This window comes from Candidatus Laterigemmans baculatus (assembly GCF_010367455.1).
Classification (GTDB): Bacteria; Planctomycetota; Planctomycetia; order Pirellulales; family Pirellulaceae; genus Laterigemmans; species Laterigemmans baculatus.
In genome coordinates, this window is record NZ_WRPR01000026.1 from 1 (window position 1) to 57,671 (window position 57,671).

Consider the following 57,671-nt stretch of genomic DNA (forward strand, 5'->3'; position numbering starts at 1 on the left):
CCCGCCCGCCCGCCTCTTCTCGTAAAATCCAACCGCATCAGCCGCCCCGAGCCTAAAATCCATCAGCGGATGAAATATCCGGGCTAGCCCCCGGTTCTCGAAAACGCCGCGAGAACCGGACGCTAGCGCGTTGCGGCTGATGCGGCGATGGCCTCAACCGGATATCGCTACTTTCGCGGAGCGAAAGGCGACTATGGGCTCCGCTACTTTCGCGGAGCGAAAGGCGACTCTGGCGGTCGATGAGGTTTGACCCGCGTCGTTGCCGCGCCAAGAATAAGGCTGTCATGACTCCTCTCCTCCACTACGCGACCGCCGGCATCATGCTGCTGCACGCCCTGCTCGGGTGCTGCTTGCATCACGAGCACTGCTGCGCGGCGGAGGGCCTTGAGCGGGGAGCGGTGCACGCGGAGCACCACTGCCACGGCGGCGGCTGCTCGGGACATGCGGGTCCCCTTGAGCATGCGGGTCCTCTTGAGCATGCGGGTCCTCTTGAGCATGCGGGCCCCCTTGAGCATGCGGGCCCCCTTGAGCATTCGGGTCCAGCCGAGCCGCATCCGTGTGAAAGCGGCGAGTGCGTGTTTGTCTTGAGCGCGGTTTCCGGCGTCGCTCTGGACCTCCAATGCCAGTGGCTCGACGCGGCGCTCTTGGCCGAGGCGGAGCAGGCTGCCGTCGCCCGCCCGCTCTCCAGCAACCCCCACGTGCATCACTGGCCACCGCTGGGCGTGCGGGTTCAGGCGGAATACTGCCTCTGGTTGATCTAGAAGTCCGTCGCTGTTCTGGGCGTCGTTTCTCGACTTCGATCACCCGCCGCGCTCCCGGCTACCGCTTGCGATCCCTTCTTGATGTGAGGCGATCGTTCGGCCGCGGGAAGCTCACGGCAGCTTCACTAGAGACGGATGATGCGTTTATTCCAATGGCTGCGCGGATCGAGCGGCTTCCGATCCGGGGGGCTTCGATCTTGGGGGCTCGAAATCCTGGGGTTCGGCCTGCTGCTTGCCTTTCTGATCCTGGCACTCTCGCTCGACTGGCACCACTCGCTCCCGGGCTTCGGCGGTGCCGCGGACGGTGTCGCGGGAAGCGGGGCCGCCCAGCAGGCTCACGCGGACCATGCGGGGCACGACCATTCGGATCACGACCATTCGGATCACGACCATGCGGGGCACGACCATGCGGGGCACGAGGAAGCGGATTCGATCGAGCTGAGCGATCAGGCTCGACGGAGTTTGCAGCTCGAGACGGCGGTGGCCCAGCTGGGGACATTCGTTCGGCGGCTCTCGGTTCCCGCGACGATCGTCGACTGGCCGGGCAGGACGCATGTCAACATTGCCGCCCCGTTGACCGGCACGGTGACTTCGCTGCATGTCAGCAGTGGTGAAACGATTGCTTCGGGAGCACCGCTCTACACGCTTCGGCTGACGCACCAGGACTTGGTCCAGACGCAGTCGAATTTTTTGCAGATGTTGGGGCGAGCGGATGTGGAACAGCGGGAGGTGGAGCGGCTGAGCGAGGTTGCCGAGTCGGGTGCGATCGCTCGCAAGTCGCTGCTTGAGCGCCAGTACGAGTTGGACAAACTCCAGGCCGGGCTGCGGGCGGAGCGCGAGTCGCTGATGCTGCACGGATTGTCCGAAGCCCAGGTCGATCAGATCGAGCGGACGCGGCGGCTGATTCGCGAAGTTACCGTCTACGCGCCGGTGCTGCATGACGACCGCTCGCTGCACGACGACGCGGTGAGTGGCCCGCTCTCCCCCTCGAGCCCGCTCTCCCCCTCGGGCCCGCTCGCCCCCTCGCGAGACGCCCTGCCGCGAGACGCCCCGCAGCCCGTTCAGCAGATTGACTTCACCGCACCCCCGGAGCTCGAGTCGCACGAGCATCGCGAGCACATCGAAGCTCAGTTCGTGGTGGCCGAGTTGGCGGCTCGGCGGGGGCAGTCGGTTTCGGCTGGCGAGACGCTGGTCGTCTTGGCGAACTACGAGACGCTGCTCGCCGAAGGGCTGGCGTTTCAGCAGGACGCCGAGACGCTGACCGCTGCCGCCCGCAACGATTGGCCGGTGCAAGCGGTGCTCGAAGGCGTCGACAAGCAGCCGGTGGTGCTGAATGATCTGGCCATCGCTTTCGTTGCGGGTGAGGTCCAGCAGAACTCTCGGGCCCTGCCCTTCTACGTCCCCTTGGAGAATGAGGTCGTCCAGCAGGAACAGCGGGGCGAAGAGCGATACGTGGTGTGGCGATTCAAGCCGGGGCAACGTTTGCGGCTGCGAGTCCCCATCGAGCAGACGTCGGACGTCTTTGTGCTGCCGGTTGACGCGATCGCCAGCGAGGGGCTCGAGCGGTACGTGTTCATCGAGAACGGCGACCACTTCGACCGCCGCCCGGTCCATATCGTGGCCCGAGACCAGCTGAGCGTGGCGGTGGCGAACGACGGTTCGCTGCTGCCGGGAGAGACGGTCGCCATCAGCGGCGCCCATCAGTTGCAGATGGCGCTCAAGAACAAAGCCGGTGGAGGCGTCGATCCCCACGCCGGCCACAACCACTGATCTGTCTCCAAGAAAGTTCTGGAATGCTCGACGGAATCATCAAGTTCTCGCTCCGCAACCGGTTGCTGGTGCTGGTCGTCTCGCTGCTGCTGGTCGGTGCGGGCGCGTGGCAATCGAGCCGCTTGGCGATCGATGTGTTTCCGGATCTCAATCGACCTCGGGTGACGGTGATCACCGAAGCCCCGGGGATGGCTCCGGAAGAAGTGGAATCGCTGATCACGTTTCCGCTGGAGACCGCGCTCAACGGGGCCAGCGGTGTGATGGCGGTCCGCAGTTCGTCGGCGGTCGGGATCTCCGTGATCTATGTGGAGTTCGATTGGGGAACGGATATCTACAACGATCGCCAAATCGTCAACGAGCGACTGCAATTGGTCGCCGATCAACTCCCGGAAGGAATCCGCCCGCAGCTGGCTCCGGTCTCGTCGATCATGGGGCAGATCCTGATGTATGGGATGTGGAGCGAAGGGGGCGAGACCGAGCCGATGGAGGTCCGAACGTTAGGTGACTGGGTCGTCCGCCAGCGGTTGATGACGGTCCCCGGAGTGTCGCAGGTCTTCACGATGGGAGGCGGCCGCAAGCAGTACCAAGTGCTGGTCGATCCCCACGCCCTGCGGACGTATGGGATTACGCTGGACGAGGTGAAGCAGGCGGTCGCCAGCAGCAACCTCAATGCGACCGGTGGGTATCTCGACCAGATGGGTCCGACCGAGTTGCTCGTCCGCGGGCTCGGCCGAGCGACCACGGTCGAGGATCTGCGGAGCGTGGTGATCGAGTCCCGCGATGGCCGCTCGATCACCCTGGAGCAGGTCTCACGGGTGATCGAGGCGGCGCAGGTCAAACGCGGGGACAGCAGCGCTTATGTAAAAACGGCTGAAGGTCAGATCGGCGGGGGACCGGCGGTCGTGTTGACCGTTACCAAGCAGCCGGGAGCGGATACGCGAGCCGTTTCCGATCGAGTCGCCGCGGCCCTCGAGGAACTGCAGGTCTCGCTGCCCGACGACATACGCATCGCCGAAGTTTACTCGCAGCGGTCATTCATCGACCGGGCGATCGACAACGTGGTCGAAGCGCTCGCCGATGGCGGCGTGCTCGTGATCGCGATTCTGTTTCTTTTTCTGCTGAACTTCCGCACGACCTTCATCACGCTCACCGCCATCCCGCTCTCGATCGTCGCTACGGCAGTCGTGTTCACCGCCTTCGGTCTTTCGATCAACACGATGACGCTGGGTGGTTTGGCGGTGGCGATCGGAGAGCTGGTCGATGACGCGATCGTCGATGTGGAGAACATCTTCCGTCGCTTGAAGGAGAATCGGCAGCGCGTCAATCCGCTCTCGCCCCTGCTGGTCGTCTTCCGGGCGAGCACCGAGATTCGCAGTTCGATCGTCTACGGAACGGCCGTCGTCGTCCTGGTCTTTACGCCTCTGTTTGCGCTCAGCGGAATGGAAGGCCGGTTGTTCGTACCGATGGGCGTCGCTTACATCGTCTCGCTGCTGGCTTCATTGGCGGTCTCACTGACCGTCACGCCGGTGCTTGCTTCGCTGTTGATGGTGGGCGATCGCAGCTGGCGAATGGCGGCGCCACTGTTGGCGGTGGGAGTTTCGGCGCTGGCCTTCTACTGGGGCGGACCCCGAGCGGCCGAGATCCTGGAGATCCCCGCGCTGCATGTCGAGGACCCGTGGTGGTGGACGATCGCCGCGACGCCACTGTTCTGGGTGATGATCCTCGGTTCGGAGCGGCTGCTCGGCGGCGAGTCGGCTGAAGAGGGGCGGTTGCTGAGCGGCTTGAAATGGATCGCCGGCGCATCGATCGCACTCAGTACGCGCCTGTCGTGGGCCGTGTTGGGAGCGACCGCCGTGCTGGTGGCGATTGCCGGAGTGGCGGTGAGCCGTTTGGATCGGGACTTCTTGCCTCCCTTCAACGAGGGGGCTGTCCAGGTCAACGCCCTTCTGACGCCCGGAACCTCGCTCGAGAAGAGCAACGAAATCGGCGAGGCCGTGGCCGAGCGGTTGCTGCAAATCGAGAGCGTCGAATCCCTCGTTCGCAGGACCGGGCGCGCCGAATTGGATGAGCATGCGATGCCGGTCAACGTCAGCGAGATGGTGCTCGAGATCGCCCCGGGGGCGGATCGCGAAGCGACGCTCGACAAGATCCGCGACGCGCTGACGGAGGTTCCGGGCGTCGTGGGGAGCGTGGAACAGCCGCTCGCACACTTGATCTCCCACATGCTCTCAGGCGTGATGGCGCAGATCGGCGTCAAACTCTATGGCGACGATCTGGACGTGCTCCGCCAGAAAGCCGAGGAAATGAAAGCGCGAATTGCCGACATTCCGGGTCTGACCGACGTGTTGGTCGAGCAGCAGACTTCGATCCCTCAGCTCCGCATCGAGCTCGATCGGGAGCAGTTGAAACTCTATGGATTGCAGCCGGCTGAAGTGATGGAGCTGGTGCAGACCGCGATGCAAGGCGACACGGTCAGCCAGATGCTAATTGGCCAGCGGACCTTCGATCTGCTGGTCCGGCTCGACGAGTCCTACCGCGAAGACATCGGGCAACTCAAACGCTTGGCTGTCGCACTCCCGGAGGGAGGGACGGTGCCGTTGGCCTCGGTCGCCAAGGTGTATGAGTCGGGCGGCCCCAACACGATCAATCGCGAGAACGTTCGCCGCCGGATCGTGCTGCAAGCGAACGTTTCAGGCCGGGGCGTGGTGGACGTCGTCAGTGATATCCAAGAGCGGCTAGCGGAAGTCGATTTGCCGCCGGGATATTTCCTCGAATACGGCGGACAGTTCGAGAGCCAGAAGTCAGCTTCACAGCGGTTGGCCCTGCTTGCCAGCATCGCGTTGCTCGGCGTGTTTCTCATCCTCTACAGCCTGTTCGGCTCGGCCAATTTCGCGCTGCAGGTTCTGGTGGCTCTGCCGACCGCCTTTCTCGGTGCCGTCGCGGCGCTGGTGCTGACCGAGCAAACGTTGACCGTGGCGGCGATGGTCGGCTTCATCTCCTTGAGTGGGATTGCTAGCCGAAACGGCATCTTGCTGCTGAATCACTATCTGCATCTGCTCAAATACGAAGGAGAGTCTCTGAGCCGTGAGATGGTCGTGCGGGCGGGCCGCGAGCGGATGGCTCCGGTCCTGATGACGGCGCTGACGAGCGGGATTGGACTGTTGCCGCTAGCGCTCTCGGCTGGCGATCCGGGCAAGGAGATTCTCTATCCAGTGGCGACCGTCATCATCGGCGGTCTGATCACGAGCACGCTCGCCGAGTTCGTGGTGCGACCGGCCCTGTTCTGGGCCATCGGCCGAGGCGCCGCACAGTCCATTCTCAACCGCCGCGACGCCGATCCGCTGGCGTCCGATGCGTCCAATGCCGTGCTGCTGTCAGATTCAACAACGCACTAAGCTCCGCTGGATCAGCCTGAGCCGACGGCGCTAGCCGCGGGTTCTGCAGCGGAAGCCCAGGGGCTGCGAGGCCCGAGGCTAGCGCCTACGGCTCAAAAGACGGTAGGTGATTGATTTCTTGTGGTACTCAAAAGGAACTTCTGATGCGAATGGTTGACCTATCTTTGCGTTTGGCTTTGGTTGCGGTTCTCGGCGTCAGCGCCGTCGGCTGTGGTGCCGAAACCACTGAAGAAACACAGCCGATCGAAATCGAAGGCCCGCCGCCGGTGATCGATGACGCTCATGCTCATCACGACGAAGGCCCCCACGGCGGGCATCTGATCGAGTTGGGGCGGAGTCATGCATTTCATGCGGAGATCGTCGAGGGTGACGATGCTCGCCAGGTGACCGTGTATATCTTGGGATCCGAGTTGGAGTTGGTGCCGATCGAGCAACCGACCATTACGCTGAGCCTAGTGGTAGACGGCAAAGCTCAAGCGTTTGAGCTGCAAGCGAATGATCCGGTAGAGGGCAGATCCTCAAGCTTCGTCGCCAACGACGCGAACCTGTACGAGACCCTGCACGCGCCGGGGGTCACCGGAAAGCTGCTCGTCGCGATCGACGGCAAATCGTACTCCGGAGCCGTCGGAGCTCACGATCACGATCACTGAGCCCTGTTAGAAAACCCTGCTGCGTGGGCCTCCGCAACTTTCGCCGAGTGAAAGGCGATTATCTTTCATCGCAGAGGACGCAGTTCAGCCGCACTCCGAGACGGGAGTTGCGGCCCTCGGGGGTCAGCACCCAAGGTCGAGAAACGAGCGGCGGGTCGTGGCGAACATGTTGATTGTGTCCGCAGTCGAGTTCCGCCACCCAGTGGTTTTCTTCGTCCCGATGATAGCCAACGATTTCGCGTTCCATGGGATCTGAGATTTCCTGACTCTAGCGGAATCTACGTGGGCGAGCTTATGTTCACGAATTACCGAAAGACTGGGAAACCACGAAGGACACGAAGAGCACGAAGGAAAGGTGGAGAATTAAACCGCAGATAGCGCAGATAACACGGATAATTGGCTGTTGATCCCCCCTTCATCCGCGTACTCCGTGCTATCCGCGGTTCTTTCCTTTTCCGTGCGTTTCCGTGTCCTTCCGTGGCCACCATTGGTTGGATTCGTGCTCGTCGTGATTACCCCATCCGCCTCCCCCGGGCTTGTAAATGCACCTTGAAAGCCGGATGCTACCGCGTGGTGTTAACCATCTTCAGATACGCCTCGGCATAGCGGCGGCCTAGTTCTTTGGCCGACGCGGCGTCGAAGTGCACTTGGTCTCCCTTGTGCGTCAGGCCTTCGGCGCTGACGAAGGCGGTGTTGGGAAGCTTGTGGGGCAACTCGCGGTGGACTTGATCGACTCGTTTCTTCGCCTCATTCCAAGGGCGTTCGGGGAACTGGCCGAGTTGCCCGGCAATGAATGGCACGTGGGGAGCATTGAACTCCTCACGCAGTCGTTTCACGAGCGCATGGAGCTTCTCTTCGTAGACAGCGCTCTTCTCGTCGCTTGCGTCCGATTCTCCCTGATGCCAGAGGATCCCTTTGAGCGTTCCGGCCTCGAGGGCCTTCTTGGCTCGCACCAGCATGTCGTCGTAGGGATGCGTTTTGGTGGGGGCGTCAAAACCTCCCGGCTCCCAGCCGGCGATGGCCGAGCCGCCGACGGCGCAGGGAATCAGGCCCACGGTGATGTTTGGCATGGCTTCGGCGACCTCGATCCCGAACGTGCGTCCTGGGCCCACTCCGACGATGGTCGGTTTGTCGAAGTGCAACGGATCGACCGCGGGAACCCACTGGCCGTCCTGGTTCAGCATCAGGACGCGCCGATGGGGTTGGCGATCTTGGTCGCTGACCTTTCCTCGGCCCGCCATGTTCGATTGACCGATCAGCAGAAAGAGATGGAGGTTCTCCTTGGCAGGCAGATCAACCCCGTTCGACTCTTGGGCCCGCGCGCCGGCGATGAGGACGAGAGCGAGCAGCAACGACAGTAGCAGGTGATAAGGTTTCATGAGGATAGGGTGCGTCTGGAGTTGGGAGAGAACAAAAGACACTGTGAGAAAAAGAGGCGAAGCGACCCTCTTGAGCCGTAGGCGCTAGCCTCGGGTGAGCCGTAGGCGCTAGCCTCGGGCCTCGCAGCCCCGGAATCTCCGCTGCAGCACCCGCGGCTAGCGCCGTCGGCTCAGGGTTTTCAGCCGTAGGCGCTAGCCTCGGGCCTCGCAGCCCCGGAATTTCCGCTGCAGCACCCGCGGCTAGCGCCGTCGGCTCAGGGTTTTCCAAGAGTCTAATCGATCAACTCATGCACGACGTGGACGTGGACTGGACGCTCGGCAGGATCCCAGCCGATCTCGTCGGTTTGCCCGATCGCGTATCTAAACGCAGCCCCAATTTCCGCGTTCCCGCATCCGGCCCATGACACATGAAGCAGTTCTGAGCCAGGACCGGGCGAACCTGGCGCATGAAGTCGACCGCCTCGGCAGACGCTTTCGCGGTAGCCAGCGAGAGGGCATGGTGAGGAGGATCGGGAGTCAGGCAAGCAGTCGGTGCATGCCGTCCATCCTAATGCAAATCGAACTCGCGCACGAAAGGAAACAAAAGGAGCGTGCAAGCGGTAGCAGGGTATGCCGTGCGGCCATAGTCGCCTTTCGCCCCGCGAAAGCTGCGGGGAGACGCCATAGTCGCCTTTCGCTCCGCGAAAGCTGCGGGGAGACGCCAATCGCTAGCCCTATTTATTCATCAGCCGCCGGGCGCTAGCCCCCGGTTTCTGAAAACGCCGTGAGAACCGGACGCTAGCGCGTGGCGGCTGATTTAACGCACTGTCTCGCGAGGGTCTGTCGCAACTTCAAACACCACATGAACTTGCGACACATTCAGCCAAACGCATGAATAATCCGGGCTAGCGTCCCGACGAGCTCAGCTCGAAGTTCGTGGCCTCGGCGTTTGGCGGCGGGACGGTGAGCGTGACGCCCGAGAACTCGACGCTGTTGTACTTTTCCGGCAGCACGTTGACCGCGCCGACGTCGGCAGCCATCGCGTCCGGCGGAATCGGCGATCCGTCGGGCATCGCCATTTTGCTGAACAGCACTCGGTAATTTCCGGGCGGCACGCCTTCGATCTCGGGGCCTGCTTGAAGCGTGTACTGACCGTTGCTGTCGGTGGTCCCGAAGCCGGCGGCTCGCATCCCGTTGGACTGGGGAAGCAGCGTGATTGAGACCCCTTCGACGGGCTTGCCATCGAGCTGAACCGTACCGGAGACGGGGACGACCTCCATCTCGGGTTCCGCGTTACAGCCGAGGGTCATTCCCCACCCGAGCAGGACCGCACCCATCAAGAATGTTTTTCTTAGCACATGAACCTCAGAGGATGAAAAAACAAGTGGAAGAGAAACGCAGCGGCGGCTGGTAGGCCAGCCGCCGCTGTGGATTCGTCGCAGCCGAAGAGCATGGCGCGATGTTATTGGAATTCACCCACCGGTTCGCCGTCAGCAATGTAAGCCAGACGCCGGAGGACCAGGATGTCGGTCGTTTCGGAGAGGAAGTGGACCGAAGCATCGGCGAAGGCGAACTGGGCGCCTCCGGGGTGCATGCTGCCAGCGGTCGACCAGTCGCCAAGCCGGCTGTTGAGGACCGGCGTACGTTGGAAGGGAGGCGAATCCCAGCCGCAGCAGTAGTGGAAGTTGATTCCCTGGGCGTAGGTTAAATCGACGCCGTGGCCGACCCACTTCGCATAACCCCAGGTCGGCGAGACGCCGTTCCAGGTCGAGCGGAGCGTTTCGCAGAGGGCGACGGTCGAGCTCGTCCCGTCGGTGAAGTCCCGCATCTTCGTGCCCACGTTGTGGCCAAAGGCGCGGCGGGTCGACATCGTTTCCTGATTCCACACGTTGTCGGTCGAGGAAGTGCGCTCAATGCTGAAGTCGTAGTTGGTGAACGCTCCCTGCAGCGTCGTCGTACCGGGCGAGATGGAGTAGTTCGCGCTGGTGGTCGTACTGTAATTCGAGGGATTGGGGTCGGAGGGGCAGAGGAACGTGTCCAGGGCGGTGCTCACGACGACGTCGTTGGCATTCCCAGCTTCGCCCGGTCGCGGACCTCCGTAACCCTTTCCACCCGGATCGTACGTCCCGGCAACGAGCCGAAAATCGAACTGATCGTGCAAGTTCTGTTGCTCGATGAAGGGCAACGCCATCAACCAACCGCGATGCCCGCGGACTTGGCCGGCCGCAGGGGCCGCCGTTCCCGATGTGATTGAGCCACTGTTGGCTACCGAGTAGGGCATCGTCTTGTGAACATCATGGTAGTTGTGCAGCGACAGGATCAGCTGCTTCATGTTGTTCGAGCACGACATGCGTCGGGCCGCCTCGCGCGCCGCTTGGACCGCGGGCAAAAGAAGACCCACTAAGACGCCGATGATCGCGATGACCACCAGCAATTCGACGAGCGTAAAGGCCGCTCGAGACCGGGATGAGGACATACAAAGACTCCCTCAGATGTCATCCGTTGCCATTGGCGGCGACCAATGACCCACGACTGCTATTAAAAATCCCACTTCGCCGATCGGGGTAAAAACGCACCTTCATCGAAGACTGAATCACCAGTCTGCACCTTGAATTCCAACGTGGAGTGGAAGCAATGGAGCGGTTGCAGTCAGTAACTATCAGCGATCCTCTCCGCACGGACTGCGGAGAAGGCGGTCGATGGCATATCGGAATCAGCGTCTGAGGGTCGCTGCGCGGTGCCTCGCTCCGCAGTTTCTGCAGGAGACAGGTTCTGCAGGGGGAGCAGGGGCACAGGCATTCTCAGCAGGAAAAGTATCTGGATGAGTCGTCTGGCTGTAGTGGTTGACAATTGTCCCCACATACGACGGGGTTGTCTAGGGAAATTTTAACGGTTTTCTCCCGCGGCTTCGCGCCACCGGTCTCGCGCCACCGGTCTCGCGCCACCGGTCTCGCGCCACCGGTCAGCCGGCTGCCAGCGGCGACTACAGCACTGGCCGCCGTTTCTCGAGCGCCCGGCGGCCCAGATTGCCGTAGCGATGGTAGTCGACCGAGAGGCTCTGTTCGGTGACGTACCACAGCGGTTCAATGCGGCCGGCGGCGATCGCGCGGGTCCGGATCGTAGGAATGAAGGCGTCGCGGCAGGCGTCGAGGATTTCATCGCTGGCGCGGCTGCCTCCGGGATATCGCACGCGGTCGACCCAGCCGCCGCGAATCTCCTCGGCCAGCTGCGCGTCGCTCTCTTCGACGAACTCGATACGGCCGGCCCAGTCGCTGGTGATCCGCTCGAGCAGCCCAGCCACCGCGGCGGCCTGTTCGTGGGCATGCGAGACGACCGGGCGGCAGCCCACGGCGACGGCGGCCAGGATCGCCACCAGGCAATCGTCCGCCCGGTCCCCATCGACGATCCGCAGCCGCAGGTGTTCGACCGGCCGATAGCGACGGACGTTATCTTGGCCGACCAGGCGAAGCGAATCGTGTTCGACGCAGAACTCGGTTTCCGCCGCTTCGGCGAACTGCTGAATCGCCTGCTGCAGCCGGCCGCGGACCGTCGCTGCCGATTTTCCGCTCAGCTCGGCGAGCTGTTCGACCCAGTTGTCCGAGTCGAGCTTGCGGTCGATCTTCGCCAGCGGCAGGGGAAGCGCTTCACGTTCGACGACGGGTCCAGTGGGCGGTTCGGGGATCTCGGATCGCTCCTCAAAGTGCATCAGCGGAATCACGTAATTCGGTCCGCCCGCTTTGATGCCCGAGCCCCAGGCGCTCTTGGCGACTCCGCCGAAGGGTTGGCGGAGGACGATCGCTCCGGTGGTGGGGCGATTGATGTAGAGGTTGCCGGCGCGGATTCGCTGTTGCCAGATTTCCTGCTCGCGATCGTCGAGGCTTTCCAGCCCGCTGGTCAGCCCATAGCCGGTGCGGTTGACCAGCTCGATCGCTTCCTCCAATCGCCGATAGGGCATCACGCCGAGCACGGGGCCGAAAAGCTCCGTCATGTGGGTGAAGCTATCGGGGGAGACATCCCATTTGACGCTCGGTCGATAAAGGCAGGGGTTGTCGTCGACCTGCTCGGACATCACCAGCCATTCTTCGCCGTGCTCGAGCTCCTTCAGCTCGCGGAGCAGCGGTCCCTCGGGCGGCCGGATCAAGGGACCGACGCGGTTGCTCAGGTCCCACGCCGATCCAACGCGGATGCTCTGGACGGCGTCGGCCAGCGATTCGCGGAACCGCGGATCGTTGTAGACTTCTTCTTCGAGCAGCAACAGCGACGTGGCGCTGCACTTCTGGCCGCCATGACTGAAAGCGCTGTGCAGCAGATGCTTGATCGCCAGCTCGCGGTCGGCCAACGCGGTCACGATCGTCGCATTCTTGCCACCGGTCTCGGCAACCAGCTCCATGTCGGGGCGGGCTTCGAGCATGCGGACGGCGGTCTCGGTGCCGCCGGTGAGGATCACGACGTCGACGTCCTCGTGGGACACCAACCGGCGACCGCCGGTCGAGCCTCGGCAGGGGAGCATCTGCAGCGCTTCGCGAGGAACGCCCGCGTCCCACAAGCACTCGCAGATCAGCTGGGCAGGCAGAACGGTATCGCTGGCTGGCTTGAGGATCGTGGTGTTGCCGGCGGCCAGCGCGGCGACGATCCCACCGCAGGGAATCGCGATCGGGAAATTCCAAGGGCTGACGACCGCAACGACACCCCTTCCCCGCGCGGAGAAGGTGGGGTTGTCGAGCATCTCGCCCGCCGCCAAGGCATAGAACTCGGTGAAGTCGATCGCTTCGCTGACTTCCGGATCGGCTTCGACGACCGTTTTGCCTCCATCGGCGATTCCGGCTCCGATCAGATCGCCTCGACGTTCCCGCATCTTTTGTGCGGCTGCTCGAAGGATCGCGTGCCGCTCGGCATGCGGGCGATTCCGCCAGCCGCTCGGGTCGGCTTTGGCACACGCGACCGCCCGCTCGACATCCTCCTCGCTCGCCTCGGCGTAGCGGCAGACGACGACTCCGGGACGAGAGGGGTCGAACGATTCATGGACCGTTCGGCCGCCGGTGAATTGCTCATCCTCGACCTGCTCGCCGGCAACCCAGAGCGGGACGCAAGTCGCTGCATCGCCCGAGCGATCGATCCAGCGAGCGATGATTCCTTCAGCCCACGCGGCGTTATGGGGCTGCGACCAATCGGTGTCGGGTTCGTTGACGTACTGCCGCAGGTCGGTGGCCACCGGAGGCATCTGCGGTGGTTCGCGGCGATCCTGCGTCCGCCGCGGAGTGGTCGAGACGCTGTCGACCAGGGCGGCCGATTGGCGAAAACCGTTGGCGAGCTTTTCGAACGCGGGGCTGTCCGGATCGAGCTGGAACGTATGCCGGAGGAAGTTGTCTTCGCCGGTGTTCTCGTCGAGCCGTCGGATCAGGTAGCCGATCGCGTAGATGAAATCTTCTTGGCGGCAGGCGGGGGCGTAGAGCAGCAGGTCGTTGGCGACTTCGAAGATCGCTCGCCGTTGGTGGTTGGCCATGCCCTCGAGCATTTCGAACTGGACTCGCCCCGCTTCGATCGCTCCGGCTCGGGCCGCCCAGAGCATCGCCAAGCCGACGTCGAACAGGTTGTGTGAAGCGACGCCGAGCTGGATCGCGTCGGCATTCTCGGGCTTGAGGATCTCGCGGATCATGCGTTTGAAGTTCGCATCGGTCTCGACTTTGGAGGTGTAGGGCGCTTGCGGCCAGCCGGCGACCGAGGCTTCGACCCGCTCCATCTCCATGTTGGCGCCTTTGACGACGCGAACCGTCAGCGGCTGGCACGGCAGGCCCCGCTCCCGCGCGGAGGCGACCCGCCGCCGCGACCACTCGGCCAACTCGCAGAGCACGCCAAACGAATCGGGAACGTAGGCCTGCAGGGCGATTCCCGCCCGGGCGTTCTCGAGTCCCGGGCGGTCGAGTGCGGCCATCAGCGTGTCCCGCGTCAAGTACATGTCGCGGTACTCTTCCATGTCGAGGTAGACGAATTTGCTCGTCTCCCGCCCGTCGGGCTGGACGTAGTACTCGCGAGCCGCGGCGCGGAACAGCAGCTCCATCCGATCGGCCAGCACGTGCAGTGTGTGGCGGCGGGCGATCGGCGTGATCTGCGAATAGATCGTCGAGATCTTGACCGAGATGCACTCAACGTCCGGCTGCTGCAAGGCGGCCAAGTAGGCTTTGAAGCGGCGTCGCGCTTCCCCCTCGCCGATCAGCGCCTCGCCGATCAAGTTGACGTTCATCCGCAGCCCCTGGGCCCGCCGCTCGCGCAGGTGTTCGCTGAGCGTTTCGCTCTCGGCCGGGAGGATCACGTTGGCCGTCTCCCGCCGCATCTTGTCCTTGACCAGCGGGACCGCGACGCCGGGAAGATAACCCCCAAAGCTTTGGAAGCCGCGGAGCATCGTGCGATCGAGCCCGCTGAAAAACCGCGGCACCCCCTGCACATCCAGAATGTGCGTCATCTGGTCGGCGACCCGCTCGGCGACGTTGGTGCGAAACGCCTGGTCGGTCATCTCGATCAGCGTCGCCTTGTCCTCGGGATGGCCGATCATGCGGTCCAGCTCGGCTTGCTGCCGCTGTTCCTGAGGCGTCTGCAACTGGCGAGCACGCTTCAGGAGCCGGCGAGCGATCAGGATCGCCGCTTCGACATCGTCCGAAGCAGAAGCCGCTTGCTGCAGCAGTGCGGCGCGTTCCAAAGCGTGAGACTGGCTGAGGGCGATCGACACGGCGATTTCCAGGTTCGAGCAAACAGAATCCAAAGCATTTTTCCGCACTTCCGTGCTCCGCAGGCCTCCCTCCATGGGGAGCTCCTGAACCCTAGCCCCGATTCGCCGGAAAACAATTCAGTCCGGAAAATCGCTGCGGGCTCCGGCGCCGCCAGGGGGAACGCCAAATGAAAGGCATCCGGGGAGGCAGCAATCGGCGTTCCGCGGGGCGAGCGGGGGGTGTCTTTTGGTCCGTCAGCGGTGAGTAATGCATTCGTTTAACGGCAAGCCGCAGGCGACTGCTTTTTAAAACACAGTCGCCTGCGGCTTGCCGTTAAACGACTTTTTCGCAAAAGCCTCGGTGCCCCGGTTCTCTTTGCCCTCTGGCCCCCCGATCGCGCATACTGGAGGCGTCGTCCCCGGACTCTGAACGCTGCGCCACTGGGTGAGAATGTTCGCGATAATCCCCTCCCAATTTCGTCCGCCCCGCTCGCTCGTGAGGACGCCGCTCGTGAGGAGGCCGCTCGTGAGGACGCCGCTCGCGGGGACGCTGCTCTGTGCGGCTCTTGGACTGGGGCTGGTCGGCTGGCCGCTGAGTCACGATACCGGCGGCGGGGGACGCGTCAGCTATGGCGGCGAAGTGCCTGAGTTACCGTCCGGTGGTGCCGCGGCGGAGCATTTGAAGCTGTTCACCGACGGGGTCCTGCCGATTTTCCGCGAGCACTGTTTCGATTGCCACGCGGGCGAGGATTTTAAAGGAGGGCTGGCTCTCGACACCCGCGCTGGACTGGTCACCGGCGGCGATTCCGGTTCGGCGATCGACGAGACCGATCCCGAGTACAGTTTGCTCCTCTCGGCGGTTCGCTATGAAGGGCTGGAGATGCCGCCGAGCGGTAAGCTGGACCAGGCGTCGATCGACACGATCGCCCGCTGGGTGGCGGCCGGAGCGCCCTACTTGCCCGAGATGCAGGGGGAACCGGGAGCCCAACGGGCCGAACCGCCGGGAGCTCGGATCAGCGAGTCGGACCGCCAGTTCTGGGCCTTTCAGCCCTTGGCGGATCCCGCCGTTCCCGAACTCTCGGTCGGTGCCGCCCAGGGAGATGCTGCCCAGGGGGATGCTGCCCAGTGGAATCCCGCCGAGTGGGCTGAGAACCCGATCGACGCCTTCATCGCCGCACGACTGCAGGCTGCGGGGCTGGAGCCGAATGGTCCGGCCGCCCCGGCCGATCTGATTCGCCGCCTGCACTACGATTTGACGGGGCTGCCTCCGTCGAGCGATTTGGTCGCCGCCTTTGTGGCCGATCCCTCGGAACGCCATTACCAGCGGATCGTCGACACGCTGCTGGCCAGCCCTGAATATGGCGAGCGGTGGGGGCGGCACTGGCTCGATCTCGTGCGGTACGCCGAAACGAACAGCTACGAACGGGATGCGGCAAAGCCCGAAGTCTGGCGTTACCGCGACTACGTGATCGATGCCTTCAACTCGGACAAGCCGTTTGACGCCTTCACCGTCGAGCAGCTGGCTGGCGACGAGCTGCCGTTTGCGGCCGAGCGGTTGATCGCCACCGGCTACCATCGCCTGGGCATCTGGGACGACGAGCCGGCCGATCCAGAATTGGCCCTGTACGACGACTTGGACGACCTGGTGATGACGACCGGGCAAGTTTTCCTCGGGCTGACGATCAACTGCGCTCGCTGCCATGACCATAAGATCGATCCGATCCGCCAGGCCGATTACTACCGCTTCCTGAGCTTCTTTTCCGGGCTGAACCGCTATGGGATTCGCGGGGCGGACACCGTCAAGCAGTTCTCATTGCGTCCGCTGGTGCCGCCGCGGGAAGCTGAAGAACATCGAGCCGCGGTCGAGGATTATCAGCAAGCCAAGAAGGATGCGGAGACGACCCTCGAGGCGATCCACGACAAAGTCAAAGGCGATTTCGCTCCGGTCGAGCACGAGGAGTTCCGCCACCCGATGAACCGCCTGACGCTGGTCGAGCAGCGGGTCGGGCGACAGATCACGGCCGAAGAGTTTGCCAGCTACCGCGAAACGACCGAGCGGCTGCGGGAGCTCGAGCGGGACAAACCGGCGTCGCTGGCCATGGCCCTCTGCGTCACCGAGATCGGTTCGGAGCCTCGCGAAACGTTCCTGCTGACCCGCGGCAATCCGCACGCCCCGGCCGCACCGGTCGAGCCAGGCATCCCCGAAGTCCTCAGCCCGCCGTCGGCCGCAGGGGGTTACAACCCGCCGATCCCGCCGAGCCCAAACCCGGGAACTTCGGGCCGCCGCAGCGTGCTGGCCCGCTGGATCGTCGACCCCGAACAGAATCCGCTCACGCCGCGGGTCACCGCCAATCGGCTGTGGCAGTACCACTTTGGCCGCGGGCTGGTCCGCACGCCGAACGATTTTGGTTTTCAGGGAACTCCGCCGACCCATCCCGCGTTGCTCGATTGGCTCTCCAGCCGCTTGGTCGAGGCCGAGTGGCACCTCAAACCGCTGCACCGCCTGCTGGTCAGCTCGCAGACGTACCGGATGAGCAGCCGAGCGAATTCCAAAGCGCTCGCAGCCGATCCGACGAATGATCACTACTGGCGGTTCGATCCGCGGCGGTTGAGCGCCGAGGAGATTCGCGATTCCATGCTGGCCGTCTCGGGACGTTTGAATCTGGCCAAAGGTGGCCCCAGCATGTATCCCACGATCGAGCCGGAGGTTCTGGCCGGGCAGTCGCGTCCGGGGGACGGGTGGCACGATTCGCCGCTGTCGGAGCGATCGCGGCGGGCCGTCTACATCCACATCAAGCGGTCGTTGGCCGTCCCGTTGCTGGCCAGCTTCGACATGGCCGACACCGACTTTACCTGTCCGGTTCGATTTGCGACGACGCAGCCGACGCAGGCCCTCGGGATGCTCAATAGCGACTTCACCAGTGAGCAGGCACGCGTGCTGGCCGCCGACGCGGTCCGGGCGGTCGGCGAGGCGCCAGAGGATTTCGCTGCGGAAGTGCTGCGTCGCGTGAGTCAGCGGGAGCCGTCGAGCGCGGAGCTCGCCGAGGCGGTCGGCTTGCTCGAGCGGCTGAGCACGACGCGGGGCGAAACCCCCGAGCGGGCTCGAGAGCTGCTGGCTCTGGTTGCGCTGAACCTGAACGAATTCGTCTATCTCGATTGAGCTGAGCGATAAACCGATGGGATCACAGTTTCGCGGACACACGCAGTTTTGCGGACGCACGCGGCGGCAAATGCTCTGGGAGCTCGGCTGCGGGTTTACCGGCGTCGGGCTGGCGAGCCTCTTGGCCGGCGACGGCTTTCTCCAGCAACAGAGCGTCGCTGCCGATGGCGTCACGCCCTACCGCAATCCGCTCGCTGCCAAAGAGCCGCCCCACCCGGCCAAAGCCAAGCGGGTGATCTTCCTGTACATGTACGGCGGCCCAAGCCACATCGATACGTTTGACTACAAACCGACGATGAACGGCATGGACGGCAAGACGATCGAAGTCAAAACCTTCGGCCGCGGCGGGCACCGCAACCAGGGCCGGATCGTCGAGCCGCGGTGGAAGTTCCAGCAGTACGGCCAGTGCGGAAAGTGGGTCAGCGACCTCTTTCCCCACCTCGCCCGGCACGTCGACGACATCGGATTTATCCACTCGATGACGGCCGACTCGCCGATCCACGGCTCGGCGATGCTGCAGATGAACAGCGGCCGGATCCTCAGCGGCAGCCCCTGCCTCGGCTCGTGGGTCAACTACGGGCTCGGCACGGTCAACCAGAATCTGCCCGGCTTCGTCGTCATGCTCGATCCCCGCGGAGGCCCGATCAGCGGTGCGAAGAACTGGAGCGCCGGATACATGCCGGCGCACTACCAAGCGACCGTGATGAAGAGCCAGGGAACGCCGATCCTGAACCTCGACCGGGCCGCCGACGTCTCGGATGCCGTGCAGCGCGATCTGCTCGATACGCTTCGCAGCCTTAACGAATCGCACGCCGAACCGCGGATCGCCAACAGCGACTTGGAGGCTCGGATCGCCAGCTACGAGCTGGCCTATCAGATGCAGGCGACCGCCCCCGAAGCGGTCGATTTGGCCCAGGAGGATGCGCGCACCAAAGCCATGTACGGGATGGACAACCCGACCAGCGCGACCTTTGGACGCCAGTGCCTGATGGCTCGCCGGTTGGTCGAACGGGGCGTCCGCTTCGTCCAGATCTATTCCGGTGGCGCTCACAACGATGACAACTGGGACGCCCACACCGACATCGAGAAAAACCACAACCTGCACGCCGCGGAAACCGACAAGCCGATCGCTGGATTGTTGGCCGACCTCAAGCAGCGGGGGATGCTGGAAGACACGCTGGTCATCTGGGGCGGTGAGTTCGGTCGCCAACCGACCGCCGAGTACGCCGAGGGAAGCGGCCGCGATCACAACGCCTACGGGTTCACGATGTGGATGGCCGGAGGCGGGGTCAAAGGGGGCGTCAGCATCGGCAGCACCGACGAACTCGGCAGCGCCGCGGTCGAAAACCGCTTCCACGTGCGACACCTGCACGCGACCATCCTGCAGCTGCTCGGTTTCTCCCCGGATCACCTCACCTATTTCTACGGCGGGCTCGACCAGCGGCTGGTCGGCGTCGAGGGAGCCGAACCGATCGAAGAGCTGATCGCCTGAGGGGGGAGAGGGTTAGGTTGGGCTGATGAAAATGCCCAGTTCTGGGCGAAGTGGAGAGTCTTCCCGTCCCGCAGGGGCCCAAACAATCCAGCCCAGGGCACAGCGCCGCGGCAACGCCGCAAAGCGACGCCCTGGGCTGTTCTGTGTGAGCCCTTCGGGCTGAGGGTGAAGTGCCGCGCAGGACCGGCTGGCCTCCGAAATCATTTTCATCAGCCCAGGGTTAGGGAGAGGGGGCAGAGAAAATCCACTTGCCAATCGGGGGGTGCGCGCTACAACGGTTCGGACCGGCGGCCGTTGGACAGCAGCCCCGAGGATGGCAGATGAGTGAGGTGAAGCCCGACCCCCGCGAGCGTTACCGACAGATGCTCGCCCCGATGCAGGCCCGCGAGGAATTCACGATCGCGGGGATCCAAGCGGTGTGCGAGGACGTTTCGCCGCGGGCGGTGACTTCGCTCGTCCGCCAACTGACGCTCGACGGCTGGCTCGTTCCAGTCCCCACGGCCGAACCGAAGTCACCCGCTCGAGTCGGTCACCGCTGGTCGCGGCGGGTCGAAGCCGGAGCACTCGACGGGTGGATCGAGCGGCAAGTCTGTGGCACGCAGCTCCGCCACACCCCGGCTGAGGAGCGACCGCGAGAGCGACTGCTGCGGCTGGGGGCGGCTCAGCTGCGGATGGCTGAGCTGCTGGCGATCCTGATTCGCACCGGCCGCAAAGGAGAATCGGCGCTGCAGGCGGGCGAGCGGATCGCCAATCGCTTTGCTCCCGCCCTCGACCGACTCACCTCCGCCGGGCCGGCGGAGATGAAGGAGGTCAGCCCCGCCGTTTCGGCTCCCGCCTATTGTCAGATCATGGCGGGAATCGAGCTGGGTCGCCGCGTGGCCCAAGCGATCGACCGGTCGCTGCAGCGGAACGTGCGGATCAGCGGAGCCGAAGATGCGATCAAGTACTGCCGCAGGCAGTTTGGCCGGATGGCGACCGATGCCCGTCAGGAGGAGTTTCACATCGTCACGCTCGACACCAAGCACCAGCCGATCGCGACGCACCAGATCACCGTCGGGACGCTCGACGCCAGCTTGGTCCATCCGCGAGAAGTGTTTCGGCCAGCGATTCGCGACGCCGCTTCGGCGATTCTACTGGTCCACAACCATCCCTCGGGCGACCCGACGCCGAGTCCCGAAGACCGGCAAGTCACGCGTCAGCTCGAGCGGGCTGCCGAAACGGTCGGGATCTCGGTGCTCGACCACATCATCGTCGCCGGCGACCGAGCCCTGAGCCTCAAACAATGGGACGCCGCTTGAGATTCCATGCGTCCTCCAGCCCGAGGGGCTGTAACAGTCCAGCCCAGGGCAGAGCAACGCGGCGAAGCCGCAACGCGTCGCCCTGGGTTTCAAGATCCATCCCCGCGCAGGAAGCCCTGTAAGGGCGCAACACGGTCTGCGGGGCCACGCAATTCGGTGACGCCCCGGTGGGGCTTCCGAGGGAATTCTTGGCATCCGCGACCCAGGGCGTCGCTCTGCGGCTTCGCCGCGTCGCTGTGCCCTGGGCTGTTCTGTCCAAGCCCCCTTCGGGGCGAAAGAGGCAAACCCTTCCAAGCCTTCCCCTCCCCAACCGTCACGCCGACTTGGGTTTTCGCTTGGTGGTCTGGCGGGGGGTGCTGCGGGTGGTGGTTTTGCGGGCGGTCGATTTTTGCGTCAGGAAGCGGCGGAGCTTGGGCTGCAGGGCTTCGTACGAACGGGCCATGTGCATCGCGTCGCGGAACCGCTTGCGGGGGTTGGGATCGATCGCTCGGCGAATCAAATCGACCAGCTCGGCCGGGACGCGGGTCCGCAGGCGTTGGCTCCCCGGCGGCGGCCAATCGAACGGCCATTCCGGAAGCTGGCCGCTGAACATCCGAAACAGCAGCAGCCCCATGCTGAACACGTCGCTGCGGAACGAAGGACGTCCCATCGCTTGCTCGGGTGCGATGTAGCCGACCGTTCCCGAGCCGCTGCCGCGAATCGTCCGCAAGGCGAGCCGGGCGATTCCGAAATCGGAGAGGACCAACTGGTTGTCGGGGAACAGCAGCAGATTTTCGGGCTTGATGTCGCAGTGAATCACCCGGGCCCGGTGGGCGCAGGCGACCGCCTGGAGCATTTGGGAGGCGTAGTCGATCGCCATCTTGGTCCCCAATCGCCGCTGCAAGCGATCGGCCAACGATTCGTCGGCCAGGGGGTAGGCGAGGACAAAGTGGTCGTCGATGAATTCCGCGTTTTTCAGCTGCAGGATGTGGGGATGCCGCAGCGTGGCCGCCAAGCGGACTTCCTTACGAAAGAAGTCCAGCACGTCGGAATTCAGCAGGTGGTTGTAGGGAATCTTGAGCGCGACGCGGATGCCTTCGATTTTGTCGTAGGCCTGATAGACAACCGCAAAGCCCCCCTCGGCGATCCGCCGCTCGATCCGGTACTTGCCGAAGGTCTGGCGGACTTTCGGCATCCGTTGGGGCATGGGCTGTTGTAGTAAGCGAGCATGGATCAGCACAATCGATGTCCACCGAGCCAAAGCGTGGGGTATCCCGATCCCGTCGGGCAACTCGCGAGCAACGCGAGCGGCGTCTCGGAGATCGGCGTCGTCGCCCTCTCGGGACCACTACTACAACTGCTCGAGCCCTTGCCGCAAACCCAGTTTCGCCTCGAACGCGGGAAAGTCGAGCGGCAGGCGAAAAATCCGCGCCGGATCTGGTTGAAAACCCTGAGCCGACGGCGCTAACCGCGGGTGCTGCAGCGGAAATCCCGGGGCTGCGAGGCCCGAGGCTAGCGCCTACGGCTCAAGAGAGTGAAAGCGCCGGGTTTTCTGACCGAGCCTAGGGATAATTGTACGCCGGGTTGTCGGGATCGAAGTCGGCGTCGGTCAGCCCCACGTTCAGCTGGACATCGTAGTAGACGTATTCCTCGAGCAGCGGTGGCTGCTCCCCTTCACCTTCCGGCGGCCCATAGGCGGCATACCGCAGCGGAACCCCCCGCTCGCGGTCGATCGCGATCTCGGCGAGCCAGAAATCGACGCCCGCTGGACCCGCAGCGCCGGCAGCACCCGCCTCGGTTGACCCCACGGCGGTCGCTCGGGGGCGGACCTGGATCAGTAGGCAGGGGCGTTCCCCGACTTCGTAATCCTCCACAAACGTCACCTCGGCTCCCCCCGTTTGCCGCACCAGTTCGCTCCGTTCGAGCAACTGGCGGACGAGGTTTTTGAAGCCGATTTCGGTCACCGGATGGAGGTTCCCCCGCATTGCGAGGAACCCGGCCGGATCGAGGCTGACGCGGAGCAGGTTGGCGAATCCTCCCTCGTGAGCGATCAAATTCCCTTCGTTTTTGTCCTCGACCCAGATCACTTCGCGACCGGCCGTCGAGCTGGGGCTGAGGAAATGGAGGTAGACGGCCATCGGCACCGGGGGCACTTCGGGCTGGCCGTTGGCGCCAGGGACCGCGGGGCGGCGGGTGCGGATTTTGAATTCCATTTCCACCACTTCGCCGAGCTCGCCATCGATTCGCTCCCGCTTGGTCATCCGGCCGACGTAATCGACCAGCTCGCGGTCCATCCGCTCGAGCCCTTCGCGGGCGATCTGCACGGCATCGTCGAGCGTGGCTCCGGCCGAGGAATCGTCCCCCTCTTCGACCGCCACCGGGACGCTTGAGGGGCTGCCCGAGGAGTTGGGGCGGGCGGTGAACCAGATCACTCCCGCGATAGCCACCACCAGGCAGCCCCACCACACGTAACGTCGCCGCCGTCCAACCGCGGCAAATGCTTCCTCGGAATCCAGCTGCCCGAGCGAATCGGGAGACGGATGGTGATTCAGCACGGGATCGACTTCGCGTGGGCTATCGCTGTTCATGACGCAGGGTTGCTTTCTCGGTCTTAAATACGTGTCAAATCAGCCGCCACGCGCTAGCGTCCGGTTCTTTCGGCGTTTGCGGGAACCGGGGGCTAGCGCCCGGCGGCTGATGAATGCTTCCGGTTCCCCTGGAGCGCCGAGCGGACCAGCATGTACTCGCCAATGTTCTCCAGCGTGAGCACGCCGGCAAATTGGCCGCCCGCGAAGACCGGGACCGTCGAGCAGCCCGCTTCCTGCATCTTGCGGATCACGTCGTCCAGCGAATCGCCGTAATTGGCGGAGGGACAGTCGCGGGAAACGCAGCCCGCGATGGCGTACTCGCGGCCGTGCGAATTGAGGTTTTCCAGCAGATTTTTGCGGACCAGCATGCCCACGTACTGGTCGTCCTCGAAGACCGGGAAATCTTGCTGTGAGCCGGCCAGCAATTCATTGACCGCCTTATCCAGGGTATCGCTGGTCGCGAGGGTCCGAAATCGAGAGAGCATCGCTTCTTCGACCGGGACATTTCCCAGCAAGCTGCGGATCTGCGCCTGCTGCGTCTCGGCGCTGGCCCCCAGGAATACGAACAAGGCGATGAAGATCAGGATCGGATTGCCGCTGAGGAGCCCGAACAGTCCAAACAGGATGGCCATGATCTGCCCGGCCCCGGCGGCAATCGCGGTGGCGGTGGTGTAGTCGAGCCACATCGCCAGCAGCGAGCGGAGCACTCGGCCGCCATCCATCGGGAACGCCGGCAGCAGGTTGAACAGGACCAAGATGAAGTTGACCCACATCAGGTTGGCCAGAAAATTTCCCCGCCCGACTTCGAGCAGACCTGTCGGAAACGCTTCGGAGAGTCCGCCGAGAGCCAGCAGCAGGACGGCGAGAAAAACCCCGATGGCCACGTTCACCAGCGGCCCGGCGATCGCCACGACCAGCTCTTGCTCGGGATGCTCGGGCATCCGCTGCATCCGCGCAACCCCGCCGATCGGCAGCAGCGTGATATCGCGGGTCGGGACGCCATAGCGGCGGGCGGCCAGGGCGTGTCCGAGCTCGTGCAGCACGACGCAGCCAAACACGGCCAGCACGAAGAGCACGCCGAGCGCCGCGGCCGCCCCGCTCGAACCCTGCGAGATGAACAGATACACGATGAACGCGATCAGCAGCATGAACGTCCAGTGGACGTAGACGTTGATCCCAGCGAGTCTGCCGATTTTCCACGACCAAGCCATGGTGCTGTTCCTCGAAGCTGGAGATCGCAGCGGGGTGAAGGGAACGCGTCGCCTCTCCCGTTCTCCCAACAGCCTCCTCGAGCGTCAAGCGCGGGGGACGCCGGGCTTCGTTGCTCAAATCGAGGGAGCACGGTAACTTTGCAGAAGATCCGGGGTTCTCTCTTTTTTCTCTGCTGCGTGACGATTCTGCATGGTCGACCTTTTGCCGGTGGTTCAAAAGCGGGCTGACGACGACGGTCGGCGGCACCTGCTCAATGTCGACTTTGCCGAGTTGCAGCAGTGGTTGGCCGAGATCGGCGAGCGGCCGTTTCGCGCCGGGCAGATCCGCCAGTGGATCTACCACCGCCGGGCCAGCGACTTTGCGGCGATGACCGATTTGCCAGCCAAGTTGCGGCAGCGGCTGAGCGAGTCGTTCGTCCTCTTTCGCTCGACGATCAGCAGCGAACAGCGGAGCAGCGACGGAACGGAGAAGCTGCTCGTGCGGCTCGCCGATGGGGGCGAGGTCGAGTGCGTGTTGCTGCGGGACGGCAACCGGCGAAGCATCTGCGTGAGCAGCCAAGTCGGCTGTGCGATGGGCTGTGTGTTTTGCGCCAGCGGCTTGGACGGCGTCGAGCGGAATCTGACCGGCGGCGAAATTCTCGAGCAAATGCTCTGGCTGCAGCAGCGGCTGGCCCCCGAGGAGCGGCTGAGCCACATCGTGATGATGGGGATGGGAGAGCCGCTGGCGAACTTGGACCAGGTCCTCCGGGCGCTCGAACTGGCCCGGACCAGCGAGGGGCTGGGAATCAGCCCGCGGCGGATCACGATCAGCACCGTGGGGCTGCCGCCAGCGATCGATCGCCTGGCGCGGTACGCTGTGCCGTACAATTTGGCCGTCTCGCTGCACGCTCCCAACGACGAGCTGCGGAACCGCCTGGTGCCGGTCAATCGGCGGATCGGGGTCGAAGCGGTGATGGACGCGGCCGACCGTTACTTTGCCGCTAGCGGTCGGCGGTTGACGTTCGAGTACGTGTTGCTCGGCGGGATCAACGACACGCCCGAGTGTGCTGCCGAGCTGGTCGATCTGCTCGGACGCCGCGGCTCGCTGCTGAACGTGATCCCTTACAATCCGGTCGCCGGGCTGCCCTACCGGACCCCCAGTGGAGCGGCGATCAGCCGGTTCCGCGAAGCGCTCGAGCGAGGCGGGGTGAACGTGCAATTCCGCCAGCGGAAAGGGAGCGAGATCGACGCTGCCTGCGGCCAGCTGCGGCGGAACCGGGCCGGAGCTGAATTCGGGTAGTGCAGGCGGTTTGGTGAAAACCGGAAATCAGCCGCCACGCGCTAGCGTCCGGTTTTCACGGCACCACGAGGAACCGGGGGCTAGCGCCCGGCGGCTGATCCAATATCCGGACGACGCGAGTGGGGTGGCTTCCCGGCGGCGATTGCAAACTCGGCGGAACCGGCAGCGACGGGCGGGGTTGTAACTGGGGCGGCTGATTAAGCTCGAACCGCCGACGAGAGCAGGGGTGAATCGTTTTGGCTGTCAGTCCCTCGACCGCAATCCATTATCAGCAATCGGATCCCGACGTGCGGTTGATGCTGCGCGTGCGGGACGACGATGCGGCTGCGTTCGAGGAGCTGGTGCGGCGGTACCAAGGGCGGCTGGTCCGGCTGATGGAGCATTTGGGGCCCCGGCGGGATCTGGCCGAGGACCTCGCTCAGGACACGTTCCTGCGAGTCTACCGGGCGCGCAAGCGGTATGAGCCGGGGGCCAAGTTCAGCACCTGGCTATTCACGATCGCCGGCAACGTCGCCCGCAATGCGGCCCGCGCCCAGGGGCGTCGCCGCGAATTGAGCGAAGTCGACAGCCCGTCGAGTCCCTCCGGGAGCCAACCGACGGCGCTCGAAGGGCTGGCGCTCGAGCAGAGCGGATTGATGCCGGCGCGGCAAATCGAAGGGGCCGAACGGGCGGAGATCGTTCGGCAGGCGATCCAGTTGCTGGGCGAGCGGCAGCGGATGGCGCTGGTCCTCTCGAAGTTCGAGGGGATGAGCTACATCGAGATCGCCGAGGCCATGGAGCTCTCGACCAAAGCGGTCAAATCGTTGCTGAGCCGCGCGCGGGTCAACCTGAAAGAGCTGTTGCAATCCTATATCGAGCCCGAACTCCCTGAGGGAGGGGCGACCGAGTCGGGGCGGTTCCCAAACGTGAACGCGAGCGATTGAGATGCTAGGCACGCACGATGACGACGCGCCGGTGGCGGAAATCGACGAGACGCTGGTCGCCTACCTCGACGGAGAGTTGAGCGAAAGCGAGCGGCAGAGACTCGAAGATCGACTGGTCCGCGAAGCCGATCTTCGCCGCCGGCTGACGGAGTTGCAGAGCGGCTGGGAGATGCTCGACCACCTCCCCCCGGCCCACGTGACCCACGATTTCGCCCGAACCACCTTGGAAATGGTCGCCGCCAGCACGTCGCAGGCGCTCGAAGTCCAGCGGCAGCAGCGACCGTGGCGGCTATTGAGCCGCGTGTTGCTGATCGCCCTGGCCACGCTGCTGATGGCCGCTGCCGGATTCGCCCTGGTCGAGTCCTTGGAGCGACTTCGCTACCACCGGCAACTCGCCGACTTGCCCTTGGCCGAACACCTCGACGCTTACCAGGCGGAGGTCGATCTCGAACTGATGCAGCAGTTGGCCGAGGATCCGCAGTGGAACGAGGCGATGCAGTTGGCCGCCGACGCCGGAGGGCTGGTCGTCCCGGTGTCGCTCGGGCTGGCTGAGATGGGACGCGAGGAGCGGGCCGCGGCGCTCCCCCGGCTCGATCCGGCCGACCGCCGCCGCTTGACCAGCCAGTGGGAGCGGCTGCAATTGCTGACCCCCGAGCAATTGACCAACGTCCGCCGCCGCGCCGCAGCGGTCCAAGAGCAGCCGCGACCCGACGTGGTGCTGCGGACGATGAAGGAGTACGCCAGTTGGTTCGCGTCGCTGCCCCCCGAGAAGCAAGAACGGATCGTCACCGCCGAGGATCCCCGCGGCGCGATCCTCGAAGAGGTCCAGCAGAGCGCCCTCGGCTGGGTCCAGAACTACGGGCTGGTGCTCGGCGAGAACGATCGCGAGCTGATCTATGAGGCGCTGAAAGTGATCGCCCGGGATCGCCTCGCCTGGGCCGACGAGCACGACGTCTGGTCCGACCGCCGGCTGGGCTTTCTCAAGGATCTGCGCGACCGCTACCGACGAGCTGGCAGTGAGGAGAGCTCCCTCACGCCCGAGGAGTTCCTGCTCGGAGCCATGGCGGCGCGGGTTTCGCTGCGGAGGGGGACACCCGGGGAGGGAGAGCGGCGAGCTCCGCCGGAAGCGGGGCCCGAAAAGGAGCCCGAAAAGCAGCCCGAGGAGAACTCCGAGGAGATTTCCGAGGACGGCTCTGGTCGTCGCCCCTGGACGGTTCTGTTCGGGCCTCCCACGGCCGAAGAGCTGGCGGCCATCGAAGGGGTGATCAGCAACAAGGCGCTGCTGATTCTGGATGCCGCTTCGGGGTCTGCGGAGGAGCGGCGCGAGGCGCTTTGGCGGTGGTGCGTGGTGATCATTCGCTCCAGATCGCCCGCCACCAACAGCCCCGAAGGAATGCTCAACCGCTACCTGGCGATGGAGCCCGACGAGCGGGAGCTGCTCGACCTGCAACCTCCCGGGGAGATCTTCGACGAGCTCGGCGATCGGCGGCGGAATCGGTTCGGCGGCGGCCGACCGTAGGGGTGCGACAGAATGGCGGGGGGCCTGCGACCGGAGGGGTGTGGTGCGGTATGATCTGGGTCGCACAAAACTGCTGTCGACACCAGGAACAGGGGAAGTGATCCATGAAAGCCGCATTCATCCGCGAGACCGGTCCCGCCGAAGCGATCGAAGTCGGGGAGCTGCCCTGCCCCGAGCCTGGTGAGGGACAGGTCCGGGTGCGGGTGCAAGCGGTTTCAGTCAACCCGATCGACACCTATGTCCGCAGCGGGAGCGTGCCGATGGAGCTGCCCAATCCGTTCATCATCGGCAGCGATCTGGCCGGCGTGGTCGATGCGATCGGTCCCGGCGTCACCGGGCTCCGCGAGGGGGACCGGGTGTGGTGCACCTGCCAAGGGTTGCTCGGTCGCCAGGGAACGTTTTCGGAGTTCGCCGTGATCGACGCCCAGTTCCTCTATCCCCTGCCCGACGGCGTCGAACCGGGAACAGCCGCCGCCTGTGCGCTGGTCGGGATCACCGCCCACCTGGGACTGTTCCGCGAAGCGCGGCTGCGGGTCGACGACACGATCCTGGTGATCGGCGGAACCGGGGGCGTTGGGTCGATGGTCGTGCAGATGGCCAAAGCGGCGGGGGCGACCGTGATCGCCACCTGCGGCTCGAGCGAAAAATGCGAGCTGGCCCGCAAGCTGGGGGCTGACTTTACGATCGACTACCACCGCGAATCGATCGCCGAGCGGACCAAAGAGCTGGCTCCGGAGGGGGTCAACGTGCTGTGGGAGACGCGGCAGGAGCCCGACTTTGATCTGGCGGTCGACCTGCTGGCCGAGCGGGGGCGGATGGTGCTGATGGCCGGCCGCGATGCCCGGCCCCCCTTTCCGGTCGGACCGTTCTACGTGAAAGGCTGCTCGGTCCACGGCTTTGTGATGTTCAAAGCCACGCCGGACGAGATGCGGCAAGCGGCCGACGACATCAATGAGTGGCTGGCCGAAGGACGCCTGCAGCCGCAGATCGGAAAACGCCTACCGCTCGAGCAGGCCGCCGAAGCCCACCGGCTCCAGGAAGCCGCCACGCTCCACGGCGAAGGGGCCCTGGCCGGAAAGATCGTGCTGGACGTGTGAGGTGAAATCGTACTCGTACTCAGCACGGCGGTACTCGTACACGTACTCGAACCGCGTACCCATAGATCGGACCCGGCGGAGGATCGAGTACCGCTGCGCTGAGTACTGAGTACTGGGTACTCGCCCGCCAGCGTCACCCCGAGCTCTCTCCGAGCAGCGCGTAGAACGTGATCCCCGCGGCGACGGCCACGTTCAGCGAATCGATGCCTTGCCGCATCGGGATCGTCAGCTGATCGGTGGCCGTGGCCAGGATCGCTGGCGGCAGCCCCTGGGCTTCGTCGCCGAGCAGGATTGCCAGCGGCCGCTGGTCGTGATGAAACTCCGCGAGTGGCTTGGCTCCAGGGGCGAGCGTGGTGGCGACCAGGCGGTAGCCTCGCTCGGCGGCCAAACGACGGAAGTCGGACTCGGGGGCGTCGGCGGTGTAGACCGTCATGCGGAGTGCAGCCGCCATGCTGACCCGCAGCACCCGCCGCGACAGCGGATCGGCCGCGTCAGGGGTGATCACCAGCGAATGGACGCCGAACGCGGCGGCCGAGCGGATCGTGCTCCCCAGATTCTCCGCGTCGGTCACCCCGCAGGCGACGACTAGCGGTCCGGCGTCGGCGGCGGGTGGCAGCTGGTCGATCGTCGGCATCGGCGGGCGGATGCCGCAGGCCAGCACCCCGCGGTGGAAGTCGAAGCCGGTCAGCTGCCGCAGGTCTGCAGAGCGGATCTCCAGCACCTCGAGCGACGGCTTGCGGGAGTTCTCGAGCGACTGCTCGAGCGACTCGACCCAGGCCTGGTGTCGTCCCTGCTCGACCAACACCGAAGCACACTCGTAGCGGCTCGCGAGCAGACGCTCGACGACCAGCCGTCCTTCGGCGATAAAGCGGCTGCCGCGGGCCGTCGAGCTGCGGTGGTTGAGAGCGCGGTAGGGCTGGAGTCTCGGATCCTCCAGCGAATCGATTACGATGCGTGCCACGATGGGTGCCCCGTCTCTACTGGCTGCGAGGAATGAACACGATGTGCGATGGGAGTGACACGCCGGCAATTGGAATCCTCACCTCCGGCGGCGATTGTCCCGGCTTGAACGCCGTGATTCGTGGAGTCGTAAAAACGTGCTTCCGACTCGGCTATCGGGTGATGGGGTTCGAAAAAGGCTTTGAGGGGCTGGTCGAGCCGATCCGCTGCCGCGAGCTGACCAGCCAAAACACGGCGGGAATTTTGATTCAAGGGGGAACCATCCTCGGTTCGACCAATCGCGGCCGGTTCGCCAGTCGAGTCGGCGTCGACGAACTCCGCCGGCTGCCAGCGAGCTTGGTCGACGAAGTGCGGCGGACATTCGACGCCTACAACTTGCAAGGCCTGATCTGTGTCGGAGGGGACGGCTCGCTGGCGACCGCGCAGCAGTTCCACGAAGCGGGGTTGCCGGTCGTCGGCGTCCCGAAGACGATCGACAACGATCTGGGCGCCACCGCCTACACGTTCGGTTTCGATAGCGCGGTCGCCTGTGCGGTCGACGCCCTCGATCGCTTGCACACGACCGCCGCCAGCCACGAACGGGTGATGGTCCTGGAAGTCATGGGACGGCACGCCGGCTGGATCGCGCTGCACGCCGGAATCGCTGGCGGAGCCGACGTGATCTTGGTCCCCGAGATCGATTGGCAGTACGAGCACATCGTGGCCAAAACCGAGGATCGACGGAGGCAGGGGAAGATGTTCACCCTGGTCGTCGTCGCCGAAGGGGCTCGCCTGCCCGAGGGAAAAATGGTGACCCTCGAAGCGGTGCAGGCCGATCGCCAGACGCGGCTCGGCGGGATCGGGATGGTGATCGCCAACGAACTGGAGCAGCGGACTGGCGAAGAGGTGCGGTGCGTCGTGCTCGGCCATCTGCAGCGGGGCGGCGCTCCGACGACCTTCGACCGCACGCTGGCGACGATGTACGGCACGCACGCGGTGCGGCTGATCGTCGAGAAAAAATTCGGCCAAATGGTCTGCAGCGTTCCGCCGGAGATTCGCTCGGTCCCGATCCACGAGGCGATCGGCGAATTGCGGTTGATTCGGCCTTCCGGCTCGGCAGTCCAATCGGCCCGCGCCATGGGGATCAGCTTTGGCGACTGCGGGGAATACGTGAATCCCTTCCACGGCATCGCCCCGATCGAGCAGGTGCATTAGGAAAAAGCGGTGGAAGGAACCGAAGGGTGGGGAAAAAAACGGCGGGGCGAGGCCCAGTGCCTCACCCCGCCGTACCGAGCTGCTTCATCCGCGAGGATCGCTGCGGCAGACAAACTTGAGTCCCCACACAGTTTTTCTGCCGCTTATCCCGGTGCCTGTGCCGGAGAGGTCACAGACCCCTCCTTCCGGCACCATGGAGATCGGTCGCGGAGTACCGATTAATCGACTTGAAACCGCAACTCCGTTGATGGCGAGCCGGTAAGGTGTTCCGGATGTAACGCTCGTGCCGGTCAAGCCACGCAGCAACGGAAATCCGCGAGTCGCGGTGGGCGACTTTGCGGGGGCCCTGGGCGCGTGAAGCCACACCCCGCCTCGACGGGAGTATCATCAGCCGCAACGCGCTAGCGTCCGGTTCCCACGGCATTTTCGAGAACCGGGGGCTAGCGCCCGGCGGCTGATGGCCCCGCAGATCCCTCCAGGCAGCAGAGGCGATTCCCCACGCGGAGCAGCAGACAACCTTCGGCGTAGGCCGGCGTGGCTTGCACCGGAGTACTGGAAGCGGGGCCGCCGAGTTCAAACTGGCCGAGCTCTTCGTACTCGTCGGCCGCCCGCAGCACGGTCGCTTCGCCATTGAGGCTGATGATCAGCAGCTTGTCGCCGAGCACCACGGGCGAAGCACCAAAATTGCCTCCGATTCTTTTGCTCCAGAGCACCTCTCCCGAATCGGCTTCGACACACGAAGCGATTCCCTTGTCGTCGATCAAAAACAGCCGATTGCCGACGACCGCCGGAGTCGGCACGTAGGGAGCCAGTCGCTGCATCCGGTAAACTTCCCCCACACCCTCTTCCCCACCCCCATTATCCTCAGCCTCCTGTCCTGCCGAACCGCTCGGCAGCCCGGCCGGGCGGATGGCGACCAAATGATTCCCCCCGCCCCCGCTGCCCGCCGTCCCCAGAACCAGGTCGCCGACCACGATCGGCGAGCTCACGCAACGCGCTTTGAAGACTTGGTGAGTCCAGCGAAGCTCGCCAGTTTCTAGATCCAACCCAAACAGCCCATCACCAGTGCTGGCACCGACGATCTGCCGCTCGCCGCTCGGTGTGACGTACAGCGCGGGAACGCCGTAGCAGACATTCGTGCTGGTCAGCTCGGTCGACCAGAGCGTTTTGCCCGTCGCCGGATCGAGGGCGACCATCCGGCTCACGCCCGGCTGCTCCCCTTCTTTCAGCTGTCGCGACTGCTGGGAGTTGAAGATGATCAGCCGGCCATCGATCACGACCGGCGAGGTGCCGAACCCGTGCTGGCTCTGCCAGCTTCCAAGATCCACCGCCCAAAGTTCTTCCCCGTCGTGGGAGAGGGCGGCGACGGTGACTCGCTCCGGATCGGCCCAGGCGACGTAGACCCGCGAGTCGTCGACATAGGGAGTGCTGCTGGCGAAGGTGTTGCGGGCGTGCAGGCGGTGCGGCCGGAGCGGGTAGGCCGCTTGCCACAACTTGCGACCGCTGCGGAGATCGATACCGAGCACCAGCCGCCGGTTCGCGTCCGGTTCAGCGGCGATCACGAAAGCCTTCCCCGCTTTGATGACCGGTGAACCGATCCCGTTGCCCGGCAGCTCGAGCTGCCAGCGATAATCCTCCGCCGTCCAGGAGTCGGGGATCGAGGCGTCCGGAGCGTAGCCGCGACCGTCGGGACCATGAAAGCGATTCCAGCCCCCGTCGTCCCCGCTGGCGACCGCCGGGGCCAGTACCAACAGCGATGCGATCAGCAGCGGTGCGATCAGCAGCGATGCGAGCGGTTGGGGGAGTGGGCTCGCAGGGAATCCGAGGGCAAGAGGTGCGCGCATTTCGATCGGCCAGGGGGAAGAAGGGGGAGGGGGGAAGGCAGGTGCGGGCTGACGGGCTGACGGGCTGGGGGGCTGGGGGGCTGAGGGGCTGAGGGGCTTGGAGCTGGGGACAGTTTAGTCGAAATCGGCCCCATCGTTCCAATCCCTGCAACCCTTAGAGAAGGCGGAAGTTCTGCAGATTTCCGCCGGAACGGCTGAGCGCCGCAGCGGCCCCGGCCAGCCGGGCTCCCCCCGGGTGCTAACGTTCTGAGAGAAATCCCTTGAGCCGCAGGCGCTAGCCTCGGGCCCTTTTTTGGTCGGTTCGGCTGGGCGACGGAACCCGCGGCTAGCGCCGTCGGCTCACCCGCGGCTAGCGCCGTCGGCTCACCCGCGGCTAGCGCCGTCGGCTCACCCGCGGCTAGCGCCGTCGGCTCAGGATTTTCTGACAAAGCCTCTTTGCCACGCCATTTTTGAAAGCCTTCGACGCGATGTACCACATCGAGCGCACCGATGACCTCTCGGGGTTAATGGCCGAGTCGGCCGCCTGGGACGACCTCAGCGGCGGAGTCCCACTCCGCGAATCGGCCTGGCTGGGCAATTGGTGGGCGGTGTACGGCCGGGGACTGGAGGCTTACGTGGTCACGGTCCGCGATCGCGACGCAGCGCTCTGCGGATTGCTGCCGCTGTATCGCCTGAAGACCGCCCGCGAGGGACGGACGCTCTCGGCGATGGGGGACGGAACGACCTGTACCGACCACTTTTCGCTGCTTGCCCGCGAGCGCGACTCGCAGGCGATTGCGGCGGCGGTCGGGCAGTGGTTGGCCCGGGCCAGCCGCGACGCGCGGGACGGCTGGGACTTGATCGACATCGACGGCATCGTCGGCGGCGATCGGACGGCGGCGGCGATGACCGCGGCTCTCTGCGGCGAAGGGGCGACGAGCCATGCGAGCTCTCGGATGAGCACGTGGATCAAGGACACCAGCGATGATTGGGAGGCCCACCTGGCTCGGCTGAGCAAGACGCATCGCCGCAAGACCCGCCAGCACCGGAAAAGGCTCGAGGCCGGCCGCGAATTCTCCCTCCGGATCGCAGCGAGCAAGGAGGAAGTTCGCACCGACCTGAACCAGTTGATGGATTTGCACCAGCGGCGTTGGACGAGCGTCGGCGAACCCGGCTCGTTCGCCACGCTCGAGAGTCGGCAGTTCCTGCACTCGACCGCGCAAGCTCTCTTCGACCGCGGCCAACTGCAATTGGCTTCGATCGTGGTCGACGGCGAGACGGCCGGCAGCGAGCTGCGGATCATCGGTCGCGACCGCATGATGTACTGCTACTGCACGGGTATGGACCCCGCGTTCGCCGATCTCGAACCGGGCCGGCTGCTCAACATCCAGGGGCTGGTTTACGCCTACGAGCAGCAGCTCCGCGGCATCGACTGCCTGCGTGGCGACGAACCCTACAAGGCGCGGTTGCTCGCCGAGCCGCGACCGTTGATCCGCCTGCGGATCGTCGCTCCCTCGCTGCTGCCGCGGCTGCGGCACGCCGCGTGGCTAACCCAGTTCGAACTCAAGCAGTTCCTCCGCCGACGCACCGGCCGGAGTGTCGTGCAAACCCTCAGCCTCGCTTGAGCACGACCGCGGTGCGATCGCTCGTTCCGCGTCCCGCTTGCACCGCTTCCTTGCGGATAGCCGAGAGGATTCGCTCGGGGCCGGCGGCCAGCGACGCTCGAGTCAGATCGGCCAGCCGCTGTTGGTTCAGCCGTGGCCCCGAGAGATCCGAGGCAGAGAGGTCCCCAGCAGAGAGCTCCCCGGCGGAGCCGGTGACCAAACCCGGCGTGTAGGCCAGCAGCGTCTCTCCGCCGGTCAACTGCAGCCGCGAGACCCGCGGCTGCAGATCGATCTCCGACCCCAGCGGTTGGCTGCGGTGGACCAGCGGGCGGTAGCCGTAGCGGCTGACGATGATCCCTTCGAGCTTTCCGGCCGATGCCAGCGAGCCTTCGCCGGTCTGCGGATTGATCTGGGCGTAGAGCAACGAGACGAGCTGGTCGCCGGTGTTGGTCTGCCAAAGGGTGTCGCCGATCCGGCGGAGCATCTGACCGGGATCGTGCCGGTAATTCGAGTGCGATTGCCAAGCCGAACGAGCGGTCGCTGCGATCATCGCCGCATCGAGTCCCGCGGCGTGCGCTTCGGCGAGGACCAGGGCGAGCATGCCGTCGGGGAGCACGTCCCAGTGGTACCAGCTGGCGGCCAGGGCTTGCGGGCTCTCGGTCCAGCCCGAAGTCTGCCAGTTCTCGTCGAGCGGAACCGCCAGGGGCTGCTGGCGTTGTTGCCAGGCGGCCGCGTCGCGGAGCGGTCGCACGGCGCGGTTGGCCGCGGCCATCCGTTCGGTCAGGGTGTCGCTGGTCAGCCGCGAGGCCAGCAGCGATGCGGTCAGCTTGGCCGCCGCTTTCTCGGCTGCCTGGAATTCGGTCGGTCGGCTGGACCAGAACCACAGCGTTCCGATCGGCGTGTCATCGACCGAGACCGCCACGCAGATCGCCGCAGCGAACGGTTCGGGACTGCTCCACTCGGGCATCGCCGCGGTGTCGTCGAGCGTGACGACGCTGCCGACCAACGCTTCGAGATCGGCCAGCGAGCCCCGCAGTTGCCGCGGCGGATGGCTCAACCGACTGGTCGGCAATCCGCTGACCGCTCGCAATTTGAGCTGGCTGGTTTTGTCGTCCAGCAAGTACAACCCGGCCGCATCGCAGCGGGTCGCTTCGGCTCCCTCGCGGAGGATGGCCGCGATCGCATCGGCCAACCGTCGCTCGTCGCTCTCCGTGCGGCCGCTTGATTCGCCGCGGCGACTCGGGTCCGAGGTGACCCGAGCCGCTTCGCTGGCTGCCAAACAGGCTTCCTGGCGGCGGATCGTCTGCTCCGCTTCGGCCAACCGGGAGGTGAGCGCGGCGGCCGCTTCGGCTAACTGCACCGCCGAGTCGCGGGGGACCGTTGGCAACTCCCCGACGTCATCGCCCGACATCACCGAAGCGGCCCCGACGGTCGCTCGCACACGGAGCGTCGCCGCACTGCGCTGCCCGTCGACGCACCACCCCGTGGTGTCGGCGAAAACCCGCCAAAAACTGCTGGCCGCGTCAGCTTGGCTCGGCCGCCGGATGCGGTTGCGGGGTTCGGCGGAGTGCAGACGCAGGTAGTTCGGAATTTCCCTCGACACGGGCCGGCCTCGAACGGTTCGGAGCTATGCGGCCGCATCCGGTGGATCGATGCAGCGGCACTTGTGGGAGCAATACCGTCCGTGATGCCCAACCTGCCGCCGCGCGGTTCCTTGCGCCGCAGCCTTCGTGGAAGTAGGAATCGACCGGCCGATCCCTTTTCCTCACCCCGAAAGTCCACGCAAGCGGCGAAGATTCGCAGCCCCGGCCCCATAATCGTCACAGTCCCGCAGAGTCGAATCCCCGGGGCCTTCCGTGAGTAGCCCGCGTTACCCACGCGTTTCGAGGGAACGATGTGCTAAATCAGCCGCCACGCTTCTTGCGTCCGGTTCTCACGGCGTTTTCGGGAACCGGGGCTAGCGCCCGGCGGCTGATGAATAATCCGACCAAGCCACGGCGACTGTGTTGACGGCCGCGTCAGTCGACGCGGGTCCCGAGGGCGGCGGCGTAGATCAGCAGATCGCCGCGGCGGCGGGCAAACTCCTGGACCGGGCGGCTGTTCTTCGCTTGGGCCGCCAAATCGAGCAGCAGCGGAGCGACTCGCGGAGCCGGCACATCGGCCGGAATCATCTTCACCGCCGTGGCGAGCGCCTCCTCGGCGCGACCGAGTCGGCTGAGCAGATCGATGTAGGTCTCGATCGCCCCGGTCCCCTGCTCCATCGGCTTGGCTTCCAGCGCTTTTTGGCGGAAGTACGAAACCGCTTCGTTCACTCCCCGGCCGAGCAGCGCTCCGTAGAACAGAGCGTGGGCCGGATAGAAGTCATGGAACGGCTCGTCCGACGGATACTGGTACTGGGGGTCGAGCCGCCGACCATACTGCACCAACTCCCACGCCCGTTGCAGCTGAGACTCCTTCTCCAGCACCCGCGCGATCCGCACCGTCGACGCCAAGTGGGTCGTGTCCAAATGGTAGGCGCGGTTCTCGAACAGCTCGCGACGGTTGGCTACCAACGCGTCGAGCGTCGTTTCGCTCGGCGGAGTTCCCTCGCGCCGCTCGATGTCGGCTCGCACCGCCGCCAGCAACTCGGCATACAGATGATCGAGCAGCATCGCCGCGGCGGTCTGCTGGTCGCGGTGCGATGCCGAGGCGACGACCTGCTCATACGTCGTAATGCTGTTGCACGTTCCCATCCGATCGAGCACCAACCGGAATCCGTAGCCGACGTCGACCCCTTCGTGCAGCGTGACTTGGATGATCTCGTCGGCGTTTTCGTCGCTCACGTCGATCCGGCGGATCATCTCGGCCGCCTTCTCGGTGTCGCCCGTCGGTCGCAGATACATCCATCCCTCGCGGATCCGGCCCGCGGCCAACAGCATCAGTCCCGTCTCGCGGCAAGCGTCGAGCAAGCCGTGCTCGAGTTGCCGCTCGATGTCTTCCGGATGCCGCTTCTCGTTTCCCTCGCTGAGCAGCGGCAGCCCGAGGCGGACTCGCATCCGCATCTTCAAGGCCTCGAACAACTCGTGCGGCATCCGCTGGCGGCGATAAATCTGAATCAACGCCTCGAGCATCTCGGCGGGATCGTCTGCCAGACTGGCCAACTCGGCGAAAGGATCGGTCGTAGTCGTCGTCATAGGGAAAACAGCTGGGGGTCCAAGGGCGGGAATAAGTGGCGGGCGAGCAGCGCGGGACACAAGGCCTACTTCTCAGCGCTCGACGGGTCGGCGCCCGATTCGGCAGCGCTCGCCTCGTCGGCGCTCGACGGGTCGGTGGGGGCTGCGTTGCCGGCGAGCAGCTTTTCGACGAACGGGATCACATCTTTCTCGTAGGTGAATCCGATCGTTTCTCCGGCGTCGACGAATCGTGCGACTTCTTTCCCCGTGGCGTCAAAGACGAGCACTGCCGGGATCGAATCGATTTTCAGGTCGCTGTAGACCTCGTCGCTCGGGGTCGTGCAGAGATAGTTGTCGAGCTCGGCTTGCTTGAGCTGCAGGAAGTCCATCACCTTGCTCTCGTAGCTCTCCGGAGGACGCGTCTTGCGACCGTCGAAATCGATGTTCGCCGAGACGCAGTGCACCTTCTCGCCCTGCTCCCGATGCAGGCGCACCAGTCCGGGAAATTCCTTCAGGCACGGTTCGCAGCCGAGCGACCAGACGTCGAGGACTGCCGGGCGTCCTTCGGCTTTGGCGGCTTTGAGAATCTCTGCCCAGGACGTCAGCGATACTGAGACTTTTTCCTCCGCCTGCGGCTCGGCTTCCGCTCCCTCGGCCCCTGCTGGCGGAGTCTCTCCGGGGAGCCGAGAAGCTGGCTCGGCCGGTTCCGCCGCTTCGCTCGGCGCCGCCGCTTGCCCACCCGCACCGACCGATGCTTCGGGTCCGCAGCCTACGGCCGACAGAGCGAGCGGCAGGATTCCCAGCAAGAGCAGCCGTGGAGCGGTAACGGGCCAGCGAGAGCGGAAGTGTCCGGTTGGCGTGGCCAGAAAATCGGACGGCGACGAGTCGGAGCGGCGGACGGTCAACATGCTTCGATTCCTCTGCAGGGCGCAACGATCGACTACGGGATCTCTCCAGCATACGCAATTGTCAGCCCACCGCGAACGCTCGCGCCGCTTGCTGTCGCGGTCATCGTCGCCTTTCGCCCCGCCGATAGTCGCCTTTCGCTCCGCGGATAGTCGCCTTTCGCTCCGCGAAAGCAGCGTCGTTTGCGCTACTTTCGCGGAGCGAAAGGCGACTCTGGCTCAGCAAAGAACGCGCGCGAAAGAGAGAACGACGCTGCGTGAAGAAGAGATGGGTCGAATTGGACCCAATTTATCGCCAGCGCGACGGGCCGAGCGGCTCAACAGCGGCCGCCCGGCAAAGCTTCGGGCCCTGTTCTCCTGGCGAACAAGGCCTAGCCGCGGAGCGCTTAGCCGCGGAGGTTTTGGCGGAGCGACCGCCGCGTGATGTACTTCTCGTGTTTCTGTTCGAATTTCACCAGCTCGCGATCGAACCACGCATCCAAGCTGGCGACGCTCGCGGGCAACGCCTCGATCAATTCCTGCCAGTGGCGGTTGTCCGGGCGAGGCGCGGACGGAGATCGGCTATCGGAAGAAGTCGTCATCGTGGGTCTCCGCGGCTGAGGGGGCCTTTGGGGGTTGCGTGCGTTCGAGAAAAGGAGGCCGGGAAGAAAGCGAGCTGTCGGAGTTAGAGGACGCAGAATTCGGGAGCGAGGTTCAGAAAAAAACCGGGGACCCGAAGGTTTCGTGTCTCGCAGAAGAGCAACCACCGCGCCGTAGACTCGGAAGGCTGGCACGATTGTTCCATAACTGCCTTTGGTTCAACGACTTAAGTTTTTTAGGTAAGGTGCCGGTGTGGATGCCATGCTGCCGAATGGACGCACCCTTGTCGTTATTCGTCCACAATTCGGGCAAATTGGCACTCGCGCGGCGAGCGGAGAGGTCGCCAATCGATCTGTGTTCCCGTCGCCGCCCTTGTGCCCCTGTTTGTGTGATCTAAATCCACTTTAGTCAAGGCCAGTGCGAAGGCGATGGTTCGGTGAAGCGAATCGCGCAAGTTAAGGCAAATTTTCCGCTTCCCATTTTCCGCCCGCGTTCTCCCAAGATCCCCGCCGCCCCGGCGAAATTCTCTCTGTTCGGCCGCATCGTTCTCCATTGCGTCAGGGGTGACCGGCGCGTGCGGCCCAGCGAGCCCTAGAGCACACCTTCCCCACGGGAGACAAACCATGTTGAAGAAACTCATCGTCGGCGGCACCCTCGCTGTCTTGCTCGGCGGAGTCGCCCTGAGCACCGGGCTGGGGAGTTACGTCCGGACTGCGGGCGGTTGGATCCAGCAGACGGCGAAAGATTCCGTGCCGCTCGAGTGGGAGATCAAGCGGGCGCGGCAGATGATTGCCGACCTCGATCCGGAGATCACCACCAACGCCAAGCGGATCGCTCACGAAAAGATCCAGGTCGCGCGGCTCGAATCGGAGCTGGAGCGGACCACCGAGCGGCTGGCTGACGCGCAAAGCGACATCCAGCGGCTCCGTTCGGACCTCGAGCAGGGCGATTCGATGTTCGTCTACTCGGGCAAGACCTACACCTCGGCTCAGGTCCGCGACGATCTCGCCCGCCGCTTCGAGCGTTACAAGACGCGGAAGGAAACCGCCGATAAGCTCCAGCAGATGCTCACGGCTCGCGAAAACACGTTGGCCGCCGCCCATGACCGGATGGACGCGATGCTCTCGGCCAAGCGGCAGTTGGAAGTCGAGATCGAGAACCTGCAGGCCCGCTTGGCGGCGGTCCGAGTCGCTCAGACCAGCAGCCAACTGGCGCTCGACGACAGCGCGCTCTCGCGGACTCGCGAATTGCTCGACGAGATCGAGACTCGGATCGATGTCGAAGAGGAAGTGACGCACGTCGGGGCCGAGTATTTCGGCGGCATCGAACTCGATGACAGCGACGAAGGCGAATTGCTCGACGAGATCTCGAGCTACTTCGACGAGGACGAAAGCAAGTCGCTCGCCTCGATCAAGATCGAACGCTGAGACGGTAGACTTTGGTCCGTCCGGGGCGAAAGAATTCCTGCTGTCGAAGGGTTGCGACCGTGCTCACTTCTCTCCACGAATCGAAAAACGCCCACTCAGCGAAAACCACAGGGAGTGTCGGAAGGATGGAGCCGATGGCTGCTCGGTGGCTGTTGTGGGTCGATGGCGTGGGAGGTTATTTGATGCTCCCGGGCGACGACTGGACGATCGGGGGCCCAGGGAGCAATTGGGGCCTCGGCAGCAATTGGGGCCTCGGAAGCAGTGGGGTTCCCGCGAGCGGCGGAGAACTCGGCCGCGCCGAGGAAGCGGAGATCTGCGTCCAAGGGGACCTCTCGGCCCGCGAAGCCTGTTTGCGGCGGCTCGGGGGCGACTATGTGTTGCAGCCGTTCGCCGCGGCACTGCTCGGCGACCGCCGACTGCACCGCCCGACGCCGCTCCGCGACGGCGATCGGATCACCTTCGCGAGCCGAGCCGCTTCCTCGCGGCTGGTGGCCGAGCGTGGAGGGGCCGCGGCAGGAAGTGCGGCAGCCGGGAGGGTGGAAATGGCGGGAGTCCGGTTCAGCTTTGCGAAACCGCACCCGCTCAGCTCCTCGGCTCGGTTGACGCTCCTCAGCCGCCACCGCGTCCGTCCGCGTTGCGATGCGATTATTTTGCTTGCCGACACCTGCATTCTCGGCCCTTCCCGGACGTGCCACATCGTCGCTCCGGCGGCCGAGAGCGAGGTCGTGTTGTTGTTCTCCGCCGGCCGGTGGTGGTGTCGCGGGATGGGAGAGACGAACGTCGACGGAGAACCCCGGCAGGGCCGGTTCGAGCTGGTCCCCGGGACTCGCGTCGAATCGGGTGGCATCGCTTTCACGCTGGAGGCCGTATGACCCCAATCGATACAATGGAAGCACAGGCAACTTCCCTGTCCCCCTCCCCGTCCCCCGAGAAGCACCGCGGCATGAAGCTCGAGCCCCACGGCATGAAGTTCACCTACGCCAGTGGTGCCAAGCCGCTCGCCGGGTTCACGATCAAGCGAGGCATCGGCGTCGGCGGGTTCGGGGAAGTCTATTTCGCGGTCAGCGATGCCGGGAAAGAAGTGGCGCTCAAACGCGTTCAGCGGAACCTGAACGTCGAGCTCCGCGGCGTTTCCCACTGCCTGAATCTCAAGCACCCCAATCTGATCTCGCTGTTCGACGTCCGCTACGACGAGGCCGGTCAAGCCTGGGTGGTGATGGAGTACGTCGCTGGCGAGAGTCTCCGCTCGGTCGTCGATGGTGCTCCCGGTGGGATTGGGGAAGCGGAAACCCGTCGCTGGTTTGCCGGGTTGGCCGCTGGCGTGGCCCACCTCCACGACTCGGGGATCGTCCACCGCGACCTCAAGCCGGGGAACCTGTTTGATGACGATGGGATCGTCAAAATCGGTGACTACGGGCTGAGCAAATTCATCTCCTGTTCGCGCCGCGACGGGCACACCGAAAGCGTCGGGACCTTTCACTACATGGCCCCGGAGGTCGGTCGCGGAAATTATGGGCGCGAGATCGATATCTATGCGCTCGGCATCATCCTCTACGAGATGCTGACCGGGACCGTGCCGTTCGACGGGGAGAGCAGCCACGAAATCATCATGAAACACCTGACGGCGAACCCCGACCTGAGCGGCGTCGCCGAACCGTACCGGAGCGTCATCTGGCAAGCCCTGCAGAAAAATCCGACCGCCCGGCAGCAAACCGTCCAGCAAATGATCCGCCCGCTGGGAATCGAAATCGACGAGCACGGGATGGCGCGGCTCGCCCCTGGGTTTTCAGCCCCCCAGTTTTCAGCCCCCGGGTTTTCAGCTTGTGGTGCGGCAGAACCCGTCTTCCAGGGCGTTGCGGTTGCCGACCATGGACGAGCTGGAGGAGGCTCGCAAGCGTCCCCCGGAATCCATTTCTTCTCCGGGAATGAGAGCGACGCGGACGCCCCGGCGGGAGTGCAGTTCGGGGAAGTTCGCTACCATCCAACGGCTGCCGCGGTCCTCACGCCTGAAGAGCCGTTGGCACGCTCGTTCCGCTCAGGGCTCGCTCGCTGCCGCCAGTGGTGGGGCGGCCTCGAAGCCTTCCCCGGAACCCGCATCATCCTGCTCATCTTGGGGCTCTGCCTGTTCATTTTGAACATCGAATGGCTGTTGCCGTTGATGGCCTTTCTGGCGGTGCTGTACGTGCCGTACTACATCATCCGAGCGATGACGTTGAGCGTCTCGCGGCAGCCGAGTTTTGCCGAAGCGCACCATGTGGCGGTCGCTCGCCAGCAACGTCCCCGACCGCTCTCGGCCAAGCAGTGGCGACAGCGGCGACGCGGCGAGCTGGCGACCAAGCGTCCGCTGGTCCGCGTTGCCGAACTCGGCGAATCGCTCACGACCGCCGGATTCGCCGCGGCGGCGCTGGCGGGACTCGCTTTTCTGGTAGGGCATTACCGAGGAGTCCCCGCAACCAGTACCGCGGTGGCTCCCTTCGTTTGGTCGGCCGCGATCGCCTTGCTCGCCGCCGTCGGTGTGCTGGTGCTCGGCAAGCTCTGGGAACGCACGCCGGGCGGTGGGCTGTCGCGACGGGTGGTGCTGCTCGGGATCGGTGCCGCGGTTGGGGCGGCGGCCTTTGTGCTCGCCGATTTCCTGATGATCCCACTCGATCAACGACTCGCGCGGGATATCGATGTGACCGAGCTTCCCTCGAGCATGTATAGCGCGAGCGGCGTTCCGCGAATCGCAGCCCTGATGGCGCACTTCGCACTCCTGCTCGCCGGACTCCGCTGGTGGCGGTCGGCCGATCCGCTCCGCCGTTCGCGGTTCAGCGTCTGGGCGGTCGCCGTGGCAGTGGTCGCCAGCTGGGGGCTGCATCAATTGCTCCCCGTTCCCCAGCCCTGGGGCATGATCACCGCCGGGATTCTCGCCGCAGTGATCCAAATCGCCACCCCGTGGGAGAATCCTCGCCAGCGGCTCCGCGACTCCGATCCGACCCACGCCCCCACGGTCTGAGAGAACTTCCATGCACGCATCCTTTCACTCAGCCCGCCGCTGCGAGTCGCATCCGCAGCCGACGACTCGCTCGACCACGCGGGCACCGGCGCGGGTAGCCCTCGCGGCCCTGGCGTTGCTCGTCTTCCTTGGCAGTGCAGCGGCCTCTAGTGCAGCGGCCTCTGATGGGGCGGCCGAACCGCTCGAACCCTCCGCGGCGAAGACGGCGGAGCCGAAGGCGACCGAGCCGCGGCCGCTTTCGGTCGCTCCGCTCAATCAAGTCACCTATCCAGAGGACCGACCCGAGTGGGTCGACGCGCCACCTTCGCTCGGCTCGTTCCGCGCGGGCGATCTGGGCGAAGGGAGTGAAGCGGGGGCGGTCGACGTGTGGCCGGTGAAATCGTTGCTGCGACCGACAGCCGAAGAGGCTCGGGAGAGTCTCGAAGTGCAGATTCAGGGAGCCGCGGCGGCCTATGCGGAGCGGTTCCTGGGAACGGATCGGGCCCAGCAGCTTCCGCCTTCGGTGCCGCTCGTGCCGGAGCTGGAGACGTTGCCCGCGGCGGATCGTTATGCGGGAACGGCGACGCTCGGCGACCAGACGGTGTACGAAGAGGCGGCGCGACTTCGCTTCGACGAAGCGTATCGCCAGCGGCTGGCGAAACAGTGGCAGCAGGCCGAAGTCGGCTCGCGGCTGAAGTGGCTCGGAGTCGCCGGCGGTGGAGGCTTGGTCGTTCTGCTCTCAGCCACCGGACTCGTTCGCCGAACCGCCCGCCGCAGGACGAGCGCGGAATGACTGAAATGAGCGAGATGACCGAGATCAGCCAAGCCTGGATCGAGCGGATCCGCCAGGGCGATTCCGCGGCATGGGAAGAATTGATTTGCCGCTACGAGGGGCGCCTGCTGGCGTTTGCCGAGAGCCGCATTCACAACCGCGCCGCCGCCGAAGACATCGTGCAAGAGGCGTTCATCGGGTTTCTGACCAGCCTGCCGAACTACGACGGCGGCCGCCCGCTGGAGAGCTATTTGTTCTCGATCTGCGCCTACAAGCTGACCGATTACCTGCGGCGCGAAGGGCGGCGGCCGGCGATCAGCTTTCACGCTTCGCGGTCCAGCGACAGCCCCTGGGAGCTGGCCGGACCGGGCCGCGCTGCCAGCTCGATCGCCCGCAGCGGTGAGCGGCGAAACCTCGAGGAGCATGCGGTCCGCGATGGGGTTGCCGAGCAGATCCAGCGATGGAAGGAGAAGGGAGACTGGGTCAAGCTGCAGTGCCTCGAACTCCTCTTTGTCCGCGGCGAGAACAACAAAGATGTCGCCGCGGAACTGGACCTCAGCGACCAGCAAGTCGCCAACTATAAGAGTGATTTCCAGATTCGCTTGCGATCGATCATCCGCCGCATGCAGCTCGACGAAGAAGTCTTCCCCGAGCTCGAGTGAGCGGCCTATTCATCAGCCGCCACGCGCTAGCGTCCGGTTCTCACGGCATTTTCAATAACCGGGGACTAGCGCCCGGCGGCTGATGAATAATCCGGGCTAGCGCGTGGCGGCTGATTAAGCACGCTGTTTAGCCCGCCGTTCCGTGGCGGCCGAGAGATCGCCGCAGCAGGGTGAGGTTCCGCAGGTGGCTTTTAAAGGCGACGTCGAACAAGTCGCCGACCATCGGAATGCTTCCGATCGCGAAGTCGACTCCCGCGTTCAGCAGCATCCTGGCCAGCGTCACTCGCGAGACGCCCAGCCGTTCGGCGACGTAGATGACGTAGGCGTTGGTGCCGAGCGAAACGGCATCGCCGACGACCGGAAGCAAGCCGACGATCCCATCGAGCCCAATCCGATAATTCGTTCCGGGAACGCGGTAGGCTTCGTCCATCAGGCTCGCCAACCGCTCGACTCGCTCCAAGTGACGGAGATTCTCCTCGGAGTCGATTGTTCCGGCCGCACGACCGCGATACGAGCCGCGGGAGGCGTCGGCGGTCCAGCCAGGATTCGCCGCTCGGGGGGGATTCGCGGCTCGGCTTGGAACCGAGTTCCAGAGGGTGGCGGACTGGGAAGTGACCGGGTGAGGAGTTCGGCCTCTCATGATGGACCTGCGTAGGAGTTGAGAAGAGACCTCCGGCGGCAGGCGGGCCTCGGCACGTGGCCAACAACGCTGGCCGGTGCCCGAAGGAGCCGCTCGCCTCCGAAGCCGTCTCGCGGCCGCGGCGGCCACCGCGCGAATTGCGGCGATGGCAGTCTCGGCCCAGCGCTCAACCCACAAGTGCAGGTCGTGTGCCGCGGCTGCTACCAGTCGCCGCGGTTGCCGCCGCCACCGTAACCGCCGCCACCGCCACCGCCGTAGCCGCCGCCGGCACCACCGCCATAGCCGCCGCCACCCCGGTTTCCGCCGCCGCCTCGGTAGCCACCCCCGCCGCCACCGCCACCGGTTTTCGGTCGCGCTTCATTGACCGCGATCGTGCGGCCGTCGAGCTGCGTGCCATTCAATTGCTCGATTGCGTCTTTGCCTTCGGCATCGTTCTTCATGGTGACGAAAGCGAAGCCGCGCGGCCGACCCGTCTCCCGGTCCATGATCACCGCCACATCTTCGACCGTGCCGTACTGGCTGAACGCGTCTCGTAAGGTCTGCTCGGTGGTCGTGTAGGCGATGTTTCCGATATACAACTTCATGACAAACTCCATGCAAGCGAGCGACGGATCGTCTTGGAGTCCCACGCGGATTCCACAGCCGTCCGAAGGACGCTTGCGCCCTGCATTCTTTCGCGGGGAATTATAGCCACAGTTTCAGCCGTCAAGGGGCGCTGGGCTATTTCTTGGGCACGAATTTTCAAATTCCCTCTCCGGCACCCTCGGCTTCCCTCCTCCGCTTACGCGCCCGCCTCCCACGGCATCGGCGGAACCGCCGCCAGCACCTCGATCCGGCTGGCCACCTCGGCGGGAATCTGGATCGCCTTGCGGACCCTTAAATCGACCATCACCCACCGCGAGCGGACGCGGGCCAGCACCTTCCGGTCGCTCATCCGGCAGATGACCGACCGCCGCACCGCCGCGTGCTTCGCCACGTCGGTGATCCAGGTGCGGATGACCAGCTCGTCTCCCTCGAGCGCCGCCAAGCGGTAGACGACGTCGTGCGAGCGGACGACCCAGCCGCTGCCGAACCGGTCGAGCATCTCCTGGGCGTTCCAGCCAAGCGCGGCCGAATGCAACCCGGCGGCCCGCAAGGTCCACGCGATGTAGCGCAGATTGTGGACGTGCCCCTGGGCGTCGATCTCCTCAGGCTCGACCGTATGCTGCACATCAAAGTAAGCTGTCATGCATCCCACCCCGAGCGAGTCGCGGCCGCCGTTGTCCCAATTGCCAAAGTTCGTCAGCGGCCAATCGAGCAGACGAAAGGAAGCTCGAAAAGGTGTGGGGAAGTTTGCTTCGCCCCAATACAGTGTTCGCCCCGAAACGATCCACGCCCCGAACCGGTATCCGTCATGCATCGAATGCTCTTCGCCGGCTTGATCCTCCTCCTTGTGCCATTCGCCGCGGCTCGATCGGGCGACGGGGCAGCTCCCCAGAGGAACGCGGCGGGTAATGCTGCGGGCACTGCTGCGGGCACTGCCGCTCGCCCCAACGTGCTGTTCATCATCTCCGATGACCTGACGCCGACCGCCCTGTCGTGTTACGGAAACACGCTCTCCCAGACGCCCCATATCGATGCCCTCGCCTCCCGCGGGACTCGCTTTACCCGCGCCTACTGCCAAGGCACTTACTGCGGACCGTCGCGAGCCTCCTTCATGTCGGGCTACTACCCGCATGCCACCGGCGTGCTCGGTTACACCAGTCCGCGGCCTGCGATCGGCGACCGGGCGACGTGGGCCGAGCACTTCAAGAATGCCGGCTACCACACGACGCGGATCAGCAAGATCTATCACATGGGGGTTCCTGGAGGAATCGAGTACGGCGGTGATGGTCGCGATCACAACGGCGGAGACGGTGCGGATGATCCGCGGTCGTGGAGTGAGAAATACAACAGCCCCGGCCCGGAATGGAAAGCGGCAGGCGACGGCGAAACGCTGGAAGGAAATCCCGACGGTAAAAAGCCGGTCGTCGGCGGAAATACCTTTGTCGTCGTCGAGGCCGAAGGAGACGACCTGGTCCATTCCGACGGCAAGACCGCGGCCAAGGCTGTGGAGCTGATCGAGCGGCACGCTCGCGACCAAGCCAGCGGCGGCGAGGCCCAGCCCTTGTTCCTGGCGGTCGGTTTCGTCCGCCCGCACGTGCCCTTCGTGGCCCCCAAAAAATACTTCGAGCCCTTCCTGCCGTACGACCAACTGCCGCTGCCACCGAAAGTCGAGGGCGACTGGGAGGATATCCCCAAAGCGGGCATCAACTACAAAACCAGCGACAATATGAAGATGGACATCCGCCGCCAAAAGAAAGCGGTGGGAGGCTACTATGCTTCGGTCGCTTACATGGACGCGCAAGTTGGCAAAGTGCTTGCAGCGCTGCGTCGCTCGGGGATGGAGGACAACACGATCGTGATCTTCACCAGCGACCACGGCTACCATCTGGGCGAGCATGACTTCTGGGCGAAAGTCAGCCTGCACGAAGAGTCGGCCCTGGTGCCGTTGATCATCCGCGTCCCCGGGAAGCAACCGGCCGTCTGCCATTCGCTGACCGAGCTGCTCGACCTCTACCCGACCGTCGCCAGCCTCTGCGGCTTGTCGGTTCCCGAGCGGCTGCAAGGCGAAGACATCTCGCCGATGCTGGACGATCCCAACCACTCGGTTCGGACCGCCGCCTTCAGCGTCGCGCCCAGCCGCAAAGGATTCCTGCTGCGAGAGGATCGCTGGGCTTATATGCAGTACGGCGAAGACGCGTCGCGGGGGATCGAGTTATATGACATGCACGAAGACCCCCAGCAGTACACCAATCTCGCCGAGCAGGCCGAGTTCAAACCGGTGGTCGAACAGTTCCGCACAAAGATGGCGGAAAAGCTCAAAGCCATCCGCGACAACGACCTGTAAATCGGATATCGCATCAGCCGCCGGGCGCTAGCCCCCGGTTCCCTAGGATGCCGTAATAACCGGACGCTAGCGCGTGGCGGCTGATTTCGCTTTCCTCTACGCCTGGGCTGCGGCCAACATCTGATGAAACAACCGCGTCTGCTCGGTCAGCGCCGCGACGCGGTCCTCCGGCTGGCTCGAGGCTTCCAAGAGCATCCAGCCGCCATAGTTGGACTTCACCAGCAACTCGAACAGCTTGTCCATCGGGTAGTCCTTGGTGTCGAGTTCGCGGACGTGCAGCGTCGAACCGAAGTGGGGACGGACGAGGTTGAAGTTGGATTCGAGTCCCTGGCCTTGCAAGTCTTGGGCATTGGAGTTCCAACAGACGCGGACGTTGTCATGGTCCGCCACGTCGATGATCGCTTTGATTGTCGGCAGCTCGGCGCATTGACCGTGGACCTCCAAGCGGATCTCCTGGCCATAGCCCGCCCCGTACTCTCCTAGCTCCGCCAAGGCTCGACCGATCTGCTCGATCGTTTTCTCTCGCGGGACCGAAGGGTGGAAGCGATCCGGCTTCACCTTGACGCCCGTCCCGCCCACGTCATGGCTGAGGCGGATGAATTCTTTCGAGGCCTCAATCGCCTGACGCACGACCGCCGGATCGGGATTGTCGAACCGCTCGTTGCTGCCGATCCCGACGAGCTCGACGTTGCTGTTGGCGAACCGCTGCCGCACGGCTTCGCGCTCGGCACTGCTCAGCGAAGGCTCGACGGCGTGGGCATGCGTCGTCCGCAGCTCCACGCCTCGCGCTCCGGCCGCTTCGCAATTCTCGATCAGCGTCGGCAGGTCCCAGTCCTTGCCCCACTGGTACGTTACTAGCCCAAACAGAAAGGGCGTCTCCACCGCGGCCTGGCTCCGCGAAGCGTCCTGCCCCTGCGCCAATGGCGAGAGGAGAGTGCCGGTCGCGGCCCCGGCGGCAATCGAGGAGACGGTTTGCAAAAATTGACGGCGATCGACGGGCAACATGATGGTGAAAACCTGGTTGGAGGGAAGCGTATCTTCTGAGCCGCAGGCGCTAGCCTCGGGCTTCTGAGCCGCAGGCGCTAGCCTCGGGCCTCTGAGCCGCAGGCGCTAGCCTCGGGCCTCTGAGCCGCAGGCGCTAGCCTCGGGCTTCTGAGCCGCAGGCGCTAGCCTCGGGCTCAAAACCGCGGTTCACAATGACCCTCCCCTCGGGAGGGTCGGGCTCTTAGGCCCGGGGAGGGCCAGCTGAATCCAGCCGTGTTGAACGCTCTACGCCGCACATCACCCTCCCCGCTCGTTCCTCGCGACCCTCCCGGGGGGAGGGTGTCGTTCACGGTTTTCCGACAGATCCACCCGCGGCTCGACCCCCGGCGGCTGATCCGTGAGAGCAGCCTCAGCTGATCTCCCAACCTTTGCGGAAGTAGCTTTTCAAATACTGGTCGGCGGCCGGGTTGCCGCTGGCTTTGAGGTTTTTCGCGTCCCAGTCAAAACCGCCGCCGGCGCGGTACGCCACGTTGCCGAGCAGCACCGCTTCGCTGAGCGGACCGGAGTACTGGAAGTCGCAGGTTGCCGCTTCGCCTCCCTTGCAGGCGTTGATCCACTCTTGGTGGAAGCCGGGAGAATCGGGGATCGATTTTTCGGGTCGCTGGTAGTCGCGAAACTTCTCTTCGGGCAGCAACCGCATCCGATTGAAGCCGGTCAGCAACATGCCCTCGCTGCCGATGAACAGCGTGTTCATGCCTTTGCCGTCGAGCCCTTTGGCTTTCAGAATCGGCGGACCGTTCTTCGCGTGGTACCAGTGCAGGTCGACCCCTTGGTCGGCGAACCGCATTTTGGTGGTCATCTGTTTGGGAGTCGTTTCGGGATGCACCGGCGGCCCCGAACCCTCGACCCGCGTGGGATAGGTCAGCTCGAGTGCCCAGAAGGGAATGTCCAAAATGTGGCAGCCAAAGTTACCCGTCTCACCGGTTCCCAGGTCCCACCAGAAACGCCAGCCGTAGGGGCAGTAGTCGGGGTGATAGGGACGTTCCTCTGCTGGGCCCAGCCACAGGTCCCACTTCACATGCGAAGGGACGGGCGGGAACTGGGTGGGAATCTCCGGCATCCCGCGGTCGCCCGTCATCCAGGAATGCACCTCGCTAACCTTGCCGATCGCGCCGGCTCGAATCAGCTCGACCGTGCGGTGCATGTTCTCCATCGTGTGCCGCTGGACGCCGAGCTGCGTGGCGACCCCTTTCTCGGCTGCCAGCTGCGTCATCTGCCGCGTCTCCCAAACCGAATGGGCCATCGGCTTTTCGCAGTACAGATGCTTGCCCCGCTGCAGCGCCTCCATCGACGCGTTGAAGTGCGTGTGGTCCGGAGTGCTGACGACGACCGCGTCGATCTCCTTTTCCATTTTGTCGAACATCACGCGGAAGTCATAAAACTTGGCCGCTTTGGGATGCTCGGTGTAGGCGTCACCGGCTCGCTGGTCGTCGACATCGCAGAGGGCCACGATGTTCTGGCCTTTCACCCCCGCCAAGTTCGCCGCCCCCTGACCGCCGATGCCGATGCAGGCGATGTTCAGCCGCTCGTTGGCCGATCGTGACTCGGCCGCTCGAATCTCCGGCGCAATCCAGACGCCCGCGGCGGCGACGCCCAAGGAGGCTTTGAGTGCGGTGCGGCGGGTGACTTGAGTTCTCATGGTCGGCTCGGGGGGAAGGAGGTGGGGCGGACGATGGAGCGAGTCGCTTCACGGCAAGCCTCCGCATTCTAGTCTCCTGGCTCTGACGGAATCTATGTGCGGACCTGGCCGGGGAAACAACCACGAATGACACGAGTAACACGAATGGTGGCCACGGAAGGACACGAAAAAACACGAAAGGAGAGGGTCCGCGGATAGCCTGGAGAACGCGGACAAAAGAGGAATCTGAACACCAATCATCCGTGTCGTCCGCGTGATCCGCAGTTCAACTCCCCACCTTTTCTTCGTGCTCTTCGTGTCCTTCGTGGTTCCCCCCATCAGCGAGTTGGCCCGATGCGTCCGTTGGCCGAATGGAGCCATTGTTCGCGTGGGAAGTAATTTGCGTGACAGACGGGCTGGATCGGATATACAATCAGCAACACAGTCGCCCCCCCAGAGTGTCTGCAGGTGTGTCCGCAGCGCTCCGGTCCCACCAATCGCCTACCCCCACCGAGGCGGACACTATGACTGGCAATGGAAAGCCTGCGGGCATCGTCACCGTCGTCGGCCAACCCTCTGCGGCCCCATATTCCTCTGCGGCCCGATGCTCGCGTCGCCTCGCTTCCTGTCTCACCGCTTTCGCTCTCGTGAGCTGCATCGCTGTCGCCGCCGAGCCGCTGCCTCCTACGCCCGCGGTGCCGCCAGTTCAGCCCACCGATGCGACGCAGCCCACCGACGCAGCGCAGCCCGCGGCGCCGCAAGGGCTCGGCGACCCCGGCCAGCTCCTCGCGCTGGTGATCCAGACCGGCCGCGGTGCCGAGGAGCCGCTGGTGCTCGTCGGCAATGAACCGCGGCAGCAGTTGGTCGTCACCGGCGAGTACTCCAGCGGCCAGCATCGCGACTTGACCTCGGCGGTGCACTACTCGGCGGAACCGGCCGGTGTCGTGGCGGTCGATGCGAGCGGGGTGGTGACGCCGCTCGGCAACGGCACGGCGACGATCCGGGCGACCGTGACAGATAAAGCGAAACCAGCCGAGCCAGCGAACCCAGCCGAGCCAGCGAACCCAGCCGAGCCCTTAGCCGCGGCGATTGAGTTGCGAGTGGAGAGCTTCGAGCACAATCCTCCGGTCAACTTCCCCAATCAAGTCGTGCCGATCTTCACCAAGCTGCAGTGCAACAGCGGTGGCTGCCACGGGAAATCGGGAGGCCAAAATGGGTTTCGCCTGTCGCTGCTCGGGTTCGAGCCGCACGAAGATTTCGAGTACCTGACCCGGGAAGCACGCGGCCGCCGGCTGAATCTTTCGGCGCCCGATCTGAGTCTGCTGCTGCAGAAAGCGGCGGGCGTCGTTCCGCACGGGGGCGGCGCGCGGATGGAGGTCGATTCGCATAACTACCGGCTGATTCGCCGCTGGATCGCCGAAGGAGCGTCCTATGGGGATCCCGAAGCTTCTCGCGTGGCCTCGATCGAAGTCTTTCCCAAAGCCCGAATGATGGGCCCGGGAAGCGAGCAGCAATTGGTCGTCCTCGCCCGCTACACCGACGGAAGCATCGAAGATGTGACGGCGACCGCTCAGTACGAAGCGAACGTGGTGGAGATGGCCGAAGTGACCAACCGCGGGCTGGTGACCACCGCCGACCAGACGGGCGACGTGGCGGTGATGGTCCGCTACCAATCGCACGTCGACGTGTTCCGCGCGACGATTCCTCTCGGCGCTCCGATCGAGACGCTGCCGAGCCCGCGGAATTTCGTCGACCAGCTGGTGTTCAAAAAACTGCAGTTGCTCGGGTTGCCGCCGTCGGAGTTGTGTGACGACGCAACCTTCCTGCGGCGGGTGACGGTCGACATTGCGGGGCGGCTACCGACGGCCGAAGAAGCCGCCGCCTTCCTCGCGGATCCCGCCGCCGACAAACGCGACCGCTGGATCGATTCGCTGCTCGACAGCACCGACTACGCTGACAACTTTGCCAAAAAGTGGACGGCGATCCTGCGGAACAAACGCGTCGCCGCCCCCGGCGACGACGGTCGCCACGGGACGTACGCGTTCCATGCCTGGATCCGACAATCGCTGCACGAGAACGCCCCCTACGACGAGTTCGTTCGCGGCGTAGTGGCTGCTACCGGGGACGCCTCGGAAAACCCCGGCGTCATCTGGTATCGCTCGGTCCGCGATGCGAAAGCGCAAGCCGAAGACGCCGCGCAGCTGTTCTTAGGAATGCGGATGCAGTGTGCTCAGTGCCACCATCATCCGTTCGAAAAGTGGAGCCAGCGCGACTACTACAGCCTAACCTCCTTCTTCTCCCAGGTCGGTCGCAAGCCGGGCGCCCTGCCAGCCGAGGAACGCATCTTTCACCGCCGCGGCGTGGCGACCGCTGTCAATCCGCGCGACAACCAGCCGGTCAAACCCGCCGGCCTCGGGGACCAGCCGATGGAGATCGCTCCCGAAGAGGATCCCCGCCAGCACTTGGTCGACTGGATGTCCCAGGACGACAATCCCTACTTCGCCCACACCTTCGTCAACCGCTACTGGAAACACTTCTTCGGCCGCGGCCTGGTCGAACCCGAAGACGATATGCGGCAAACCAACCCGGCGACCAATCCGGAATTGCTCGAGGCGCTGGCCGAGCATTTCATCGCCAGCGGGTTTGATATGAAAGATCTGGTCCGCACGATCTGCCAGTCGCAAACCTATCAGCTCAGCTCCGTGCCGAATGCTTATAACGCCGACGACCAGCAGAATTTCTCGCGCTACTATCCCAAGCGACTCCCTGCCGAAGTGCTGCTCGACGCGGTCGATTTGGTCACCGGATCGAGCACGCGTTTCCCCGGGGTCCCGGCCGGAACCCGCGCCGTCCAACTCCCCGACTCGGGCTTCAATTCCTACTTCCTGAGCGTGTTCGGTCGGCCCGAAGGAAATAGCGCCTGCGAATGCGAGCGGACGAGCGAAGCAAACCTGGCTCAAGGTCTGCATCTGATCAATTCGTCGGACATGCTCGCCAAGCTCGCCGCTGCGGAAGGGCGAGCGGCTCGCTTGGCCGCCGACAGCAACCGTGAAATGGCAGCCAAGATCGAGGAACTCTATCTCACCGCTTTATCCCGCTCGCCGACGGCCGATGAGGTGGCGACGGTCTCCGAGTATGTGACGCGGAAATCCCAAGAGGAAGGCTCCGATGCCAAGCTGGCTTACGAGGATGTGCTCTGGGCGTTGATCAACACCAAAGAGTTCTTATTCAACCACTGAGCTGCATCTGGAGTCGAATCATGCCAGCACCCGCCAAGTCTTTTGTGCCCTCCGGGTTTTCTTGGGCTCCCGCGACCAGTGCAGTGCTCGCGCTGCTCGTCGCCGGCTCGGCCGTGGCTCAGCTTCCCTCGCCTCGGCTGCACGGAGTCTATCCCCCGGGAGGCCAGCGAGGGACGACGGTCGAGGTGACGGTGCAAGGGCTGGATCTAGACCCCGACGCGGGCAACGTCCAGGAGCTTCAGTTCTCCCACAGCGGCATCACGGCGACGCAGAAAACGACGCCACCCCCCGCTCCGGAACAACCGCCGCAGCCAGTCCCCGGCCAGTTCACCGTCACGATCGGTCCCGACGTCCCGCTGGGAATCCACGAGGTTCGGGTCCGCGGCCGCTATGGACTCTCGACTCCCCGCCCCTTCGCCGTGGGAAACCTTCCCGAAGTGCTCGAGCAGGGAAGCAACAACGCGCTCGAGACGCCGATGTCGCTCGAGCTCAACTCGGTCGTCAGCGGACGCGTCGCCGCCGATAGCTTCGACGCCTACCAATTCACGGCCGCTGCAGGCACCCGCGTCCTGATCCGCTGCGAGGCCCTGCGGCTCGATTCTCGGATCGATGCCACGCTGAATCTCATCGATGCCGCTGGCGAGCAACTCGCGTTTAGTCGCGACGAACGGCGCCACGACCCACTGATCGACTTCACCGCTCCGGCCGACGGCGTCTATCGACTGCAGGTCTACGATTTCACTTACCGCGGCGGCGATCCGTTTTATTACCGGCTCAGCATCAGCACGCAGCCTCACCTCGATTTCGTCTTTCCCCCAGCGGCGATGCCGGGAGTCACCGGGGCGTTCACGCTCTACGGTCGCAATCTTCCGGGCGGCACGGCGGCCGAAGGCGTCGTGGTCGACGGGGTGGAGTTGCAGAAGCTCGAGGTGCAGATTCCAGTCCCCGCCGAGTCGGGCTCCACCGAGTCGGGCCCGGCGAGCCTTCCGCTCTCGAGCTCGTTCCTTACGCCGCCTGAAACCGGGACGCGAGGCTTCGAATACCGTTTGGAGACTCCGGCCGGTCCTTCGAATCCCGTCTTCATCTCCTTCGCTACTGCGCCGGTCATCGCCGAACAAGAACCCAATGGCGAGCGGGATCAACCGCAGCAAGTCGCCGTGCCCTGCAATGTCGTCGGCCAATTCTTCGCCGAGCGGGACCGCGACTGGTTTGCCTTCGAGGCGAAGCAGGGAGAGATGTTTGCCATCGAGCTCTTCTCGCAGCGGCGAAGCCTTCCGACCGACCCATTTTTGCTCGTCCAGCACGTCGGCGCCGACGCCGAAGGCAAACCGGTGGTCCGCGACATCGCCGAGTCCGATGACGTCGACCCGGCCTTCGCCAACCCGCCGTTCGACACGCCGATCCGCGATCCCTCGCTGGTCTTCACCGCCGATGCCGACGGGACGTACCGAGTCCTAGTCCGCGACCTGTATTCCGACACCAGCCCCGATCCTCGCAACGTCTACCGGCTGTCGATCGGCCCCCCCAAACCCGACTTCGATTTGCTCGCGACCTTCAAATCGGCCGACCCCGATCCGGCCAAAGCGATCGCCGACGCGCCCGCGCTGCGACCCGGCGGTAGCGTGGCGGCGGTCGTTCAAGCCTACCGCCGCGGTGGTTTTCAAGGTCCGATCACGGTCTCGGCGAGTGAGCTGCCGGCGGGGGTCGTGGGACCGCCGGTTGTAATCCCCGCTGGCCAGAACCGGACCACGCTCGTCCTCGCCGCCGCGGAGGGCGCTGCGCCTGCAACCGAAGCACCTCAGCTCGGCGCGATTCAGATTGTCGGCACCGCGACGATTGGAGACGCCGAAGTCCGTCGCCAAGCCTTCGCCGCGATCGTCGCGTGGGACAAGAACAACGCCAACGAGACGACCTACGCGCGGTTGACCGGCGCGGCTGGTATCTCCCTGATCGCCGAGCCGATGCCGCTGAGCGTCACGCTCGGCGAGCCATCGCAGCCGACCAGTGAGGCTCCCGAGGCAGCTGGAAAGGCCACCACCACGGTGCAAGGAACTAAACTATCGGTACCGGTTCGAGTGACCCGCCGCGAGGGTGTCAAAGGCGAGCTGAAGCTCGAGGCTCGGGGGCTGCCAGCAGAAATCAAAGCAGCTCCCCTGACGCTCACGCCAGAAACCAGCGAGGCCACTTTGGAGCTCACGATCGAGCCTACAGCTCCGCTCGGTGAGGTCTCGTTCCACTTGGCCGGCCAAGGCACGGTGGCCTACCAGCGAGGCGAAGAAGCCGCCAAGGACCTGCCCCTGTTCGTCCACTCCCTGCCGATGACGTTGCAAGTCACAGCACCCCCAGCCGCTGAGCCAGCCGCTGAGCCTGCCGCGAAGTAAGTACCCCCAGCCGATCGCAACCACCCCCCACTCCACGGGCGTTTTGCCTCCCTCCAGTTCCGAGTCTCCTGCCTTGAATACCCGCACATCCGCTCCCGCTCTGTCGGTTTCCCAAGCGTCGCCGGACTCGTCGCGGTCGGCAATCGCAAAACTCTTGCTCCCTCGCCTCCGCCGCGTAGCGAATCGCGGGGGAGAGGGTCGGGGAGAGGGTCGGGGAGAGGGGGCGAGTCGTCGCTCCCGCCGATGGTGGCTCGGAGTGTCGCTTGCCCTCGTCGGGCTTCCCCTAGCCAGTGCCACGGCCGACGAGGCGCTGCCGATCGCAGAGATCGAACACGAGGGGCCGGTCGATTTCGAAAAGGAGATTCTCCCGCTGCTGCGCCGCAATTGCATCGCCTGCCATAACGCGACCGAGGCCGAGAGCGAGCTGGTGCTGGAAACGCCCGAAGCAATCCTCAAGGGTGGTTACGAAGGACCGGGCGTTGTCCCCGGCAACGCCGATGAGAGCCTCGTGTTTCAGTTGGCGGCTCATCAGCGCGAGTCGTTCATGCCGCCGGAGGATAACGACGTCGGAGCCAAGGACTTCAC

General features: G+C 64.7%; 42 protein-coding genes (1 of these 42 running past the window's edge). 23 read left to right on the forward strand and 19 right to left on the reverse strand.

The window, feature by feature from the left end; genetic code table 11:
- The first annotated feature begins 284 nt into the window (after window positions 1-284).
- The 4 genes from GNK13_RS05590 to GNK13_RS05605 all read left to right on the forward strand — a co-directional run bounded on the left by GNK13_RS05590 (window position 285) and on the right by GNK13_RS05605 (window position 6,576).
- Window positions 285-761: a hypothetical protein gene (locus GNK13_RS05590; protein ID WP_164101470.1), complete on the forward strand. Its 477-nt coding sequence runs from the start codon at window positions 285-287 to the stop codon at window positions 759-761.
- A 138-nt stretch (window positions 762-899) separates the two neighbouring features.
- Entirely contained in the window at window positions 900-2,531 is a 1,632-nt protein-coding gene (locus GNK13_RS05595) for an efflux RND transporter periplasmic adaptor subunit (protein ID WP_164101472.1), read from the forward strand.
- 23 nt (window positions 2,532-2,554) lie between these two features.
- A complete protein-coding gene (locus GNK13_RS05600) occupies window positions 2,555-5,926 on the forward strand; it encodes an efflux RND transporter permease subunit (RefSeq protein ID WP_164101473.1) in 3,372 nt (1,123 codons plus the stop codon).
- A 143-nt stretch (window positions 5,927-6,069) separates the two neighbouring features.
- On the forward strand, window positions 6,070-6,576 hold the full coding sequence (locus GNK13_RS05605) for a hypothetical protein (RefSeq protein WP_164101475.1): 507 nt from the start codon (window positions 6,070-6,072) through the stop codon (window positions 6,574-6,576).
- A 58-nt stretch (window positions 6,577-6,634) separates the two neighbouring features.
- Here the strand turns inward: GNK13_RS05605 and GNK13_RS05610 are convergent, their stop codons facing one another.
- From GNK13_RS05610 to GNK13_RS05630, 5 genes are all read right to left on the reverse strand, one after another.
- Window positions 6,635-6,823, reverse strand: a complete 189-nt coding sequence (locus GNK13_RS05610; RefSeq protein WP_164101477.1) for a DUF3565 domain-containing protein — start codon at window positions 6,821-6,823, stop codon at window positions 6,635-6,637.
- Between the two features lie 316 nt (window positions 6,824-7,139).
- Window positions 7,140-7,955 (reverse strand): sialate O-acetylesterase, encoded by an 816-nt coding sequence (locus GNK13_RS05615; protein WP_164101479.1) that lies wholly within the window; start codon window positions 7,953-7,955, stop codon window positions 7,140-7,142.
- Between the two features lie 884 nt (window positions 7,956-8,839).
- A complete protein-coding gene (locus GNK13_RS05620; RefSeq protein ID WP_164101480.1) occupies window positions 8,840-9,271 on the reverse strand; it encodes a carboxypeptidase-like regulatory domain-containing protein in 432 nt (143 codons plus the stop codon).
- 125 nt (window positions 9,272-9,396) lie between these two features.
- Window positions 9,397-10,410, reverse strand: a complete 1,014-nt coding sequence (locus tag GNK13_RS05625; RefSeq protein WP_164101553.1) for a DUF1559 domain-containing protein — start codon at window positions 10,408-10,410, stop codon at window positions 9,397-9,399.
- Between the two features lie 507 nt (window positions 10,411-10,917).
- The gene (locus GNK13_RS05630) at window positions 10,918-14,691 is read right to left on the reverse strand and encodes a proline dehydrogenase family protein (RefSeq protein WP_235934799.1); all 3,774 of its coding nucleotides are present in this window, start codon (window positions 14,689-14,691) and stop codon (window positions 10,918-10,920) included.
- A gap of 472 nt (window positions 14,692-15,163) precedes the next feature.
- On the opposite strand from GNK13_RS05630, the gene GNK13_RS05635 reads away from it, so the two are divergent.
- From GNK13_RS05635 to radC, 3 genes are all read left to right on the forward strand, one after another.
- Entirely contained in the window at window positions 15,164-17,797 is a 2,634-nt protein-coding gene (locus GNK13_RS05635) for a DUF1553 domain-containing protein (RefSeq protein WP_164101483.1), read from the forward strand.
- Between the two features lie 16 nt (window positions 17,798-17,813).
- Complete coding sequence (locus tag GNK13_RS05640) at window positions 17,814-19,289, forward strand: DUF1501 domain-containing protein (RefSeq protein WP_164101485.1); 1,476 nt, start codon at window positions 17,814-17,816, stop codon at window positions 19,287-19,289.
- Between the two features lie 320 nt (window positions 19,290-19,609).
- On the forward strand, window positions 19,610-20,587 hold the full coding sequence (radC, locus tag GNK13_RS05645; RefSeq protein ID WP_164101487.1) for a RadC family protein: 978 nt from the start codon (window positions 19,610-19,612) through the stop codon (window positions 20,585-20,587).
- Window positions 20,588-20,900: 313 nt separating this feature from the next.
- Here the strand turns inward: radC and GNK13_RS05650 are convergent, their stop codons facing one another.
- Entirely contained in the window at window positions 20,901-21,773 is an 873-nt protein-coding gene (locus GNK13_RS05650) for a serine/threonine-protein kinase (protein WP_203328939.1), read from the reverse strand.
- Between the two features lie 21 nt (window positions 21,774-21,794).
- Here GNK13_RS05650 and GNK13_RS05655 point away from each other — a divergent pair, with 21 nt between their 5' ends.
- Window positions 21,795-22,034, forward strand: a complete 240-nt coding sequence (locus GNK13_RS05655) for a hypothetical protein (RefSeq protein WP_164101489.1) — start codon at window positions 21,795-21,797, stop codon at window positions 22,032-22,034.
- A gap of 94 nt (window positions 22,035-22,128) precedes the next feature.
- Here GNK13_RS05655 and GNK13_RS05660 read toward each other — a convergent pair whose 3' ends face one another.
- On the reverse strand, window positions 22,129-23,154 hold the full coding sequence (locus tag GNK13_RS05660; RefSeq protein ID WP_164101490.1) for a DUF1571 domain-containing protein: 1,026 nt from the start codon (window positions 23,152-23,154) through the stop codon (window positions 22,129-22,131).
- 92 nt (window positions 23,155-23,246) lie between these two features.
- Complete coding sequence (locus GNK13_RS05665; protein ID WP_164101492.1) at window positions 23,247-24,365, reverse strand: site-2 protease family protein; 1,119 nt, start codon at window positions 24,363-24,365, stop codon at window positions 23,247-23,249.
- A 190-nt stretch (window positions 24,366-24,555) separates the two neighbouring features.
- Between GNK13_RS05665 and rlmN the strand changes: the two genes are divergently transcribed.
- The 4 genes from rlmN (at window position 24,556) to GNK13_RS05685 (ending at window position 29,183) form a co-directional block, all read left to right on the forward strand.
- Complete coding sequence (rlmN, locus tag GNK13_RS05670) at window positions 24,556-25,644, forward strand: 23S rRNA (adenine(2503)-C(2))-methyltransferase RlmN (protein ID WP_164101494.1); 1,089 nt, start codon at window positions 24,556-24,558, stop codon at window positions 25,642-25,644.
- A 260-nt stretch (window positions 25,645-25,904) separates the two neighbouring features.
- Window positions 25,905-26,567, forward strand: coding sequence for a sigma-70 family RNA polymerase sigma factor (locus tag GNK13_RS05675; protein WP_164101557.1), 663 nt, complete (start codon window positions 25,905-25,907; stop codon window positions 26,565-26,567).
- Between the two features lies 1 nt (window position 26,568).
- Entirely contained in the window at window positions 26,569-28,086 is a 1,518-nt protein-coding gene (locus tag GNK13_RS05680) for an anti-sigma factor family protein (protein WP_164101496.1), read from the forward strand.
- Between the two features lie 104 nt (window positions 28,087-28,190).
- A complete protein-coding gene (locus tag GNK13_RS05685; protein ID WP_164101498.1) occupies window positions 28,191-29,183 on the forward strand; it encodes an NADPH:quinone reductase in 993 nt (330 codons plus the stop codon).
- A gap of 133 nt (window positions 29,184-29,316) precedes the next feature.
- Here the strand turns inward: GNK13_RS05685 and GNK13_RS05690 are convergent, their stop codons facing one another.
- Window positions 29,317-30,144: a TrmH family RNA methyltransferase gene (locus GNK13_RS05690; protein WP_164101500.1), complete on the reverse strand. Its 828-nt coding sequence runs from the start codon at window positions 30,142-30,144 to the stop codon at window positions 29,317-29,319.
- Window positions 30,145-30,149: 5 nt separating this feature from the next.
- Between GNK13_RS05690 and GNK13_RS05695 the strand changes: the two genes are divergently transcribed.
- Window positions 30,150-31,337 carry a 6-phosphofructokinase gene (locus GNK13_RS05695; protein WP_235934801.1) on the forward strand — a complete coding sequence of 396 codons (1,188 nt, stop codon included), beginning with the start codon at window positions 30,150-30,152 and terminating at the stop codon, window positions 31,335-31,337.
- Between the two features lie 440 nt (window positions 31,338-31,777).
- Here GNK13_RS05695 and GNK13_RS05700 read toward each other — a convergent pair whose 3' ends face one another.
- A complete protein-coding gene (locus tag GNK13_RS05700; RefSeq protein ID WP_164101502.1) occupies window positions 31,778-33,181 on the reverse strand; it encodes a PQQ-binding-like beta-propeller repeat protein in 1,404 nt (467 codons plus the stop codon).
- 467 nt (window positions 33,182-33,648) lie between these two features.
- Here GNK13_RS05700 and GNK13_RS05705 point away from each other — a divergent pair, with 467 nt between their 5' ends.
- Complete coding sequence (locus GNK13_RS05705) at window positions 33,649-34,785, forward strand: GNAT family N-acetyltransferase (protein WP_164101504.1); 1,137 nt, start codon at window positions 33,649-33,651, stop codon at window positions 34,783-34,785.
- Here the strand turns inward: GNK13_RS05705 and GNK13_RS05710 are convergent.
- From GNK13_RS05710 to GNK13_RS05725, 4 genes are all read right to left on the reverse strand, one after another.
- Window positions 34,772-36,367 carry a PP2C family protein-serine/threonine phosphatase gene (locus tag GNK13_RS05710; protein WP_164101506.1) on the reverse strand — a complete coding sequence of 532 codons (1,596 nt, stop codon included), beginning with the start codon at window positions 36,365-36,367 and terminating at the stop codon, window positions 34,772-34,774. The genes GNK13_RS05705 and GNK13_RS05710 overlap by 14 nt on opposite strands.
- Window positions 36,368-36,782: 415 nt before the next feature.
- Window positions 36,783-37,937 carry a hypothetical protein gene (locus GNK13_RS05715; RefSeq protein WP_164101508.1) on the reverse strand — a complete coding sequence of 385 codons (1,155 nt, stop codon included), beginning with the start codon at window positions 37,935-37,937 and terminating at the stop codon, window positions 36,783-36,785.
- Between the two features lie 65 nt (window positions 37,938-38,002).
- On the reverse strand, window positions 38,003-38,824 hold the full coding sequence (locus GNK13_RS05720) for a TlpA family protein disulfide reductase (RefSeq protein ID WP_164101509.1): 822 nt from the start codon (window positions 38,822-38,824) through the stop codon (window positions 38,003-38,005).
- A gap of 383 nt (window positions 38,825-39,207) precedes the next feature.
- Window positions 39,208-39,402 (reverse strand): hypothetical protein, encoded by a 195-nt coding sequence (locus tag GNK13_RS05725; protein WP_164101510.1) that lies wholly within the window; start codon window positions 39,400-39,402, stop codon window positions 39,208-39,210.
- 621 nt (window positions 39,403-40,023) lie between these two features.
- Between GNK13_RS05725 and GNK13_RS05730 the strand changes: the two genes are divergently transcribed.
- From GNK13_RS05730 to GNK13_RS05750, 5 genes are all read left to right on the forward strand, one after another.
- A complete protein-coding gene (locus GNK13_RS05730; protein WP_164101512.1) occupies window positions 40,024-40,827 on the forward strand; it encodes a hypothetical protein in 804 nt (267 codons plus the stop codon).
- A 134-nt stretch (window positions 40,828-40,961) separates the two neighbouring features.
- A complete protein-coding gene (locus GNK13_RS05735; RefSeq protein WP_164101513.1) occupies window positions 40,962-41,699 on the forward strand; it encodes an FHA domain-containing protein in 738 nt (245 codons plus the stop codon).
- Between the two features lie 71 nt (window positions 41,700-41,770).
- Window positions 41,771-43,822 (forward strand): serine/threonine-protein kinase, encoded by a 2,052-nt coding sequence (locus tag GNK13_RS05740; protein WP_235934803.1) that lies wholly within the window; start codon window positions 41,771-41,773, stop codon window positions 43,820-43,822.
- 10 nt (window positions 43,823-43,832) lie between these two features.
- Window positions 43,833-44,594 carry a hypothetical protein gene (locus GNK13_RS05745; protein ID WP_164101517.1) on the forward strand — a complete coding sequence of 254 codons (762 nt, stop codon included), beginning with the start codon at window positions 43,833-43,835 and terminating at the stop codon, window positions 44,592-44,594.
- Window positions 44,591-45,235: an RNA polymerase sigma factor gene (locus GNK13_RS05750; RefSeq protein ID WP_164101519.1), complete on the forward strand. Its 645-nt coding sequence runs from the start codon at window positions 44,591-44,593 to the stop codon at window positions 45,233-45,235. Before GNK13_RS05745 ends, GNK13_RS05750 begins: the two co-directional genes overlap by 4 nt.
- A 127-nt stretch (window positions 45,236-45,362) precedes the next feature.
- On the opposite strand, the gene GNK13_RS05755 is transcribed toward GNK13_RS05750, so the two are convergent.
- The 3 genes from GNK13_RS05755 to GNK13_RS05765 form a co-directional block, all read right to left on the reverse strand.
- The gene (locus tag GNK13_RS05755) at window positions 45,363-45,875 is read right to left on the reverse strand and encodes a DUF4112 domain-containing protein (protein ID WP_164101521.1); all 513 of its coding nucleotides are present in this window, start codon (window positions 45,873-45,875) and stop codon (window positions 45,363-45,365) included.
- Between the two features lie 200 nt (window positions 45,876-46,075).
- The gene (locus GNK13_RS05760) at window positions 46,076-46,459 is read right to left on the reverse strand and encodes an RNA recognition motif domain-containing protein (protein ID WP_164101522.1); all 384 of its coding nucleotides are present in this window, start codon (window positions 46,457-46,459) and stop codon (window positions 46,076-46,078) included.
- Between the two features lie 197 nt (window positions 46,460-46,656).
- Entirely contained in the window at window positions 46,657-47,274 is a 618-nt protein-coding gene (locus GNK13_RS05765; protein WP_235934805.1) for an acyl-CoA thioesterase, read from the reverse strand.
- Here GNK13_RS05765 and GNK13_RS05770 point away from each other — a divergent pair.
- On the forward strand, window positions 47,269-48,804 hold the full coding sequence (locus tag GNK13_RS05770; protein ID WP_235934807.1) for a sulfatase: 1,536 nt from the start codon (window positions 47,269-47,271) through the stop codon (window positions 48,802-48,804). The two genes, GNK13_RS05765 and GNK13_RS05770, sit on opposite strands and share 6 nt — an antisense overlap.
- A gap of 96 nt (window positions 48,805-48,900) precedes the next feature.
- Here the strand turns inward: GNK13_RS05770 and GNK13_RS05775 are convergent, their stop codons facing one another.
- Window positions 48,901-49,809, reverse strand: a complete 909-nt coding sequence (locus tag GNK13_RS05775) for a sugar phosphate isomerase/epimerase family protein (protein ID WP_164101524.1) — start codon at window positions 49,807-49,809, stop codon at window positions 48,901-48,903.
- A gap of 388 nt (window positions 49,810-50,197) precedes the next feature.
- Complete coding sequence (locus tag GNK13_RS05780) at window positions 50,198-51,487, reverse strand: Gfo/Idh/MocA family protein (protein WP_164101526.1); 1,290 nt, start codon at window positions 51,485-51,487, stop codon at window positions 50,198-50,200.
- Between the two features lie 626 nt (window positions 51,488-52,113).
- On the opposite strand from GNK13_RS05780, the gene GNK13_RS05785 reads away from it, so the two are divergent.
- The 3 genes from GNK13_RS05785 to GNK13_RS05795 form a co-directional block, all read left to right on the forward strand.
- Entirely contained in the window at window positions 52,114-54,705 is a 2,592-nt protein-coding gene (locus tag GNK13_RS05785; protein ID WP_235934809.1) for a DUF1549 domain-containing protein, read from the forward strand.
- A gap of 20 nt (window positions 54,706-54,725) precedes the next feature.
- Window positions 54,726-57,086 carry a PPC domain-containing protein gene (locus GNK13_RS05790; RefSeq protein ID WP_164101529.1) on the forward strand — a complete coding sequence of 787 codons (2,361 nt, stop codon included), beginning with the start codon at window positions 54,726-54,728 and terminating at the stop codon, window positions 57,084-57,086.
- A gap of 256 nt (window positions 57,087-57,342) precedes the next feature.
- A protein-coding gene (locus GNK13_RS05795; RefSeq protein ID WP_164101531.1) for a c-type cytochrome domain-containing protein crosses the window boundary here: on the forward strand, window positions 57,343-57,671 show its 5' portion. The gene runs 3,859 nt beyond the window's last position; 329 of the gene's 4,188 nt are visible here — the first part of the coding sequence; the start codon lies at window positions 57,343-57,345; its stop codon lies off the right edge, out of view.

Bases quoted from the DNA above. Each gene is read 5' to 3' on its own strand.
- GNK13_RS05615 (WP_164101479.1), bottom strand. From the start codon at position 7,955: ATGAAACCTTATCACCTGCTACTGTCGTTGCTGCTCGCTCTCGTCCTC.
- GNK13_RS05620 (WP_164101480.1), bottom strand. From the start codon at position 9,271: ATGGGTGCGGTCCTGCTCGGGTGGGGAATGACCCTCGGCTGTAACGCG.
- GNK13_RS05655 (WP_164101489.1), top strand. From the start codon at position 21,795: ATGGATCAGCACAATCGATGTCCACCGAGCCAAAGCGTGGGGTATCCC.
- GNK13_RS05780 (WP_164101526.1), bottom strand. From the start codon at position 51,487: ATGAGAACTCAAGTCACCCGCCGCACCGCACTCAAAGCCTCCTTGGGC.
- GNK13_RS05605 (WP_164101475.1), top strand. From the start codon at position 6,070: ATGCGAATGGTTGACCTATCTTTGCGTTTGGCTTTGGTTGCGGTTCTC.
- GNK13_RS05650 (WP_203328939.1), bottom strand. From the start codon at position 21,773: ATGCCCCAACGGATGCCGAAAGTCCGCCAGACCTTCGGCAAGTACCGG.
- GNK13_RS05720 (WP_164101509.1), bottom strand. From the start codon at position 38,824: ATGTTGACCGTCCGCCGCTCCGACTCGTCGCCGTCCGATTTTCTGGCC.
- GNK13_RS05715 (WP_164101508.1), bottom strand. From the start codon at position 37,937: ATGACGACGACTACGACCGATCCTTTCGCCGAGTTGGCCAGTCTGGCA.
- GNK13_RS05685 (WP_164101498.1), top strand. From the start codon at position 28,191: ATGAAAGCCGCATTCATCCGCGAGACCGGTCCCGCCGAAGCGATCGAA.
- GNK13_RS05640 (WP_164101485.1), top strand. From the start codon at position 17,814: ATGGGATCACAGTTTCGCGGACACACGCAGTTTTGCGGACGCACGCGG.
- radC (WP_164101487.1), top strand. From the start codon at position 19,610: ATGAGTGAGGTGAAGCCCGACCCCCGCGAGCGTTACCGACAGATGCTC.
- GNK13_RS05790 (WP_164101529.1), top strand. From the start codon at position 54,726: ATGCCAGCACCCGCCAAGTCTTTTGTGCCCTCCGGGTTTTCTTGGGCT.
- GNK13_RS05700 (WP_164101502.1), bottom strand. From the start codon at position 33,181: ATGCGCGCACCTCTTGCCCTCGGATTCCCTGCGAGCCCACTCCCCCAA.
- GNK13_RS05665 (WP_164101492.1), bottom strand. From the start codon at position 24,365: ATGGCTTGGTCGTGGAAAATCGGCAGACTCGCTGGGATCAACGTCTAC.
- GNK13_RS05680 (WP_164101496.1), top strand. From the start codon at position 26,569: ATGCTAGGCACGCACGATGACGACGCGCCGGTGGCGGAAATCGACGAG.
- GNK13_RS05725 (WP_164101510.1), bottom strand. From the start codon at position 39,402: ATGACGACTTCTTCCGATAGCCGATCTCCGTCCGCGCCTCGCCCGGAC.
- GNK13_RS05600 (WP_164101473.1), top strand. From the start codon at position 2,555: ATGCTCGACGGAATCATCAAGTTCTCGCTCCGCAACCGGTTGCTGGTG.
- GNK13_RS05770 (WP_235934807.1), top strand. From the start codon at position 47,269: ATGCATCGAATGCTCTTCGCCGGCTTGATCCTCCTCCTTGTGCCATTC.
- rlmN (WP_164101494.1), top strand. From the start codon at position 24,556: ATGGTCGACCTTTTGCCGGTGGTTCAAAAGCGGGCTGACGACGACGGT.
- GNK13_RS05590 (WP_164101470.1), top strand. From the start codon at position 285: ATGACTCCTCTCCTCCACTACGCGACCGCCGGCATCATGCTGCTGCAC.
- GNK13_RS05660 (WP_164101490.1), bottom strand. From the start codon at position 23,154: ATGAACAGCGATAGCCCACGCGAAGTCGATCCCGTGCTGAATCACCAT.
- GNK13_RS05755 (WP_164101521.1), bottom strand. From the start codon at position 45,875: ATGAGAGGCCGAACTCCTCACCCGGTCACTTCCCAGTCCGCCACCCTC.
- GNK13_RS05735 (WP_164101513.1), top strand. From the start codon at position 40,962: ATGGCTGCTCGGTGGCTGTTGTGGGTCGATGGCGTGGGAGGTTATTTG.
- GNK13_RS05750 (WP_164101519.1), top strand. From the start codon at position 44,591: ATGACTGAAATGAGCGAGATGACCGAGATCAGCCAAGCCTGGATCGAG.
- GNK13_RS05760 (WP_164101522.1), bottom strand. From the start codon at position 46,459: ATGAAGTTGTATATCGGAAACATCGCCTACACGACCACCGAGCAGACC.
- GNK13_RS05610 (WP_164101477.1), bottom strand. From the start codon at position 6,823: ATGGAACGCGAAATCGTTGGCTATCATCGGGACGAAGAAAACCACTGG.
- GNK13_RS05775 (WP_164101524.1), bottom strand. From the start codon at position 49,809: ATGTTGCCCGTCGATCGCCGTCAATTTTTGCAAACCGTCTCCTCGATT.
- GNK13_RS05705 (WP_164101504.1), top strand. From the start codon at position 33,649: ATGTACCACATCGAGCGCACCGATGACCTCTCGGGGTTAATGGCCGAG.
- GNK13_RS05745 (WP_164101517.1), top strand. From the start codon at position 43,833: ATGCACGCATCCTTTCACTCAGCCCGCCGCTGCGAGTCGCATCCGCAG.
- GNK13_RS05740 (WP_235934803.1), top strand. From the start codon at position 41,771: ATGAAGCTCGAGCCCCACGGCATGAAGTTCACCTACGCCAGTGGTGCC.
- GNK13_RS05765 (WP_235934805.1), bottom strand. From the start codon at position 47,274: ATGCATGACGGATACCGGTTCGGGGCGTGGATCGTTTCGGGGCGAACA.
- GNK13_RS05595 (WP_164101472.1), top strand. From the start codon at position 900: ATGCGTTTATTCCAATGGCTGCGCGGATCGAGCGGCTTCCGATCCGGG.
- GNK13_RS05625 (WP_164101553.1), bottom strand. From the start codon at position 10,410: ATGTCCTCATCCCGGTCTCGAGCGGCCTTTACGCTCGTCGAATTGCTG.
- GNK13_RS05730 (WP_164101512.1), top strand. From the start codon at position 40,024: ATGTTGAAGAAACTCATCGTCGGCGGCACCCTCGCTGTCTTGCTCGGC.